56 protein-coding genes and 1 tRNA gene (2 of these 57 cut by a window edge) are annotated in these 55806 nt (G+C 62.5%); 27 read left to right on the top strand and 30 right to left on the bottom strand.

The window, feature by feature from the left end; all coding sequences use genetic code 11:
• On the bottom strand, positions 1 to 21 hold the 5' portion of the coding sequence (locus ACT6QG_RS11685; protein WP_444977736.1) for a homoserine kinase. Its footprint begins 945 nt before the window's first position; only the first 21 of its 966 coding nucleotides appear in the window; its start codon is at positions 19 to 21; its stop codon lies beyond the left edge, outside the window.
• Between the two features lie 4 nt (positions 22 to 25).
• A complete protein-coding gene (ispH, locus tag ACT6QG_RS11680) occupies positions 26 to 991 on the bottom strand; it encodes a 4-hydroxy-3-methylbut-2-enyl diphosphate reductase (protein WP_444977735.1) in 966 nt (321 codons plus the stop codon).
• Positions 992 to 1257: 266 nt separating this feature from the next.
• On the opposite strand from ispH, the gene ACT6QG_RS11675 reads away from it, so the two are divergent.
• A complete protein-coding gene (locus ACT6QG_RS11675) occupies positions 1258 to 1965 on the top strand; it encodes a DUF1013 domain-containing protein (protein WP_444977734.1) in 708 nt (235 codons plus the stop codon).
• A gap of 243 nt (positions 1966 to 2208) precedes the next feature.
• Complete coding sequence (locus ACT6QG_RS11670) at positions 2209 to 3228, top strand: TIM44-like domain-containing protein (RefSeq protein ID WP_444977733.1); 1020 nt, start codon at positions 2209 to 2211, stop codon at positions 3226 to 3228.
• A 324-nt stretch (positions 3229 to 3552) separates the two neighbouring features.
• On the opposite strand, the gene ACT6QG_RS11665 is transcribed toward ACT6QG_RS11670, so the two are convergent.
• Positions 3553 to 4479, bottom strand: a complete 927-nt coding sequence (locus ACT6QG_RS11665) for a LysR family transcriptional regulator (RefSeq protein ID WP_444977732.1) — start codon at positions 4477 to 4479, stop codon at positions 3553 to 3555.
• 123 nt (positions 4480 to 4602) lie between these two features.
• On the opposite strand from ACT6QG_RS11665, the gene ACT6QG_RS11660 reads away from it, so the two are divergent.
• Genes ACT6QG_RS11660 through ACT6QG_RS11650 form a run of 3 tightly spaced genes read left to right on the top strand, consistent with a single transcriptional unit; the run spans position 4603 to position 7180 of the window.
• A complete protein-coding gene (locus tag ACT6QG_RS11660) occupies positions 4603 to 5796 on the top strand; it encodes a serine hydrolase domain-containing protein (RefSeq protein WP_444977731.1) in 1194 nt (397 codons plus the stop codon).
• Entirely contained in the window at positions 5793 to 5960 is a 168-nt protein-coding gene (locus tag ACT6QG_RS11655) for a hypothetical protein (RefSeq protein ID WP_444977730.1), read from the top strand. Before ACT6QG_RS11660 ends, ACT6QG_RS11655 begins: the two co-directional genes overlap by 4 nt.
• Complete coding sequence (locus ACT6QG_RS11650; RefSeq protein ID WP_444977729.1) at positions 5957 to 7180, top strand: MFS transporter; 1224 nt, start codon at positions 5957 to 5959, stop codon at positions 7178 to 7180. The genes ACT6QG_RS11655 and ACT6QG_RS11650 overlap by 4 nt, the downstream gene beginning before the upstream one ends.
• 155 nt (positions 7181 to 7335) lie before the next feature.
• Here ACT6QG_RS11650 and ACT6QG_RS11645 read toward each other — a convergent pair whose 3' ends face one another.
• Complete coding sequence (locus ACT6QG_RS11645) at positions 7336 to 8145, bottom strand: class I SAM-dependent methyltransferase (RefSeq protein ID WP_444977728.1); 810 nt, start codon at positions 8143 to 8145, stop codon at positions 7336 to 7338.
• Here ACT6QG_RS11645 and ACT6QG_RS11640 point away from each other — a divergent pair.
• On the top strand, positions 8106 to 9659 hold the full coding sequence (locus ACT6QG_RS11640) for a hypothetical protein (protein ID WP_444977727.1): 1554 nt from the start codon (positions 8106 to 8108) through the stop codon (positions 9657 to 9659). The two genes, ACT6QG_RS11645 and ACT6QG_RS11640, sit on opposite strands and share 40 nt — an antisense overlap.
• Positions 9660 to 9865: 206 nt before the next feature.
• On the opposite strand, the gene ACT6QG_RS11635 is transcribed toward ACT6QG_RS11640, so the two are convergent.
• Positions 9866 to 10252 carry a nuclear transport factor 2 family protein gene (locus ACT6QG_RS11635; RefSeq protein ID WP_444977726.1) on the bottom strand — a complete coding sequence of 129 codons (387 nt, stop codon included), beginning with the start codon at positions 10250 to 10252 and terminating at the stop codon, positions 9866 to 9868.
• Positions 10253 to 10518: 266 nt separating this feature from the next.
• On the opposite strand from ACT6QG_RS11635, the gene ACT6QG_RS11630 reads away from it, so the two are divergent.
• From ACT6QG_RS11630 to ACT6QG_RS11620, 3 genes are read left to right on the top strand one after another with little or no spacing between them, the layout of a single operon-like run.
• On the top strand, positions 10519 to 11520 hold the full coding sequence (locus ACT6QG_RS11630) for an ABC transporter ATP-binding protein (RefSeq protein ID WP_444977725.1): 1002 nt from the start codon (positions 10519 to 10521) through the stop codon (positions 11518 to 11520).
• Positions 11517 to 12278 (top strand): ABC transporter permease, encoded by a 762-nt coding sequence (locus ACT6QG_RS11625; RefSeq protein WP_444977724.1) that lies wholly within the window; start codon positions 11517 to 11519, stop codon positions 12276 to 12278. Before ACT6QG_RS11630 ends, ACT6QG_RS11625 begins: the two co-directional genes overlap by 4 nt.
• 23 nt (positions 12279 to 12301) lie before the next feature.
• Positions 12302 to 12760, top strand: coding sequence for a carboxymuconolactone decarboxylase family protein (locus tag ACT6QG_RS11620; RefSeq protein WP_444977723.1), 459 nt, complete (start codon positions 12302 to 12304; stop codon positions 12758 to 12760).
• 39 nt (positions 12761 to 12799) lie between these two features.
• Here ACT6QG_RS11620 and ACT6QG_RS11615 read toward each other — a convergent pair whose 3' ends face one another.
• The gene (locus ACT6QG_RS11615) at positions 12800 to 13402 is read right to left on the bottom strand and encodes an SAM-dependent methyltransferase (protein ID WP_444977722.1); all 603 of its coding nucleotides are present in this window, start codon (positions 13400 to 13402) and stop codon (positions 12800 to 12802) included.
• A gap of 135 nt (positions 13403 to 13537) precedes the next feature.
• Between ACT6QG_RS11615 and ACT6QG_RS11610 the strand changes: the two genes are divergently transcribed.
• Complete coding sequence (locus ACT6QG_RS11610; RefSeq protein WP_444977721.1) at positions 13538 to 13765, top strand: hypothetical protein; 228 nt, start codon at positions 13538 to 13540, stop codon at positions 13763 to 13765.
• A 19-nt stretch (positions 13766 to 13784) separates the two neighbouring features.
• On the opposite strand, the gene ACT6QG_RS11605 is transcribed toward ACT6QG_RS11610, so the two are convergent.
• Positions 13785 to 14513, bottom strand: coding sequence for an outer membrane protein (locus ACT6QG_RS11605; protein WP_444977720.1), 729 nt, complete (start codon positions 14511 to 14513; stop codon positions 13785 to 13787).
• 268 nt (positions 14514 to 14781) lie between these two features.
• Between ACT6QG_RS11605 and ACT6QG_RS11600 the strand changes: the two genes are divergently transcribed.
• Positions 14782 to 15681, top strand: a complete 900-nt coding sequence (locus ACT6QG_RS11600; RefSeq protein WP_444977719.1) for an AEC family transporter — start codon at positions 14782 to 14784, stop codon at positions 15679 to 15681.
• Positions 15682 to 15777: 96 nt separating this feature from the next.
• On the opposite strand, the gene glmM is transcribed toward ACT6QG_RS11600, so the two are convergent.
• Entirely contained in the window at positions 15778 to 17121 is a 1344-nt protein-coding gene (gene glmM / locus ACT6QG_RS11595) for a phosphoglucosamine mutase (protein ID WP_444977718.1), read from the bottom strand.
• A gap of 459 nt (positions 17122 to 17580) precedes the next feature.
• Between glmM and ACT6QG_RS11590 the strand changes: the two genes are divergently transcribed.
• Together ACT6QG_RS11590 and ACT6QG_RS11585 are read left to right on the top strand one after the other, a co-directional pair.
• On the top strand, positions 17581 to 18582 hold the full coding sequence (locus ACT6QG_RS11590; RefSeq protein ID WP_444977717.1) for an adenosine kinase: 1002 nt from the start codon (positions 17581 to 17583) through the stop codon (positions 18580 to 18582).
• Positions 18579 to 19979, top strand: a complete 1401-nt coding sequence (locus ACT6QG_RS11585) for an ATP-dependent DNA helicase (RefSeq protein ID WP_444977716.1) — start codon at positions 18579 to 18581, stop codon at positions 19977 to 19979. The genes ACT6QG_RS11590 and ACT6QG_RS11585 overlap by 4 nt, the downstream gene beginning before the upstream one ends.
• A gap of 93 nt (positions 19980 to 20072) precedes the next feature.
• On the opposite strand, the gene ACT6QG_RS11580 is transcribed toward ACT6QG_RS11585, so the two are convergent.
• A complete protein-coding gene (locus ACT6QG_RS11580; RefSeq protein ID WP_444977715.1) occupies positions 20073 to 20966 on the bottom strand; it encodes a branched-chain amino acid aminotransferase in 894 nt (297 codons plus the stop codon).
• A gap of 205 nt (positions 20967 to 21171) precedes the next feature.
• Between ACT6QG_RS11580 and ACT6QG_RS11575 the strand changes: the two genes are divergently transcribed.
• From ACT6QG_RS11575 to ACT6QG_RS11555, 5 genes are all read left to right on the top strand, one after another.
• Complete coding sequence (locus ACT6QG_RS11575) at positions 21172 to 21738, top strand: MarR family winged helix-turn-helix transcriptional regulator (protein WP_444977714.1); 567 nt, start codon at positions 21172 to 21174, stop codon at positions 21736 to 21738.
• Positions 21739 to 21804: 66 nt separating this feature from the next.
• Complete coding sequence (locus ACT6QG_RS11570; RefSeq protein ID WP_444977713.1) at positions 21805 to 22533, top strand: response regulator; 729 nt, start codon at positions 21805 to 21807, stop codon at positions 22531 to 22533.
• An 80-nt stretch (positions 22534 to 22613) separates the two neighbouring features.
• A complete protein-coding gene (locus ACT6QG_RS11565; protein ID WP_444977801.1) occupies positions 22614 to 23930 on the top strand; it encodes an ATP-binding protein in 1317 nt (438 codons plus the stop codon).
• 116 nt (positions 23931 to 24046) lie between these two features.
• On the top strand, positions 24047 to 24820 hold the full coding sequence (locus tag ACT6QG_RS11560; RefSeq protein WP_444977712.1) for a gamma-glutamyl-gamma-aminobutyrate hydrolase family protein: 774 nt from the start codon (positions 24047 to 24049) through the stop codon (positions 24818 to 24820).
• 162 nt (positions 24821 to 24982) lie between these two features.
• Positions 24983 to 27169, top strand: coding sequence for a DUF3300 domain-containing protein (locus ACT6QG_RS11555; protein WP_444977711.1), 2187 nt, complete (start codon positions 24983 to 24985; stop codon positions 27167 to 27169).
• Between the two features lie 30 nt (positions 27170 to 27199).
• Here the strand turns inward: ACT6QG_RS11555 and pgeF are convergent, their stop codons facing one another.
• The 7 genes from pgeF to leuA all read right to left on the bottom strand — a co-directional run bounded on the left by pgeF (position 27200) and on the right by leuA (position 35446).
• The gene (gene pgeF / locus ACT6QG_RS11550) at positions 27200 to 27970 is read right to left on the bottom strand and encodes a peptidoglycan editing factor PgeF (RefSeq protein WP_444977800.1); all 771 of its coding nucleotides are present in this window, start codon (positions 27968 to 27970) and stop codon (positions 27200 to 27202) included.
• A 53-nt stretch (positions 27971 to 28023) separates the two neighbouring features.
• Complete coding sequence (locus ACT6QG_RS11545; protein WP_444977710.1) at positions 28024 to 29160, bottom strand: class I SAM-dependent methyltransferase; 1137 nt, start codon at positions 29158 to 29160, stop codon at positions 28024 to 28026.
• Positions 29157 to 29990 carry a prolipoprotein diacylglyceryl transferase gene (gene lgt / locus ACT6QG_RS11540; RefSeq protein ID WP_444977709.1) on the bottom strand — a complete coding sequence of 278 codons (834 nt, stop codon included), beginning with the start codon at positions 29988 to 29990 and terminating at the stop codon, positions 29157 to 29159. The genes ACT6QG_RS11545 and lgt overlap by 4 nt, the downstream gene beginning before the upstream one ends.
• A 63-nt stretch (positions 29991 to 30053) precedes the next feature.
• Positions 30054 to 31478 (bottom strand): M48 family metalloprotease, encoded by a 1425-nt coding sequence (locus ACT6QG_RS11535; RefSeq protein WP_444977799.1) that lies wholly within the window; start codon positions 31476 to 31478, stop codon positions 30054 to 30056.
• Between the two features lie 80 nt (positions 31479 to 31558).
• On the bottom strand, positions 31559 to 32305 hold the full coding sequence (locus tag ACT6QG_RS11530) for a hypothetical protein (RefSeq protein WP_444977708.1): 747 nt from the start codon (positions 32303 to 32305) through the stop codon (positions 31559 to 31561).
• Between the two features lie 245 nt (positions 32306 to 32550).
• On the bottom strand, positions 32551 to 33123 hold the full coding sequence (locus ACT6QG_RS11525) for a manganese efflux pump MntP (protein ID WP_444977707.1): 573 nt from the start codon (positions 33121 to 33123) through the stop codon (positions 32551 to 32553).
• A gap of 652 nt (positions 33124 to 33775) precedes the next feature.
• Positions 33776 to 35446 (bottom strand): 2-isopropylmalate synthase, encoded by a 1671-nt coding sequence (gene leuA, locus ACT6QG_RS11520; protein WP_444977706.1) that lies wholly within the window; start codon positions 35444 to 35446, stop codon positions 33776 to 33778.
• Positions 35447 to 35753: 307 nt separating this feature from the next.
• Here leuA and ACT6QG_RS11515 point away from each other — a divergent pair, with 307 nt between their 5' ends.
• Both ACT6QG_RS11515 and ACT6QG_RS11510 read left to right on the top strand, forming a co-directional pair.
• Complete coding sequence (locus ACT6QG_RS11515) at positions 35754 to 36497, top strand: AraC family transcriptional regulator (RefSeq protein WP_444977705.1); 744 nt, start codon at positions 35754 to 35756, stop codon at positions 36495 to 36497.
• 618 nt (positions 36498 to 37115) lie between these two features.
• Positions 37116 to 37262, top strand: a complete 147-nt coding sequence (locus ACT6QG_RS11510) for a hypothetical protein (RefSeq protein WP_444977704.1) — start codon at positions 37116 to 37118, stop codon at positions 37260 to 37262.
• A gap of 306 nt (positions 37263 to 37568) precedes the next feature.
• Here ACT6QG_RS11510 and ACT6QG_RS11505 read toward each other — a convergent pair whose 3' ends face one another.
• The 3 genes from ACT6QG_RS11505 to ACT6QG_RS11495 form a co-directional block, all read right to left on the bottom strand.
• Positions 37569 to 38306 (bottom strand): type II toxin-antitoxin system death-on-curing family toxin, encoded by a 738-nt coding sequence (locus tag ACT6QG_RS11505; RefSeq protein ID WP_444977703.1) that lies wholly within the window; start codon positions 38304 to 38306, stop codon positions 37569 to 37571.
• 79 nt (positions 38307 to 38385) lie between these two features.
• Positions 38386 to 38796 (bottom strand): site-specific integrase, encoded by a 411-nt coding sequence (locus tag ACT6QG_RS11500; RefSeq protein WP_444977702.1) that lies wholly within the window; start codon positions 38794 to 38796, stop codon positions 38386 to 38388.
• 234 nt (positions 38797 to 39030) lie between these two features.
• Positions 39031 to 39106, bottom strand: a tRNA-Ile gene (locus tag ACT6QG_RS11495).
• 173 nt (positions 39107 to 39279) lie between these two features.
• Between ACT6QG_RS11495 and ACT6QG_RS11490 the strand changes: the two genes are divergently transcribed.
• Complete coding sequence (locus tag ACT6QG_RS11490; RefSeq protein WP_444977701.1) at positions 39280 to 40023, top strand: SIMPL domain-containing protein; 744 nt, start codon at positions 39280 to 39282, stop codon at positions 40021 to 40023.
• Positions 40024 to 40305: 282 nt separating this feature from the next.
• A complete protein-coding gene (locus tag ACT6QG_RS11485; RefSeq protein ID WP_444977700.1) occupies positions 40306 to 41010 on the top strand; it encodes an NUDIX hydrolase in 705 nt (234 codons plus the stop codon).
• A gap of 177 nt (positions 41011 to 41187) precedes the next feature.
• Here ACT6QG_RS11485 and ACT6QG_RS11480 read toward each other — a convergent pair whose 3' ends face one another.
• Positions 41188 to 41553, bottom strand: a complete 366-nt coding sequence (locus ACT6QG_RS11480) for a hypothetical protein (protein ID WP_444977699.1) — start codon at positions 41551 to 41553, stop codon at positions 41188 to 41190.
• Positions 41554 to 41825: 272 nt separating this feature from the next.
• On the opposite strand from ACT6QG_RS11480, the gene ACT6QG_RS11475 reads away from it, so the two are divergent.
• A complete protein-coding gene (locus ACT6QG_RS11475; RefSeq protein WP_444977698.1) occupies positions 41826 to 42206 on the top strand; it encodes a hypothetical protein in 381 nt (126 codons plus the stop codon).
• 98 nt (positions 42207 to 42304) lie between these two features.
• Here ACT6QG_RS11475 and ACT6QG_RS11470 read toward each other — a convergent pair whose 3' ends face one another.
• From ACT6QG_RS11470 to ACT6QG_RS11450, 5 genes are all read right to left on the bottom strand, one after another.
• A complete protein-coding gene (locus ACT6QG_RS11470; RefSeq protein ID WP_444977697.1) occupies positions 42305 to 43801 on the bottom strand; it encodes a leucyl aminopeptidase in 1497 nt (498 codons plus the stop codon).
• A 156-nt stretch (positions 43802 to 43957) separates the two neighbouring features.
• Positions 43958 to 45112: a GGDEF domain-containing protein gene (locus tag ACT6QG_RS11465; RefSeq protein ID WP_444977696.1), complete on the bottom strand. Its 1155-nt coding sequence runs from the start codon at positions 45110 to 45112 to the stop codon at positions 43958 to 43960.
• 200 nt (positions 45113 to 45312) lie between these two features.
• Positions 45313 to 45687 carry a 30S ribosomal protein S16 gene (gene rpsP / locus ACT6QG_RS11460; RefSeq protein WP_444977695.1) on the bottom strand — a complete coding sequence of 125 codons (375 nt, stop codon included), beginning with the start codon at positions 45685 to 45687 and terminating at the stop codon, positions 45313 to 45315.
• A 66-nt stretch (positions 45688 to 45753) separates the two neighbouring features.
• Positions 45754 to 47298 carry a signal recognition particle protein gene (gene ffh / locus ACT6QG_RS11455; protein WP_444977694.1) on the bottom strand — a complete coding sequence of 515 codons (1545 nt, stop codon included), beginning with the start codon at positions 47296 to 47298 and terminating at the stop codon, positions 45754 to 45756.
• A gap of 211 nt (positions 47299 to 47509) precedes the next feature.
• A complete protein-coding gene (locus tag ACT6QG_RS11450; protein WP_444977693.1) occupies positions 47510 to 48082 on the bottom strand; it encodes a hypothetical protein in 573 nt (190 codons plus the stop codon).
• A gap of 271 nt (positions 48083 to 48353) precedes the next feature.
• Between ACT6QG_RS11450 and ACT6QG_RS11445 the strand changes: the two genes are divergently transcribed.
• Positions 48354 to 48626 carry a DUF6460 domain-containing protein gene (locus ACT6QG_RS11445; protein WP_444977692.1) on the top strand — a complete coding sequence of 91 codons (273 nt, stop codon included), beginning with the start codon at positions 48354 to 48356 and terminating at the stop codon, positions 48624 to 48626.
• A 9-nt stretch (positions 48627 to 48635) separates the two neighbouring features.
• Positions 48636 to 49961, top strand: a complete 1326-nt coding sequence (locus ACT6QG_RS11440) for an MATE family efflux transporter (protein ID WP_444977691.1) — start codon at positions 48636 to 48638, stop codon at positions 49959 to 49961.
• Positions 49962 to 49966: 5 nt separating this feature from the next.
• Here the strand turns inward: ACT6QG_RS11440 and ACT6QG_RS11435 are convergent, their stop codons facing one another.
• On the bottom strand, positions 49967 to 50332 hold the full coding sequence (locus ACT6QG_RS11435) for a DUF952 domain-containing protein (RefSeq protein ID WP_444977690.1): 366 nt from the start codon (positions 50330 to 50332) through the stop codon (positions 49967 to 49969).
• 153 nt (positions 50333 to 50485) lie between these two features.
• On the opposite strand from ACT6QG_RS11435, the gene ACT6QG_RS11430 reads away from it, so the two are divergent.
• Positions 50486 to 51199: a S24 family peptidase gene (locus tag ACT6QG_RS11430; RefSeq protein ID WP_444977689.1), complete on the top strand. Its 714-nt coding sequence runs from the start codon at positions 50486 to 50488 to the stop codon at positions 51197 to 51199.
• 25 nt (positions 51200 to 51224) lie between these two features.
• On the opposite strand, the gene ACT6QG_RS11425 is transcribed toward ACT6QG_RS11430, so the two are convergent.
• Entirely contained in the window at positions 51225 to 52856 is a 1632-nt protein-coding gene (locus tag ACT6QG_RS11425) for a cisplatin damage response ATP-dependent DNA ligase (protein ID WP_444977688.1), read from the bottom strand.
• Positions 52857 to 53020: 164 nt separating this feature from the next.
• Here ACT6QG_RS11425 and ACT6QG_RS11420 point away from each other — a divergent pair, with 164 nt between their 5' ends.
• The gene (locus ACT6QG_RS11420) at positions 53021 to 53245 is read left to right on the top strand and encodes a DUF2934 domain-containing protein (RefSeq protein ID WP_444977687.1); all 225 of its coding nucleotides are present in this window, start codon (positions 53021 to 53023) and stop codon (positions 53243 to 53245) included.
• Positions 53246 to 53286: 41 nt separating this feature from the next.
• Here ACT6QG_RS11420 and purF read toward each other — a convergent pair whose 3' ends face one another.
• The 3 genes from purF to radA all read right to left on the bottom strand — a co-directional run.
• Positions 53287 to 54765: an amidophosphoribosyltransferase gene (purF, locus tag ACT6QG_RS11415; protein ID WP_444977798.1), complete on the bottom strand. Its 1479-nt coding sequence runs from the start codon at positions 54763 to 54765 to the stop codon at positions 53287 to 53289.
• Positions 54766 to 54832: 67 nt separating this feature from the next.
• Complete coding sequence (locus ACT6QG_RS11410; RefSeq protein WP_444977686.1) at positions 54833 to 55492, bottom strand: CvpA family protein; 660 nt, start codon at positions 55490 to 55492, stop codon at positions 54833 to 54835.
• Positions 55493 to 55757: 265 nt separating this feature from the next.
• Positions 55758 to 55806 carry the final stretch of a DNA repair protein RadA gene (gene radA / locus ACT6QG_RS11405; RefSeq protein WP_444977685.1) on the bottom strand. Its footprint extends 1409 nt past the window's final position, so only the last 49 of its 1458 coding nucleotides appear in the window; its start codon lies off the right edge, out of view; it ends in the stop codon at positions 55758 to 55760.

Raw genomic sequence — 55806 nt, 5'->3', positions numbered from 1 at the left:
GAGGTCTGTATAAACGGCCAATGTCTTACTCCGCTGCGTCTGAGCGCAGGGCACGGGGCAGGGGGAAGAAGACCTTCTCCTCGGCTGTCGTCGCAATCTCCACCGCGGTGTCATAACGCTCGGAGAAGGCGGAGACGATTTCATCCACCAGCACTTCCGGGGCAGAGGCGCCGGCGGTGATGCCAAGGGTGGTGATGCCGGAGAACACGGTCCAGTCGATCTCGCTGGCGCGCTGGAGCAGAACCGCCCGGTCGCATCCGGCCCGCTCCGCCGCTTCACGCAGGCGCTGGGAGTTGGAGGAATTGGGTGCGCCCACCACGATCATGGCATCCACCTGCGGGGCCACCTGCTTCACGGCCTCCTGCCGGTTGGTGGTGGCGTAGCAGATGTCTTCCTTGTGCGGGGCGCTCAGATTGGGGAAGCGGGAGCGCAGGATCTCGACCATTTCCGCAGTGTCATCCACGGAAAGGGTGGTCTGGGTCACATAGGCCAGATCATCGCATGCGGGCGGGTTGATGGTGCGCGCATCTTCCGGCGTTTCCACCAGCGTGATGGTGCCGGGGGGAAGCTGGCCCATGGTGCCCACCACTTCGGGGTGCCCATTATGGCCGATGAGCAGAATGTGACGCCCCTTGCGGTGATGGATTTCCGCCTCGCGATGCACCTTGGTGACGAGCGGGCAGGTGGCGTCGATGGCGAACATGCGCCGTTCGGCGGCATCGGCGGGCACGGATTTGGGCACGCCATGGGCGGAGAAGATGACCGGTGCATTGGTGTCCGGCACTTCATCCAGCTCTTCCACAAAGATGGCGCCCTTCTTCTTCAGGCTGTCCACCACGAACTTGTTATGCACGATCTCGTGCCGCACATAGACAGGCGCGCCATAGCGGCGCAGCGCCTCTTCCACGGCATCGATGGCGCGCACCACGCCGGCGCAGAAGCCGCGCGGGGCGCACAGAAGGATGCGGAGAGGCGGTTTGGCGGCGTCCATGGCGCGAATATCCGGTTGCGACATGTGGGCAGATGGGGCGGACAGGCGGCGCGTGTCAAGCGAGCCCCATGCATAATGCCCCCTCTTCCTGCTTCATAAAAGGCCAAAGGCGGCATTTGCATGTGAAGGCAAGGGCGATTATGTTGATTCCATTCAGGACATCGCGATGATTTGCGCGGTCCGCCCTCCGGGGGGAGGGCGACGCTGCAAGCACGCACCTTTCCGCGACGCGCTGCGTCTCCATCTTCAAGCCCGAAGAGGCTGACATGTCGAATACACCTTTGATGCCGAAGGCCACTGCTGTCTGGCTGGTGGATAACACGGCGCTCACATTCGAGCAGATCGGTGACTTCTGCAAACTCCACCCGCTTGAGGTGAAGGGCATCGCCGATGGTGAAGTCGCACAGGGAATCAAGGGGCTGGACCCCATCTCCTCCGGCCAGCTCTCGCGCGATGAGATCGACCGGGCGGAGAATGACCCCAACCGTCGCCTGAAGCTTCTGGAATCCAAGGTGCGCCTGCCGGAGACGAAAAAGCGTCGCGGCCCGCGCTACACGCCGGTTTCCCGCCGTCAGGACCGTCCGAACGCCATTCTGTGGCTGCTGCGCAGCCATCCCGAGCTGAAGGATGCACAGATCATCCGCCTCGTGGGCACCACCAAGAACACCATCCAGTCGATCCGGGACCGGAGCCACTGGAACTCCCCGCATTTGACCCCGATGGACCCGGTGACACTGGGCCTGTGCAGCCAGATCGATCTGGATCTGGAAGTCCAGCGCTCCGCCAAGGACCGCCCGGCCGCGCTGGCGGAAGAGGGACGCGGCGAAACCCTGCTCTCGACCGATCTCACCACCGGTGCGGATGCGGCCGAGGAAGAGGCCGGCCATGGCCGCGCCTCCTCGCTGGATCTGGAGACCGTGTTCGCCAAGCTCGGCGGCTCCCGCAAGGGCGAGGAAGAGGAGCAGGAGGACTGATCCGGTTGTCCTGATCCGTCTCCCCGCCTGTTTTCCAGACGCGGTGAAGAAGAGCATGCAGCGGACGCCTTCGGGCGTCCGTTTCCGTTTTTGGCCCTTTTGAAGGCATGTGGCTGTGGGTGTCGGCAGGCTTGAGGGGCGTTTTTCTGAAATTTGGCCTCGCAATCGCCGGGGTGATGGGCCATATAATCAGAGAACTGCCGTAGGGTCAGGGTGCCTGAACGGCGCATATGGAGGAGCGGTATGGGACGCAGCAGGTGGTTTCTGGCGATGTTCGCCATTGTCAGCGCGGTAACTCTGGTCGCGGTGGATCAGGCGGAGGCGCGGCGTGGCGGCTCATTCGGAAGCCGTGGTTCGCGCACCTATCAGGCTCCGCCCTCCACCACCACAGCGCCGCAGACTGCGCCGATCCAGCGCTCCACCACGCCACAGGCGCAGCCCGGGCCGCAGAATCGCGCGGCGCAGGGTGCGCAGCAGGCGCGTCCTTCCATGTTCGGCGGCGGTCTGGCTGGTGGCCTGATGCGCGGCCTCATGCTCGGCGGTCTCATCGGCCTGCTGATGGGCGGTGGCTTCGGCGGTCTGGCGGGCATGCTGGGTCTGCTGGTGCAGGGGGCGTTGCTGGCGCTGGTGGTCTATCTCGTCATCCGCTTCTTCCGTCGTCCGCAGCCGGCGGCCGCGGGTGGTGCAAACGCCATGGGCCGCATGAGCGGCGGTTTCCCCGGCGGCGGAACGGGCAATGGCATGGGCGCAGGTATGGGGGCTGGTATGGGTGGCGGAAATTCCGCGCCGAACCCCGCACGTGGTCCGGCCTATGCTCCGGCCCCGGCAGCCGCGGCACCGCGTCGTTCCGGCAAGCCGGATGAAATCGGCCTTGCTGCCGAGGATTATGACAGCTTCGAGAATCTGCTCTCCACTATCCTGACGGCCTATGGCCGCGAGGATCAGGGCACGCTCAAGCAGCACACCACGAATGAGGTCTTCGCCTATTTCGCGGATGATCTGCGGGCCAATGCGGAGCAGGGCGTGCGCAACGAGGTTTCCGGCGTCCAGATGCTTCAGGGTGATCTGGCCGAAGCCTGGCGTGAGGGCCCGCTGGATTATGCGACAGTGGCCATCCGCTTCTCCAGCCTCGACCGCAAGGTGGATCGCAATACCGGACAATATGTCTCGGGTGACCAGCAGCCGGGCGAGAGCACGGAACTGTGGACCTTCGTGCGTGAAAATCGCGGTCCATGGCGACTGAGCGCCATTCAGGGCGCGTGATCGGAACTGTCCGGCTCTTTGAAAAGGCCCCTGCCATCCGGCAGGGGCTTTTTTGTTTCAGCAGGTCTTCCGTCGGAGAGTTCTCTCGATTGCGCCTTCAATCGATCCAGAGCTTGGATCCGTGTTTTGCGCCCACTCATCCTTTTTAAGAGCTGACCCGGTGTCCCCGCGCGTACTCCGTCTGGGCTCCCGGAGAAGGGGCCCTTCCCGGAAGCCAACATGGCAAACAGCCATCATGGCAAGGATCGGTCGCACCCGGACCGGCATCGCCAATGCTGTTCAAGAGGGCAGGGCGAAGAAGGCGGGAGGTGACACATCTCCATCTCAAATATGCGGATTTCCGGGGCCAGGTCTCTTGCTCTGCATCGCCGGGAACACCCGCTCGGATAGGAAATCCACCAGCGCCCGGACCTTCGGCGAGGGATGCTTGCTCGCTGGCCACAGCACATGAAACACGCCATTGCGCTCCACATGGTCGGCCAGGATCGATACCAGCCGGCCATCGGCCAATGGCTCGCGGATGGCGAAGTCCGGCAGATAGGCAATTCCGAGACCTTGCAGCGCAAAGCACATGCGGGTCTCGATATTGTTGCAGATCATCGAGGTGGGCAGTTGCAATTCGGGCGTGCCGGGTGCTTGCCGCAGCGCCCATGTCTCCAGCTTGCCGCTGTTGGGAAAGCGATAGTGCAGGCAGATGTGCTGGTTCAGATCGGCGGGCGTCACGGGGGTGCCCCGGCGGGCGAGATAATCCGGCGAGGCCACCAGCCGTATCTGAAAGGTGCCCAGACGACGGGCCGAGAGGCGTGAGTCGGCTGGCTCGCCCGTACGCACCACGGCATCGAAGCCCTCCTCGACCACATCGACCATCCGGTCGGTGAAGTCCAGATCCAGCTGGATCTCGGGGTAGGCGCGCATGAATTCGCCGAGCACCGGCAGCACCAGCGAGCTCACCAGCGGCAGGCTCACCCGCAGGCGCCCGCGCGGTGCGGCGCTGGCTTGCGACAGTTCCAGCTCCGCGGCCTCGATCTCGGCGAGGATACGGCGGCAGCGCTCCAGAAAAAGCGTGCCCTCGGCGGTGAGGGTGACGCTGCGTGTGCTGCGATGGAACAGGCGCACCCCCAGCTTTTCTTCCAGCCGCGCCACGCTCTTGCCAATGGCGGAGGCCGATACGCCCAGCAGCCGGCCGGCGGCAACGAAGCTGCGCGTTTCTGCAACCTGCACGAACACCACGAAGCCATTGAGGCTGTCCATGATCCGCACTCCTCATGATTGCGGACATTTTATTCCGCACATCAAGGAACTCCAGCCTACTTTTTCTTCAATCGAGGGGTTTCTATCGTCGAGGCATTGCCCATTGTATTCGAGGCGCTTGCCATGACGCGTTCCATAGCCCTCCTGAGACAGGGGAGACCGCCCGCGCCCCTATCCGACCGCATCCAGACTGTTGTGCAGCGCGCACTGGAGGGCCGGCGTCTGGTCGGTGCCGTCATCCTGCTCGCCCGTGATGGTGAGGTGATCCACCAGCAGGCCGCCGGTTTCGCAGACCGCGAAAGCGCCCAGCCAATGACCCTGCAGACGGTGTTTCGGCTGGCATCGGTGAGCAAGCCCATCGTTTCTACAGCCGCGCTGGTTCTGGTGGCGCAGGGGCGGCTCGGGCTGGATGACGATATCACCCGTTGGCTGCCCGAATTCCGGCCCCGGCTGGCCGATGGCAGGCCGGCGCGTATTACCGCACGGCAGTTGCTCAGCCATATGGCAGGTCTTGGCTACCGTTTCCTTGAGGCTGATGCGGATGGCCCCTATGCGCGGGCCGGCATCTCGGACGGCATGGATGCCTCCAGCATCAGTCTGGAGGAGAATCTGCGCCGTCTGGCCAATGTGCCGCTGCTTTATGAACCGGGCACGGCCTGGGGCTACTCGCTGGCAACCGACGTGCTCGGCGCGCTGGTCGCGCGCATCCATGGCACGCCGCTGGATGAGGCCGTGCACCGGCTGGTGACTGGCCCTCTGGGCATGGCCGATACCGGCTTTTTCACCGCCGATCCCCAGCGTGTCGCCACCGCCTATGTCAATGATACGCCACAGCCACACCGGTTGGCCGAGGGGGAGAGGGTTCCGCCTTTCGAGGGGACGATCGGCATTGCCTACAGTCCGGCGCGCATTTTCAATCCCCGTGCCTTTCCTTCAGGAGGCGCGGGAATGGCGGGCACGGCCGGGGATGTCCTGCGCCTGCTGGAAACCCTGCGTCAGGGGGGCGGCTCGCTCCTTCCGGGCGCACTCACCGCCGAGATGGGCCGAGACCAGACCGGAGGGCGGGACCTGCCCGATGCACCGGGTTTCGGCTTCGGTCTGGGTTTTTCGGTGCTGCGCGACCCCCGGCTCGCGGCGACGCCGGAATCGGTCGGGACATGGCGCTGGGGTGGGGCCTACGGCCATTCCTGGTTTGTGGACCGGGCGCAGGGCCTGAGCATGGTCGCCTTCACCAACACGCTTTACGAGGGCATGTGCGGCCGCTTCGTCACCGATCTGCGCGATGCGGTCTATGGCGTGCCGGAGGTGCGGCCATGACAGCGGCATCGCCACGGACACGTATCACCCATGCGCTGCATCCGCTGGGTGCGGCATGCCTGATCGGGGCCCATCGTCTGGTGGAATGCGGCAGCTTTCCCGGCCAGGTGGCGGCCCCCTGCATGGCGGACATCACACAGCCCGCGCGGGAGGGCAGATCATGAGCACCGTTTCCCAGAACCGCCTGCCATGGGCCGCACTGCTGGCATTGGCGATGGCCGCGTTCATCACCATCCTGACCGAAGCGCTGCCGGCCGGTATACTGCCCCAGATGGCGCAGGGGCTGGCGGTGTCCGAGGCCTGGATTGGCCAGACGGTCACCATCTATGCCATCGGTTCACTGGTGGCGGCCATTCCGCTGACCGCCGCCACGCAAAGCCTGCGCCGCCGCCCCTTGCTGCTGGCGGCCATTGCGGGCTTTGTTGTCGCCAATACCGTCACCACGTTTTCCGGCAGCTATGCCCTGACCATGGTGGCGCGCTTTCTGGCGGGTGTGTCGGCCGGGCTGTTGTGGGCGCTGCTGGCGGGCTATGCCGCGCGCATGGTGCCCGAACATCAGAAGGGCCGGGCTATCGCCATTGCCATGGTCGGCACGCCACTGGCGCTGTCTCTGGGCGTGCCGGCCGGGACTTTTCTGGGCCATCTGGTGGGCTGGCGGATGTGCTTCGGCATCATGAGCGTGCTCGCGCTGGTGCTCATGGTGTGGGCGCGCATCTGCCTGCCGGACTTTGCCGGGCAGGCACCAGGCCGGCGTCTGTCTCCGGGGCAGGTATTCACCGTGCCCGGCGTGCGCCCGGTGCTGTTCGTGGTGCTGGCCTTCGTGCTGGCGCACAACATTCTCTATACCTATATCGCGCCATTCCTCTCGGCGGCGGGCATGGCGGAGCGAACGGATCTGGTCTTGCTGGTGTTCGGCATCGCATCCCTGCTGGGCATCTGGATCATCGGCGTGCTGATTGACCAATATCTGCGTGCGCTGACACTTGCCTGCACGGTCGTGTTTGGGCTGGCCGCGCTGGCGCTCGGTGTGGCGGGCGATGCATCAGCTGTGGTGTATGTGGCGGTGGCCGCCTGGGGGCTGGCATTTGGCGGCGTGGCGACCCTGTTCCAGACGGCACTGGCCAAAACGGCTGGAGAGGCTGCGGATATCGCGCAGTCCATGCTGGTCACCGCCTGGAACATGGCGATTGCCGGGGGCGGCATCGTCGGGGGGCTGCTGCTCGAACGGCTGGGTGCCGGCGCATTCGCACCGGCCCTGCTGGGATTGCTGGCGGCAACGCTGGTGGTGGTGTGGGCCGCCCGTCAGCATGGCTTCCCCGCCCCGGCACGAACGGACGGCGCATGCCCGGCAATGGCTGAGCGGCAGAAGGAGGCATGCCCGTAAACGATACCGGGCCTGTCCGTCCTGTATGCTGCTGGATTGGCCGGGGCGGCATTCCGCCCGCCGGGGTCCAGCGCCGTGGCATCAATATGGTACAGGCCCGTTGTCTGGTTTCGCTGTTCGCGGGCGTGGCCTGCCTCGCTGCTCTCCACTTGCCGCTACGCCACCGCAGGCTTGCGGGCGAGATAGATTGATGTGACGAATTTTCGGCGAACATGCCCGCCGAACTCCACATCAGCAATCCGTTCAATCTCCGCCAGAAAGCGGCGGCGCTCTGCCTCCGGCAGGCGGGCAACGGGTGAGAAGGTTGCTGTCAGACCGACAACCTGGCGCGTTGTCAGTATCGGCGCCCACCGGATTTCCTCATGGGCGGGATGTTGGAAGCCCGCCGCACGCAGCTCGGCCATCCGGGCCTCCTTGTCGAGCGCGAAAGGTCGGCTGGAGGCATGGGAGGGGCTGCGGCTCAAGGGCTGGAAAAGTGACTGGGTTTGGCGCTGGAATGCATCCATGTCATCCGGATCACCAAAGACAGTCCACCACATGGCCCACCAGCCACCGGGCCGCAAAAGCTGAAACACCTTGGCCAGCGCGCGGTCCGGCTGAAGCCAGTGCAGGGCCATTGCGGCAATGCCGAGGTCAAAACTGGCGGCAGGCAGCACAGCCTCCTCGAAGGTGGATTGTATGACGCTCAATGCCGGGCCATATGCCTCCAAACGATGGCCCAGCAAGGTGGCGAGCCGCGCATCCGGCTCTATGGCGGTCATCTTGCAGCCCAAGGCGAGCAGTGGTGTGGTCGCCTGTCCGGTTCCCGCCCCGATTTCGAACACCCGGGCGTTTTGCGAAGCTGCGCTACAAGCGCGCAGAATGTCATAAACGCGCGCCGGATAGTCCGGCCTTGCATCTAGATAGCCTTGGCTGTCTGTTCCGAATGCGGTGCGGCCTTCTTCGAGTGGAATCAAGTCCGACACGGCTTCCTCTTTGCTTTGCTTGGCTTGCGAGGCTGAGGGTGCCAGCATACAGGGCTGGGGCTGGCGGCTATATGAACCTTCCCCATTTTGCCGGGCTGTTGAAGTTTTTTGCCCAGAAAATCTATGTGATGCTGAAGATGTGCAAGAAAGCGAATGTCTCCGCCATATCGGTTTTACGATTGGCGCTGTGCGTTCCAGCCCTTCTGGGTGCTGGGGCGACGGCATATGCCGGGAGCGAATACACGGTTCGGCAAACAGGGGACAACGCATCCGCTCTGGAAATCACATTCTCACTTCCGCCGGGTGTCCCGGCCCGAAGGCTTGCCGCGCGCGGTGTGGCCTGGGGGCTTCAAGAGCAAGTGGAATCGCCGCGCTGTGCGGGAGAAGCGGCACCGCTCGTCAAGGATAGCGAGGGGCACTGGATCGTGCCGCCCGGCTGCCGGCATGTGAGCTGGACGGTCAGACCGCTGGCCATGCAAGACGGCACGGCCGATGTTTCTGCCCAGACCACCATGTCGCTGGCGCAGTCGACATGGGTTCTGCTCTCCGAACCGACATCGCTCTTGCGCATGGTGGAAGACAGCCCGGGGCAAGGCAGCCTGCGGCCGAATGATCTGCGCACAGGACTGATCGGCGCCACTCCCGCGGCGACGGGAGGATGGAGAGTCCCGGCTGAGAGCAATGCCCCGGAATTCTTCGTGGTGGGGACGCCTGAAATCGAGGAGCAGCGGGTTGGTGACTTCACCATCCGCTATGTGGCGGATGATTGGCCGCGCGTGCATCGTCTGGGCTTGATGCCGTCGCACGCCCGGGCGCTGCGTGACCTGACGCAGATTGTCTATGCCGATGCGCCGGTGCCAGAGAGTGACCGGTCATTGCTGGTCGTCTGGATCGGTGTCGATGCCCGGCATGGCCATGCCGGAGGGGCGGCCGGGAGCAGGAGCTTTCTCGCCAATTATCTGATCGGCGAAAACGAGAATGCGCCCGACCATCTGGCCACGGCATTCATGATACTCGCCCACGAGCAGTTCCATCAGCTGGCAGATGCCCGGCGTGGTGAACGGCCCGCACTGCCGGCGTGGATCAATGAAAGCATTGCCCAGTATTATGGGCTGCGGGCGATGCAAAGTGCGATCCACGATCCTGTTGCGGCCGAAAAACTGACACAGCGCTTCATTGATCCAGACAGGAATGTTGAACAGCAATTCATCGGAAGCGAGACACTCTTTGCCACGGACAGGCCCCGCGCGCTGGATCTGGCATATCGTCAGGGCGCAACCTTCTGGGCCGAGCTGGACCGGGCCCTGCGCGTTGCCTCGGATGGAACCAGCTCTCTGGATGAATACATTCCTGACCTGCTGCAAATGGAGTTCGCCGAAGACGGCTCGCTCCCCGCAGCCTTTCTGGAACAGCTGCGCGGCTGGAACGACGAGCGCATCGTGCAGGTCATCGTGAAATATGTGGGTGCTGTAGATGGCGCGAGGATGTCTGGTGCGAGAACGTCTGGCGATTGAGCATTCGGCATCAAGCTGGATGCAGGGGGGCAGGCTGGTGACCAGCCATGTTCCGCACCGCATCCTGGCCGCCGGCCGCGCCGTGCTGCAGGCCATGTGGTGGATTGCCAAACGCGGGACCACACCGGTCAATACTGCGTCTGCCTATTGGAGACCCTCGGCAGGATCAGCTTGCCCTGTGAGAGGTGACCGCCCACAAGGCCCCCTCATTTCACGCTGCCGATCTCGCGGTCGGCCTCCGCGCCCTCCAGCATCAGCGTGGTTTCCTCAATGCGCGCGAAACGCCCCTGGGCATCCAGTTCCGCGAACAGATACACCTCCTGCACGACTTTAGATCCATCCTTCTTGGTCACATGCACATGGTGGCGGTCTGCATAACGGTTGCCATCGCGCAGCTCGTCCAGCACCTCGATGCGGGCCGATGCCACCACTTCACGCAATTTGCGCGCATGGCATGCGAAAGCTGCGCGATCATCCCACCGCCCATTGGTGCGCTGCCGGTAATCGGGGCTGAAATGACGATCCAGCACATCTTCCAAAGGACATTGCTGCTGGTTGAGGAGGTCATCCAAAGCAGAGCGGATATTGGTCATTTGCACGTCCCATCTTCCTCGCGGCGCGGCGAAGGGATGACTATAAGCCGGCCTGAGTGGCGTTTTTACGATATGAACGACGTTCAACCTCTCTGGCACCAGATGGGCCGGCCCGGATGATGTCAGCGGAACGAGATGCCGCCATCGCAGTCCGTTCCGGCGGGCTTTGGAGGGGCTCCGCATGAGACGGGCGGTCGCGGCACAAAAACCACATGCTGCAGGACGCCGCCTTTTGTGGACACGCAAAAAGCGATAAGTCTGCACGCATGACAGATACCTCCCTTTCGGCGCAGTCCGCCTCCCGCTCCTGTGTGCCGGATCCGGTGATCGGCGCACAGCCCGTGCTTTCCGTCCGCAACCTCTCCAAGGTCTACAAGACAGGCCATCGCGCCCTGAAAGAGATCTCGCTCGATATTCACAAGGGGGAGATCTTTGCACTGCTGGGGCCGAACGGGGCAGGCAAGACCACGCTCATCTCCATCATCTGCGGGCTGGTGAATGCCTCCAACGGCACGGTGACCGTGGCGGGGCAGGATACGGTGGTGGATTATCGCGCCGCCCGCAGCCGCATCGGCCTCGTGCCGCAGGAACTGACGACGGATGCGTTCGAGACGGTGTGGGATACCACAAGCTTCTCGCGCGGCCTGTTCGGCAAGCCGGCCAATCCCGCCCATATCGAGAAAGTGCTGCGTGCGCTCTCCCTGTGGGAGAAGAAGGATGCGCGCATTCGCACCCTTTCCGGCGGCATGAAGCGGCGTGTGCTGATTGCCAAGGCACTGGCGCATGAGCCGGAGGTGCTGTTTCTGGATGAGCCCTCCGCCGGCGTGGATGTGGAACTGCGCCGCGATATGTGGGAGCTGGTGCGCCGCCTGCGGGAGGAAGGCACCACCATCATCCTCACCACCCATTATATCGAGGAGGCCGAGGAAATGGCCGATCGGGTTGGGGTGATCCGTCGCGGGGAGCTGATCCTTGTCGAGGACAAGGTGGAGCTGATGCGCAAGCTGGGCCAAAAGCGGCTGACCATGGATCTTGCCGCCCCTCTGGCCGCCCTGCCGCCCACCATCGCGGCCCATGGCGTGAAGCTGGAGGAGGGCGGACAGCAGCTCACCTATATCTATGACACGCGCATGGAGAGGTCTCCCGGCGCGGCCATTGCGGCCCTGCTGGCCACGCTCTCGGCGGAGGGCATCATCTTTGATGACCTGCATACAGAGCAAAGCTCGCTGGAAGATATTTTCGTCAGCCTTGTGAGGCCCGCACCGTGAATTTTCGTGCCATTTATGCCCTGTACCGTTTCGAGATGGCGCGCGCCTTGCGCACGGTGGGCCAGAGCATCATTTCCCCGGTTCTCTCCACGGCCCTGTATTTCGTGGTGTTCGGCTCGGCCATTGGCGGGCGGATGCAGGATATTGACGGCGTCGCCTATGGCGCCTTCATCGTGCCGGGCCTGATGATGATGACGCTGCTCACCCAGTCCATCGCCAATGCCTCCTTCGCCATCTATTTCCCGCGCTTTACCGGCACGATTTACGAAGTGCTCTCCGCGCCCATCTCGTCTTTCGAGATCGTCGCCGGTTATGTGGGGGCGGCGGCGACCAAATCTGTCGTGGTGGGCCTCATCATTCTGGGCACGGCATCGTTCTTTGTGCCGCTCCAGATCCAGCATCCCCTGTTCATGCTGGGCTTTCTGGTGCTCACCGCCATCACCTTTTCCCTGTTCGGCTTCATTCTGGGGATCTGGGCCGACGGGTTCGAGCGGTTGCAGATCGTGCCGATGCTGGTGGTGATGCCGCTGACATTTCTCGGCGGCACCTTCTATTCCATAGACATGCTGCCGCCGGTATGGCGCACCATCTCGCTGTTCAATCCGGTGGTGTATCTGGTCTCCGGCTTCCGCTGGAGCTTCTTTGGGTCTTCCGACATCTCCATGGGCGTCAGCTTCGGCATGACGCTGCTGTTCCTCGTCATCTGCCTTGGCGTGGTGGCATGGATCTTCCGCACCGGCTATCGTCTGAAGAGCTGAGATTGCCCATTCAGGAGAGAAACATGACGCAAGGCCTGTCCCGCCCCGGTTACAAGGCGTTTGTGGATGGCGCGCCGGAAATCTATGCCGGCCTCTCCGCCCTCACGCGGGCGGTGGATGCCTCCGGGCTTGAAAAAGGGCTGACCGAACTGGTGAAGCTGCGGGTCTCGCAGATCAATGCCTGTGCCTTCTGCCTCAAGTTCCATCTCGGGCTGGCCCGCAAGTCCGGCGTTCCGCAGGACAAGCTGGACCTGCTGCCGGCATGGGCGGATGCCGGTATCTTCTCGGAACGGGAACAGGCGGCGCTTGCCTATGCCGAGGCGCTGACGCTGCTGGATGGCGATTCCGCTTCCGATGAACTGTGGGAAGGGCTGCGGTCGCAATTCTCGGAGGAGGAGGCGGTGCATCTCACTGTCACCATCGCCGCCATCAATGCGTGGAACCGTATCGGTATCGGGCTGCGGTTCGCGCCGCCGGCCTGAGTGCCGGTGCTGCGCCCCTTGTGGAAAGGGGCGCTTTCCTCACGGCTTGCGGGCAACCAGATCCACGAGGGCGGAGAGGCCATCATGGCCTTCGCCCTCCTGAATCCGCGCATCATGGCTGCGCAGTTCCTCGATGATGAAATCGCTGAAGGCCTCGCGCAGAAGCTCTTCCGTATAGAGGTTTTCAGGCTGTGATGGCCCGCCCGTGCGATATTCGAGCTGTTTGGGGCCATATCCCTCCAGAATGAAGAGCCCGCCGGGACGCAGGGCTTTCTTCACGCCCTCGAACATGCGGCTGCGCTCATCCGGCGCAAAAAACTGGATGAAGATGCCGACAATCACGTCATAGGCATTTTCCGGCCAGGGCCATTCCAGCAGGTCCGCCTGCTCGATTTCCAGAGCTACACCGTGCTTTGCGGCCAGAGCGCGGGCCTTGTCCTGCGCCACGGCGGAACTGTCGGTGGCATGTACATCCAGCCCCTGCCGGGCAAGCCACACCCCATTGCGCCCCTCACCATCGGCAATGCACAGGACGCGCATGCCGGCTTTCAGGCGATGCGCCTGCGCCTTCAGAAAGGCGTTTGGCTCCTCGCCGAAGAGGTAGGTCTCGCGATTGTAGCGGTCATCCCAGAACTGCGACATGTGGCCTCCAGATGAGAAAAGGCAGGGGGTTGCGTCACATCGCCTGTGGTGGAGCGGCTGGCGGCTTGATCGAGGTCAAGCTTTCTTTGTATTGGAACGATATAAAGAATGATATCAAACAGGAGTCGGACGATTATGTTTCAGATCGGGATGCTCGTTTGGAGCATATTGTCGGTCACTTTTGCAGGCATGCTCATCCTGGTGGTGCTGATTGTGCCTGAACTGACCCCTACGGACGACATGAGCGCGATTCCGATCGCCGCCGCCATCGGGGCCGTGCTGGCCATCCCCGCCGCCTATTTCGTGGCCAGGAAGGTCTATGCCATGACCGCCGGGCGCGAGGTCAAGGGCACGCGGGACTGAGCCACTCCGGTTCCGTACCTCATTCGGAAAGCTGATAGCGCAGCGCCAGCCTTATTTCGTGCGTCCCGAGCGTATCGATGCGGGCCGTTTCGAAAAAGCCTGGATAATCGGGCGAGCCGAGACTGATATAGCGATAGCCGAGATCCACGCTCCAGCGTGAGTCCACCGCATAAGACACGCCCGCCGCCAACGCCCAGGCAAAGCGGGTGTCGTTCCTGTTGGCCGGCGGCATCAGGTTCGCGTTCAGCCGCGTTGCCGCAATGCCAAGGCCAGCGCCCACATAGGGCGTGAAATTGTAAATGGTTGGCAGATCCAGATAGAGATTTGCCAGTGCCACGGTTGCATGGGTATCAAATGCGGCAAAGGACGGGCCGGAGCGCCCGAGCGCGAGATAGTCGACACTCGCCTCCACCCGCACCCAGTCGGTAAAGCGATAGCCAAGGCCACCGCCAACAGACCAGCCGGATGAGCCCACCCCTTTCGCAAGCGGTGTTTTATCCATGGTCAGGCGGTTGGCGTGCGGCATGAGATAACCGCCGCCGCCGCGCAGATACCAGCCCCTGCCCACCTCATCATCATCGCCCACTTCTGGCGGGGTGAGTGAGAAGTCTCCCTCATGGCCCAGCATGTCAGGCATCTCCTCTTCCGCCAGAACAGGGGCAGAGGGCAGGGTGCAGAAAACGGCTGTAGCCAGAATGCTGGCCCTTATGCCGGAGAAACGCCACATACGAGCAACCCGTGTCGTCATCAAACATCATTGATGGGAAACGTTGCACGAGAAGGTTTAAGGGGCACTTAACCCTGATGAGCGGTTAAGTCCGGCAGGGGCGCTTCATTCTTCATGCACCCTGTTTGGGGGCGGCGGGGCGTGCGCGTGGCCCTGAATGTGTGGCCATGAATGTCTTGCGTGCGTCGTCAAGCTGGTCCAGCAATCGCGCCATGCCGGAAGCGATTCACGGCTTTGAAACAGGCGCGGGAATGAAGGGGCCGCACCGCGCCATGCACAGAGAGATGTCATGCCGCTGGAAATCTTTGCGCGGGTTGCGTTCCTGATCAGTATTGCGGGCCTGGGCTATGGCGTTGGCCGGGTCCTGAAGCTCAGCTCCAAGGATATTGCGGCGCTTCTCATCTATGTCATCGCCCCGGTTGTCATTTTCATCTCCATCATGCAGTCCCCGGCCGACTGGTCCTATTTCGCATATACGGGCTGGGCATTTCTGGTCGCCAGCAGTGCGGGCATATGCGCCTATTTCCTGGCCCGCATGGTGTGGAGCGATGGGCGGGCAAATGTGATGGGCTTTACGGGCGGCACCGGAAACACGGGCTATTTCGGCCTGCCTCTGGTTTTCGCCCTGTTTGATGGGCAGCAGGTGGCCATTGCGGTCTTCATCATCATCGGCGTGACGGTTTATGAATTCAGCATCGGCTATTTCATAACCGCGCGCGGGGTCATGGACACGCGGGAAAGCCTGAAGCGGGTGGTGCGTCTGCCCTATCTGTATGCCGCGTTTGCGGGCATGATCCTGAAATCATTCGATGTGCATCTCGGCCCCATCCTCAGTTCCGGCCTCGAGAACTTCAAGGGCGCCTATAGCGTGCTCGGCATGATGATGATCGGCATCACGATGTCGATGTATCGCAAGCTGGAGCTGGACTGGTCGTTTCTGGCCTTTGCGCTGGGGTGGAAGCATGTGCTGTGCCCGGCGCTGGGGTTGATCATCTTCGGCTATGTGTGCGGCCTGCCGCCGGAGACGCTGGCCGTTGTGATGCTGATGCTCTCGACCCCGCTTGCCGCCAATACGGTGGTGGTGGCAAGCCATCTGGGGGTGCACCCTGAAAAGGCCGCCTGTGCGGTGATGGCCAGTACCTTGCTCGCGGCCATATCCGTGCCTCTTACCGTGGCGCTGATCATCTGAGCCTCAAGCCCGGCAGGAGGCATGCAAAAGGCGCGGCAAGCCCTGCTCACCGCGCCTGAAAGCTCATGAAAGAGCGGTTTCCTGAAGGCATGCCCTCTATATGGCGACCTTCTGGAGGGCCTCGATCACCTCATCGACAGCCGTTTCCACCTGATCGCGGTCCTCACCCTCGCCCATGACACGAATGACCGGCTCGGTGCCCGAACGGCGGATCAGCAGGCGACCGCTATTGGCAAGGCGGCTTTCCATCTCGGCGATGGTTTTCTGCACCTCTTCATTATCCAGCGGCATCACCGCCCCATAGCGTACATTCTTGAGAATCTGCGGCATGGGCTCAAAGCGGTGGCAGACCTCGGAAACAGGCTTCTGCCGGCGTGCCACCACGGCCAGAACCTGCAGCGCGGCCACCAGCCCATCCCCCGTGGTGGAAAAATCGGAGAGGATGATGTGGCCGGATTGTTCCCCGCCCACATTGTAGCCGCCGGCCTTCATCCGCTCCAGAACATAGCGGTCACCCACCGCCGTCCGCTCCAGCCCGATGCCATGGCGGGCGAGGTGGCGCTCCAGACCAAGATTGGACATGACGGTTGCGACAATGCCGCCGCCGGTCAGCCGGCCCTGCGCCTTGAAGCTTTCGGCCACCACGGCCATCAGCTGGTCGCCGTCCACGATATGACCCTTCTCGTCGACAAGGATCACGCGGTCCGCATCGCCATCCAGCGCGATGCCGATATCGGCCCGCACCTCGCGCACCTTGGCGCTCAGGGCCTCGGGGGAGGTGGAGCCCACCTTCTGGTTGATATTGGTGCCGTCCGGGTCCACGCCAATGGCCACCACATCCGCGCCCAGCTCCCACAGGGCGGCGGGGGCGACGCGATAGGCCGCGCCATGGGCGCAATCCAGCACCACGCGGATGCCTTCAAAGGACTGGTCGCGCGGCAATGTGCCCTTGGCATATTCGATATAGCGGGCATGCACCCCTTCCAGCCGCTTGACGCGCCCGATCTCGGAAGGACTGGCAAGCTGGCGGGAGACATCCTGATCCACCAGCGCCTCGATCCTGCGCTCAACGTCATCGGAGAGCTTCGAGCCATCCGGGCCAAACAGCTTGATGCCGTTATCCGCATAGGGATTGTGCGAGGCGGAGATCATCACGCCCAGATCCGCGCGCATGGAGCGGGTGAGCATGGCGACGGCGGGTGTGGGCATGGGGCCCAGCAGCAGCACATCCAGCCCCACCGAGGTGAAGCCCGCAACCAGCGCATTCTCGATCATATAGCCTGAAAGGCGCGTATCCTTGCCGATGACCACACGATGGCGATGCTCACCGCGCTTGAAGGCCAGGCCCGCGGCCATGCCAACGCGCAGGGCGATATCTGCCGTCAGGGTGGCATTGGCGCGTCCGCGCACGCCATCGGTTCCGAAATATTTGCGCGTCATGCTTCCTCAGGTCTTGTCCATTGGCCTTGCGGGAGGCGGAACTGCCTCGTGCAAGGCTTTAGCATTGCGTATCGCTTCTGCATCATCACTTCGCGTGACGATCTTTCACACATTTTTGGCATTTGCCGCTGCGGCAGCAGTTACCAGCCTGCGTGCTCATAGTCACGCCAGAGCTGTGGCTGTCCCGACATGTTGAAATGACAGGCCGGTTTCGGGCATCATGGCGCATGTCAGGGTTGCTTTTTTATCGAACACACTCTGAGATGCCCTCCAGTGCAGGGAAGGGGAGTGAATCGCCCTCATGCCTGAACCCGGCCGGCATGAATGGTTTTCGCGGCCAGTTTATCCGGGCCGCCGGGCTTGTGCGGCAAAATCTTTTCAAAAGGTTAAAGAGGCAAGGATTGCATCGGGCGCAAGGTCAATGGTACCGACGCGGCAATGCTATCTGGAGATTGCCTCGTGTCCGCACACAAACTTGATGTTCTCGCTATCGGCAATGCCATTGTGGACGTGCTCGCGCGCGCCGAAGACGATTTTCTCGCCGCCAATGGCATGAGCAAGGGCAGCATGGCCCTGATTGACGAGACTCAGGCGCAGCAGCTCTATGCCGCCATGGGGCCGGGTACCGAGGTTTCCGGTGGTTCCGCCGCCAATACCGCCGTAGGGGTTGCGGCGCTGGGCGCGCGTGCGGGCTTCATCGGCAAGGTGAAGCATGACGGGCTGGGCAAGGTGTTCGGGCATGATATCCGCGCCGCCGGCGTCGCCTTCTCCACCCCCGCTGCACATGAGGGCGCATCCACCGCACGCTGCCTCATTCTGGTGACGCCCGATGGCGAGCGCACCATGAACACCTATCTCGGCGCGGCGCAGGATCTGACCGCCGCCGATATCGATGCCGCCATCGTCGAGAGCGCGACCATCACCTATCTGGAAGGCTATCTGTGGGATCCGCCGGCGGCGAAGGAGGCCTTTCTCACCGCGGCGAAGATCGCCCACAAGGCGCATCGCAAGGTGGCGCTCACCCTGTCCGACGCCTTCTGTGTGGACCGGTATCGCGGGGAGTTCCTTGAGCTGATCCGCTCCGGCACGGTTGATCTCGTCTTCTGCAATGAGGCCGAGCTCAAGTCCCTGTATGAAACCGCTGACTATGACACCGCCCTGACCCATCTGAAGCAGGATGCGTGCGAGGCGGTGGTGACCCGTTCCGAGAAGGGCGCCTCCTTCATCTCCGCAGAAGGCATTGTGCGCGTGCCGGCCTATCCGGTGCACAAGGTGGTGGATACGACCGGGGCGGGAGACCTCTTCGCGGCCGGCTTCCTCACCGGCTACACCACCGGGCTGGAGCCTGCCGAGTCGCTCCGTCTTGGGGCGCTGGCGGCGGGGGAGATCATCTCCCAGATTGGCGCGCGGCCCCACCGCAACCTGCTGGATCTGGCGCGTGAAGGCGGCCTGCTCTCGTGAGCGCAGGCCAGCCACCCGTCATCATTGAAGGGGATGATGCCGCCGCCCGTGCCCTCGCGGCGATCCGGGCGCGCGCGCCACTGCTGATGGTGCTGGGGGGCGCGGGAACGGGCAAGACCACATTCCTGCAGAATCTGAAGCGCAGGGGCGGGGGGCGTCAGGTCTTCCTCGCCCCCACCGGCGTTGCTGCCCTGCAGGTGGGCGGGCAAACCATCCACTCCTTCTTTGGCATTCCCCCGCGCCTGATGAACCCGGATGAGGTGCGCCCGCGGGTGCAGGTGCGCCGCCTGCTGAAGAAGCTGGACCGGGTGGTGATCGACGAGATCTCCATGGTGCGGGCGGATCTGCTGGACGCCGTGGATATTTCCCTGCGCATCGCCCGCGAGAATCCGGCCCCCTTCGGCGGGGTGCAGATGGTTCTGGTGGGGGACTTCCTGCAATTGCCTCCTGTCGTGCCCATGGCGGAGCAGGAGATGCTGGCCCGCATGGGCTATGAAGGCCCCTTCGCTTTCCATGCCAAGGTTCTGCGCAATGCCCTGCGCAGTGCGCTGGGCGATGCGGCGGGCATTGGCGTGCAGGAATGGGATGGCGAGCAGGCGAATATGGACAGCCTGATGCCCATGCAGGATGTGCCGCTCACCCATGTGCCCTTTACCCATGTGCATCGGCAGAGCGATCACGCCTTCATCTCGACGCTGGACGCCATCCGCCGGGGGCGCAATGTGCGTGAGGCGCTGGACATGCTGAATGCGGCCTGTGTGCGTCCCCATCGCCCGGGCGTTCTGCCGGTTCTGCTCACCCCCACAAATGCGCGTGCCGATGCCTACAATGCCCGTGGCCTTGCCGCGCTGGAGGAAGGCGGACACGCCTTCGACGGCAGCCTTGAGGGCGAGTTCGGCCTTGAGGGCGACAGGCTTCCGGTGCCGGAAAAGCTGGTGCTGAAGCGTGGGGCGCGGGTGATGGCGCTACGCAATGATCCCTCCCGGCGCTGGGTCAATGGGTCCGTGGGCACGGTGGTGGGCATGGATGCTGACAGCGCCCGTGTGAAGCTGGATGATGGCCCCACTGTGGATATGGAATCCTTCACCTGGGAGCGTGTGCGCTACGGCTGGGATGAAAATACCGGGCGTATCGAGGCCAAGGTGGTGGGCACCTATACCCAGCTTCCGCTGGCCTATGCGTGGGCGCTGACCATGCACAAGTCCCAGGGGCTGACGCTGGAGGATGTGCGCATCGATTTCGGGGAAGGCGCGTTTGCGCCGGGGCAGGCCTATGTCGCCCTTTCACGCGCGCGTTCGCTGGAAGGGCTCTCGCTGGTGCGGGCCATCCGCCCGAATGACATCAGGGTGGACCGGCGGGTCGCCACATTTGTGAACGCCTTCGAGGCGCAGGGCTGATTGCGCATGAAAAAAGCCGGCCAGAACATGTCTGGCCGGCTTTTCAGATCAGGCTTTCACCATGGCGGGTGCGCTTGCTGCGCACCCTGTGGGTCAGGCCGCCTTTTTCTTCGGCTGCACTTCGGCCGAGTAGACATCCATCAGCTTGTGGGTGATGGCGGCGGGCGTGAAGCTCCAGTCGGCAATCGAGCCCACCGGGGTGACTTCAGCGGCGGTGCCGGTCACGAAGCACTCGGTGAAGGTGGCCAGCTCTTCCGGCTTGATGTGGCGTTCCACCACCTCAATGCCTTCACGCTTGGCAAGCTCGATCACGGTCTGCCGGGTGATACCGTTGAGGAAGCAGTCCGGAGTGGGCGTGTGGATGACGCCATCCTTCACGAAGAAGATGTTCGCGCCCGTGCACTCGGCCACATAACCGCGATAATCCAGCATCATCGCATCGGCAAAGCCCTTGTTCTCGGCGCGATGCTTGGAGATGGTGCAGATCATGTACAGGCCGGCGGCCTTGGCCTTGCAGGGAATGGTGGCCGGATCGGGACGGCGATACTCCGCCAGATCCAGACGCAGACCCTTCAGGCGCTGCTCGGGGTCGAAATAGCTCGGCCACTGCCACACGGCGATGGCCAGATGGATGGAATTGCCCTGCGCCGCCACGCCCATGGCCTCGCTGCCGCGCCATGCGATGGGGCGGATATAGGCATCCACCAGATTGTTCTTCTCAAGAGTGGCCTGTTTGGCGGCGATCACCTGCTCGACCGTGAAGGGGATCTCGAAGTCAAGCATGGATGCGGAGGCGATCAGGCGCTCGGCATGCTGACGGGACTTGAAGATCTCGCCGCCATAAGCGCGCTCACCCTCAAACACCGCGCTGCCGTAATGCAGGCCATGAGAGAGTACGTGCAACTTGGCATCCCGCCATGCCACGAACTCGCCGTCATACCAGATCCAGCCGTCACGCTGATCGAAGGGAATAGCTGCTGCGCTCATAATTCTCAAAACTCCATTACAGGACCGCACCGGAAGCGCGGTACCCTGTCGCCAGCGCTTTCCTCGCAGGCGGCATGAGGGTATCTTCACGCCAGTATTTCAGGCTGGCAAGTTCGCGAAATGATATGTCTCACACTGGGCCTGTTGCGACCGATCATTTCGTGAGCTTGGCTCTTTAGGTAACGTTTGCATTGAAAAAGTCAATATGGCTGACATAAATTCTGCCGTCACGACGGCGCTGCCGGATGATGGCGAGATTCTCGGCGGGGAGCGCGAGGGCGTTCCCCTGGTTGATCTCATCGAGCTCCTGTTCTTCGCGTACCGGGATTTCGTTGGTGATCCTGATGAAATTCTTGCGCCCATAGGCTTTGGCCGGGCGCATCACCGGGTCATCCATTTCGTCAACCGCCATCCCGGCATGCGGGTTGCGGACCTGCTGGAGATTCTCCAGATCACCAAGCAGAGTCTCGGTCGGGTGCTGCGCGAGCTGGTGAATGAGGGCTTCGTGGAGAGCCGGGCAGGGGAGGTGGACCGTCGCCAGCGTCTGCTTTATCCCACCGCCAAGGCCCAGCAGCTTGCACGGGATTTCGTCGGCATACAAAGCCGGCGCATTGCCCGCGCGCTGGATGCCTGCGGGCCGGGAGCGCAGGAAACGGTGCAGCGCTTTCTTCTCACCATGATCGATCCTGATGATCGTGATGGGGTGGAGCGCTTGATTCAGAAGGCGGACAGGAGCCGCCGGGCACGCGAGGGGGCGGGAGAAACCACATGAACCCGGAATGCGCCGGCAGCGCGCCTGCACATGTTCTGCCATCCCCTTGTGTGAACAGGGCGCCCCATGCCTGACATGATCCCGCGCAAGCCCGTTTTCCTGCCGGATGAGGCCCCGCACCTGCTGGTGGTGGATGATGACAACCGCATCCGCTCCCTTTTGTCGCGCCTGCTGATCGAGAATGGCTACCGTGTCACCACGGCCGCCTCTGCCGCCGAGGCGCGCGGGCGCCTGGAAGGGCTGACCTTCGATCTGCTGGTGCTGGATGTGATGATGCCGGGGGAAAGCGGGCTGGACCTTGCCCGCTCCCTGCGCCAGACCTCCAGCGTGCCCATTTTGATGCTGACCGCGCGTTCCGACACGGAAGACCGGATCAGCGGGCTTGAGGCCGGCGTGGATGATTATGTGGCCAAGCCTTTCGAGCCGCGTGAGCTTCTGCTGCGCATCGGCTCCATTCTCAAGCGCGCACTGCCCCCGCCCCAGAAGGCGATTGAAAGCGTGCGCTTCGGGGAGTTCACCTTCCATCTGGAGCGGGGCGAACTGACGCGGGATGGAGAGATGGTGCGGCTGACGGAACGTGAGCGCGACATGCTGCGCACACTGGCCGAGGAGCCGGGCGAAACCGTACCGCGCCTTGCGCTGGCCGGCGGCAGCGGTGGCGGCGGCATCACCAGCGAGCGGGCGGTGGATGTGCAGGTGAACCGCCTGCGCCGCAAGCTTGAGAAGGACCCGGCCAATCCCGTCTATCTGCAAACGGTGCGGGGCATCGGCTACCGGCTGGTGGTGAGCCCTTGAGCAAAAGCGATCCATCCGCCACCTCGACACTGTCCGGGCTGAGACGGTTGTGGGCCCGGCTGTCGCAGGCGAACAGCCGCATGGGCGCATGGTTCAACCGTGTGACGCCAAAGGGGCTTTATCCCCGCTCGCTGCTCATCATCATCACGCCGATGGTGCTGTTGCAGTCGGTGGTGGCGTTCGTGTTCATGGAACGGCACTACAATGTGGTGACGCACCGTCTTTCCGCGGCTGTGGCGCAGGATATAGCGGCCATTGTCTCACTGTATCCGCTGCTTCCCAAGACGGATGACCATGAGGATCTGCGCCGGATCGCCTGGGAGAATCTGCGGCTCAACCTCACCGTTCTGCCGCCAGGGCCGCTGCCGCCGGCCGGCCCCAAGCCGTTTTTCTCGGTTCTGGATACGGCTCTTTCGCGTGAGATCGGCAGGCGGGTCACCCGCCCGTTCTGGATCGACACGGTCGGGCGCTCAAATCTCATCGAGGTGCGAATCCAGATGAAGGATGCGGAGTTGCGCATCTTTGCCCAGCGCAACATCGCCTATGCCTCCAATTCGCATATTTTCCTGCTGTGGATGGTGGGCACGTCTCTCGTGCTGCTCACGGTCGCCATCCTGTTCCTGCGCAACCAGATCCGGCCGATTGAAAATCTGGCCGATGCGGCGGAAGCCTTCGGCAAGGGGCGGGATGTCGAGAATTTCCGCCCGCGCGGGGCGCGGGAAGTGCGGCGGGCCTCGGTTGCCTTTCTGGAAATGAAGCGTCGCATCGAGCGGCAGATGGAACAGCGCACCACCATGCTGGCGGGCGTCTCGCACGATATGCGCACCATCCTCACCCGCTTCAAGCTGGAGCTGGCCTTCATGCCGGAGTGCGAGGAAACCGAAGCGCTCAGGCGCGATGTGGATGAGCTGCAAGGCATGCTGGAAGCCTATCTGGCCTTTGCCCGCGGAGACACCGGAGAGCAGGTGACGCTGACCGACATGGGGCAGGTGGTGGAGGAGCTGCGCCAGAATGCGGAGCGAGACGGCGCCATCTCGAATGCCACTTTCATGGGGCCGCCGCTGGTGGAGGTGAAGGGCGAGCAGATCAAGCGTTGTCTCGCCAATCTGGTGAACAATGCGGTGCGCCATGCGCACAGGGTGGATATTTCCGGCGCGCGCGATGCCCGCTGGCTCATCATTCATGTGGATGATGACGGGCCGGGCATTCCCGAAGACAAGCGCGAGGATGTCTTCCGCCCCTTCCTGCGCCTTGATGATGCCCGCAACCAGGACAAGGGCGGTTCCGGTCTTGGTCTTTCCATCGCCCGGGATATTGCGCGCATGCATGGCGGCGATGTGCTGCTGGCGGAAAGTCCGCTGGGGGGCCTGCGCGCCACGCTGCGGATTCCTGTCTAGTTCCATCCGCGCAGTGCACTCGGGGCGTGCATGCGGGCGTGCAGCGCGGTACAGGGTCTGGCTGTGCTGACGGCTCCACCGGAGCGGGCATGGAACGGGCAGGGGAGTATTGCACCATGAGGCTCAAGCCACTGGTTGCGATCATTGGGGACAGGACGGAAACCGGGGAGCTGGCGGAAGACGGGGATCTGCCCGTCTTCGCGCTGGGGGAAAAATATGCACAGGCCGTGCATGACCATGCCGGCTGCCTGCCGGTGCTGGCCCTGCCTGTCATCGATCCTGCGGATCTGGACAGCCTGATCGACCGGATGGACGGGTTCGTCTTTTCTGGCAGCCCCTCCAATGTCCATCCGCGCCACTGGGATGGGCCGGCCGATGCGCCGGGGCCTTTTGATGAAACCCGCGATGCCTTCGCGCTGGCCATCATCCGTGCGGTGGTGGCGCGCCATGTGCCGGCGCTGTTCATCTGCCGGGGCTTTCAGGAGCTGAATGTGGCGCTGGGGGGCACGCTTCATCCCCGGCTGGCGCAGCTGCCCGGACGCACGGGGCACCATTCTCCCGAGGATGCGCCTTACGAACGCCGCTATGGCCCGCAACATGAGGTCTGCGTGCGTGAGGGCTCGCCGCTGGCCGCCATGTTCGGTGCCCGGCGTTTCGAGGTCAATTCCCTGCACTATCAGGGGCTTGACAGGGTCGCTCCGGGGCTTTCCGTGGAAGTGGATGCCCCCGACGGAACGCCGGAGGCGGTGATGTTGCGTGACCATCCTTTCGCTGTGGGCGTACAATGGCATCCTGAATACAGGCCGGATCTGTTTGCGCAGAATGCGCGTCTTCTGGCCGCCTTCGGCGAGGCCGCAAGGCAGCGCGCCCTTGCACGCAAGAGCTGCTGAAATGGGCCATTCCGGCGGAATCAGGCAGCCACGGGTTGCGTTATGTGCGGGGGTGTTTGCCGGCTCTTGCATGCGGCCCCTGATCGGGTATCGAATTCACCAAAGTATGAGTTTGTCCCATAACCAGTGCTGCCTATCGTGCGCATTATTCGGGAGATGACCATGGATGCGCCATTCTGGATGAAAGAGCGGTCTGCTGGTTTGTCCAAGGGGTTTACAGGGCGTTTCCGCAATGGCTGGTCCTGCCTTGCTGTCGCGGCGGTGTTTGGCTGGTCCAGCATCTTCACGCCGGCCATGGGGCAGACGCCACGTCTGGGAGGCGGACAGAAGCCGGCAGAGGCACAGGATGATGCCCCGGCCGCAGGGGCCGCAGGCGCGCCGACAGGCGGATCTGCAGGTGTATCCACGTCCGGCGTGTCAACGGGTGTATCGACATCTGTTCCCCCTGCCGCGGCTGCACCCGAAGCATCCCCGGCCACACCCGCGCCCGCATCTGCCCCAGCACCTGCACCTGCATCTGCGCTAGCCACCCCGGGGGTCGCGCCGCCTGCCGCTTCCGTGCCCGGCGCCCCGGCGGACCCGCGCGAACTGCCGAAAGCGCCGCAGGCACAGGCTCCCGATGCCGAGCTGTTCACCCTCTCTGAGCTTGAATATCTGCTCGGCCCTGTTGCCCTGTATCCGGACCCGTTGCTGGCCGTGATGTTTCCGGCAACCGCCTTCCCGGACCAGTTGCGCGAGGCGCTCAAATGGATCGAGGACAATCCGGCTGCTGTGAAGAAGCAGGATTTCAAGGCTGTTGATGACAAGCCCTGGAATGCTTCCGTGCAGGCGCTGACGCGCTTCCCGGATGTCGTGAAACTGTTGTGCGAGAATGCCGACTGGACCGAGGCGCTGAACTTCGCCTTCCAGATGCAGCCCAATGATGTCTCAACTGCCATTCAGCTTCTGCGCGCCAAGGCCAAGAAGGTGGGCAATCTCAAGACCACGCCGCAGCAGAAGGTGACGACGCGCAGCAGCGGGGGCAGCGAGAAGATTTATATCGAGCCCGCCAATCCCGAGCGGATTTATGTGCCAAGCTATGATTCTTCCAGCGTTTTCAACACGCTGGCAGCCGGCGCCCTGGTTTTTGGCGCAGCGGCGCTTGTGGGGTCCAGCTGGTACAATGGCTGGGGCGGGTATAACCGCCCATGGAACTCCATGTGGATGGGGTCACCGTTCTGGTACAACACCTATCCGCCCCAGTGGGGCGGTGGCATGTGGCGTCCCGGTTGGGGCGGCGGCTGGGGTGGTGGGGGCTGGGGCAATGGCCCCTGGCGTCCCGGTTTTGGTCCCGGCTGGGGTGGTGGCGGATGGGGACCTGGCCGGCCATATCCGCCACAGCCCGGCTATCCGGGAGGGCCGGGCCGTCCCGGCGGACCGGGTGTCTATCCGCCCATGCGCCCGGGTCCGGGGCCATTTCCTCCGGGGGTGAGGCCGCCTGTCGGCTCTATACGTCCCCTGCCGCCTGTTCTGAGGCCGCCACCCGGCTACCCGCAGCGCCCCGGAATGGGGCCTCCGGGGCTGGGCGTTCGTCCGCAGCCGGGCCAGCCTCCGTTCCGGCCCGGCGTTGTTCCGCCTTATGGCGGCGGTATCCGCCCGCAGCCGGGCCATCCCATGCGCCCGGGTGGCGTGATGCCTCCGGGTGGCGGTATCTTTCCCCGGCCGGATCACCCGATGCGTCCGGGCGTCGTGACGCCTCCGGGTGGTGGCGTTCGTCCTCAGCCGGGCGGTCCGATGCGTCCGGGTGTGGTGGCACCTCCGGGTGGTGGTGTTCGCCCTCAGCCGGGCGGTCCGGTCCGTCCAGGTGTGGTGGCACCTCCGGGTGGTGGTGTTCGTCCGCAGCCGGGCCGGCCCGTTCGTCCGGGTGCTGTGACGCCTCCGGGTGGTGGCATGCGCCCGGTTCCGGGCCAGCCTCCGGGAGCAGGTGTGCGTCCGCCGGTGCGCAATCCCAATCAGCCCGGGATCCAGCGGCCGGATCGTCCGCAGCGTCCGCAAGTGAACCGGCCGGCCCGTCCGCCGCAGGGAGCACAGAGGCCAAATATGCAGCGGCCGCCACAAATGCGTCCGGGTGGGCCGCAAGGGCGTCCGCAGCAGTTCGCGCCGGGCATGCAGCAGCGTCCCGGCGGGGCGCAGATGCGCCCGGGCCAGATGAACCGGCCCAATCTGCATCAGCAACGCCAGATCCAGCAGATCCAGCAAAGGCAGATGCAGCAGCGACAAAGGCAGATGCAGCCGCGGCAATTCCAGCCGCGTCCCCAGATGCGCCCGCAAATGCCGCAGCGGGGCGGGCCGGGCTTTCCACACCGGTAAGAAGAAAGGCGGGGCAATGCCCCGCCTTTTTCATTCCGTGAGCGTAATGGCGGCTATCAGGCGGCCATAATCCGCCTCGCCCCTGTGGGTCATGCGGCGGTAGGAGTAGAACAGGTCCGGGTTGGTATAAGTATCGAGGCCAAGATCCTCGATATGGCCAACCTTCGCCTGCTCCAGACGAAGGGCGATGAAACCGGGCAGGTCGAACAGGGCATGGCCGGGCTTTTCCGCTTGCGCGAAGAAGCGGGCAAAGGCCGTGTCTTCCGCAAGGAAGCGCGCGCAGAATTCATCATTCACCTCATAGCTTGGCTGGCGAATGAGGGGGCCGATGACGGCGCGAATGTTCTGCCGCTCCGCACCCTGCGCTTCCATCTGTGCGACTGTTGCTTCCAGAACGCCGCCAAAAGCCCCGCGCCAGCCCGAATGCGCGGCGGCAACCACCCGCGCCTGCGGGTCTGCAAACAGAACCGGTCCGCAATCCGCCATGGATATGGCCGCGCCCAGCCCCGGCACTTTCGTGACAATGGCATCAGCCTTCGGCGCATCCTCCCGCCCCCAGGGGGTGGTCGCGACCACCACATCCGGCGAGTGCACCTGCCAGCAGGCCAGCAGGCATTCCGGCTTCAGGCCAAGCGCGCGCGCCATGATGGCCCGGTTTTCGAGAACTGCCGCCGGATCATCCCCGGAGCCCAGCCCGCCATTCAGCGCACCGTAGATGCCGCTGGAAACACCGCCCTGACGGGTGAAGAACGCATGCCGGATGCCCGGCAAGGCGGAGAGAGAGGGGGCTTCGATCTTCATCCGGCTGCTCATGTCCAGTCTTTCCATAATGTGCCAGCACCCATGCGGCTGTATCAGGCCGGGATGCGTTCTGAACTGTCAAAGGCTGGTGGCGCGCCAAGAGACGGATGAACCAGAGCCAGCACCTTGAACAGCTTGCCCATATGCTCGCGTTCCGTGCCGGCCAGCCGCGTGGCGGCCGCGGCGATGGCCATCTGCTCCGCCTCGCTCTTGCCTTTCATCAGGGCCTGCGTGCGCTGGCCAAGGCCGAGCCGGATCAGGAATTCCCCTTGGCCCAGCAGTCCATATGGTGACAGCCCGGTCGCGGCGCCGATCCGCGCCAGAAGGGCAAAGTCCACATGGGCTGTCAGGTCCACCATGCCGGGGTTGGCCAGCGGGGAAACAAAACTGTGATTGTGCAGGGCCTGGAGCGTATCGCCATACCCGCCGCCATGGCCATAATCGATGATCAGCGCCGCGCCCCCCTGCGCGACAAGCCGGGAGGAAAGGGCGCGGGCAGGGCCGGCATCCATGCGCTCCAGCACGGCGCCCTCGGCAGGGGGAGGCAAGTGCGCGGAAAAGGCGGCAGCAAGGGGGGAGGGCGCTGCATCCAGCCCGAAGACCAGCATGCCATCCGCATCCAGCCCCACGCGTTTTTCATGCCAGCCATCAGCGGTATGGACATATTGGTCCACCGGCAGGGCATCAAAAAACTCATTGGCCAGAACGATGGCTGGCCCATCCGGCAGATCCTCCATCCGGTCATGCCAGCTGACCTCGACGCCGCAATTCTTGAGCGCGCGCCGCTGCGCCTTGCGCAGAACAGGGCTGGTCTCAACCATATGCACCTGAGCAGCGGAGATGAAGGCCGGCAGAAGCCGTGCCGCGCGCAGGGCATCGGCCATCAATGTGCCGCGCCCCGGCCCCAGCTCCACCAGCCGGAAGGCGGATGGCGCACCCATCTGCTGCCACATCGCCACCGCCCACAGGCCGAGCAACTCGCCGAACATCTGGCTGATTTCGGGGGCGGTTGTGAAATCCCCCTCCGCCCCGAGCGGATCACGCGTGACATAATAGCCATGGCGCGGGTGACCGAGGCACAGCCCCATATAGCGGCTTACCGGCATCGGCCCTTCGCTGAGGATCTCGTTGCGGATGGCCTTCAGCAGCGGCGTTTCAATCTCCGGTAGAATGGCATGGAGCTGGTTCAAGATATTGTCCTTCCGCTGGCGGGGGAGCGGGACAGGGCAACCCACAGGAAGCCCACGCCGACCAGAATGAGGGGGACTGAAAGCCACATGCCCATGGTGGTGCCGAAGGCCAGATAGCCGATCTGTGCATCCGGCTCGCGGTAGAATTCAACAATGATGCGGGCCGCGCCATAGCCGATGGCGAATATGCCCGTGGCAAGACCCGGCCGCCGCAGGCCGCCCATACGCACCAGAAGCATCATGATGGCGAACAGCACCAGGCCTTCAAGCGCTGCCTCATAGAGCTGACTGGGGTGGCGCGGAAGATCGCCACCATTGGGAAACACGATCGCCCATGGCACATCGGTGGGCCTGCCCCACAGCTCCGAATTGATGAAATTGGCGATGCGGCCGAAGAACAGGCCGAGCGGCGCGACGACCCCGGCGACATCCAGCATGGACAGGACAGGAATGTTGCGGGAACGCGCGAACAGCACCAGCGCAATGATGGTGCCCGCCAGCCCCCCGTGGAAGGACATGCCCCCCCGCCAGACGGCGATGATCTCTGTCGGATTCTCAAGAAAGAAGGGCAGATTGTAGAACAGCACATAACCGATGCGCCCGCCCAGTATGACACCCAGCGTCGCCCAGAACAGGGCGTCATCCAGATCCTGCGGCTTCATCGGCGAGGTGCCGCCCCACAGGGCCGGGCGCGCCACGATGGCCCGCCCCAGAAGCCAGCCCAGAACAAGCCCAGCAATATAGGCCAGCGCATACCAGCGGATGGCCAGCGGGCCAATCTCCACCAGTACCGGATCAATCATGGGGAAGGGCAGGGCAAGGGCGGTCATGTTATCCCCGGAATGCAGTGGCCTGGATGACGTGGTGCGGGTGAAGGGGGCCGGAAGCGGGGGCTACTCGGCAATGATCTTCACCCTGTCGCCGTAGTTCAGTTTGGCCCCGGGCTCCAGACCATTGAGGATGTTGAACAGCTCCAGCTGCCGGTCCGGCACCATCATGCGCGCGGCCAGTTTCTCCGGCGTATCGTTGAAGCCCACCTTCACCACGCGCACCCGCAGGGGCTTGACCGCCTGCACCTCGCTGGTGGAGACGCGGCGGAATGTGCCGGCCGCTTCACGGAAGGTCTTGTCCACCTCGGGCGTCAGCTCGCGCGCGGCGAAGATCAGCCTGTAAACATCCGAACCGAAGCGGATGGCGAACATGCGGAAGGACCACTGCTCCCCGCGCGCGACAGCGGTGGCAGCCGAAAAGCCGTTGATATTGAGGGTTTCAACGGAATTGACCTCAACCCCATCAATCCAGCCGGAGGCCAGATACTGCCCCAGAGACTGGTTCGCGGGCACGCGCACGGCATCAAGCCGCATGGCCTCATTGCCGGACTGGCTCGCCCCGAGAACCGCCTGCGAGGTATTTTCCAGCGAGAAGCCGGCCGGCGCTGTAAAGGTGAAGCCCAGCTTGGGGTGGAAAAACTTGCTGCCCCGGACGAAGCCTTCCTTCGGATCATCGCCATAGGTCATGCCATCCAGAGCGGAAAGATAAGCGTTGCGGTCACGCTCACCGGTTTCAGGCTCGGCATAATGGCGGGCATTGGCGGTGGCGATGGAGATCCGCTCGGGCGTTGCCGGATGGGAGGAGAGGAAATCCATCTCCGGCTTGTTGGAGCTTGAACTGGTGATGGTGGAAGCGCGAAACTGCGAATAGCGCCCCATCTCGTTCAGGAAACGGGAGGCGCCATAGGGGTCGAAGCCTGCGCGCGCGGCGATGCCAACGCCAATCGCATCGGCCTCCAGCTCCTGCCCGCGCGAGAAGGAGGCAAGCGTGTGCTTGCTCTTCTGCATGGCCATGGCCCCCAGATCCGGATCGTTCACCACATCGGAAATGACGCGGCTGACGAGAACCGCCTGCTTCACCTGCCCCTCGCGGATGGTGGCATGACTGGCGATGACATGCGCCATTTCATGGGACAGGACAGAGGACAGCTCCGATGTATCATTGGCCAGGGCCAGCAGGCCACGGGTGATGTAGAGAGAGCCGTCCGGCAGGGCGAAGGCATTGATGGCCGGGGAATTGAGAACCGTCACCCGGTATTTCAGGTCCGGCCGCTCGGATGCCGCGACGAGCCGTTCCACAGTCTGCTGGATCAGCGCCTTGAGCTGGGGGGCATTGTAGACGCCGCCATAGCTGGCCACGAGCTTTTCATGCTCGCGCCGCTGGGTGGGGGTCATGTCGGCATAATCGGAGGCAGGGGCGGGGGTGGTCAGCGGAATGCTGGCCTGATCGGCATCAAAGCCCACGCAACCGGCCAGAAGCACGGGCATGATAAAGGCAAGCGCACGGGTGCGACTGCGCAGGCGCAGCTCACCACGCCAGCGTGTCCATGCGGTATGGACCTGCTCGCTCACCTTCGATTTTGCTCCTCGTTCCCCAGGCCCAACCATGTAACATCTTCAGGTGCGCGCGCGAAGATGGCCGGTCCTCCCTTTTCACGCAGAACACCCCGTGCGCGCACAACAGTGCCCTGCAACATGGCAGGATCTAGGCCATCGCCAAAGATGGTGACAAAATCGCGCGGCGCCACCAGTATCGTGAAATCTTCCGACCAGCGCGGTCCGAAATTCAGATAGATCCACTCCCGTGTTGATCCCGTGCCGGTGACCGTACCCTCAACGACCGTAAACAGCCCCGCGCGGGCGGCGAGGGCCAGCTCATCCGTGGCGCGCGTGCGGGCGCCGGAAGTGGCCCAGATTCCAGCCCCCGCCTGCCGTGCATGCTCTTCCGCAGCCAGATAGAGGGCATTGCAGCGGGCGTCACGCGCCCTGTTGCGGCTGGCCTGCCGGCCGCGCCGGGGCTGTGCGGATTGCGCATGGCCGGCCCCCGCGCGCAGAAGGGCAAGGCTTGCATCCTCGCCATCGGCAAGGGTGGCTTGCCCCATCAGGTGCCCGTACCGGTCAATGCCGCCTTGCGCCAGACGCAAGGCATCATGGGCAAGAACAGCGGCAATCGCGCCCTGGGAGGCCCGAATCAAATCAGGATCAGGATCAAGCCGGGAGGGCAGGGCAATGCCCTGTGGCCGGAAGCGCCGTCCGTCCGCCAGCAGCAAGGCGCCATCTTCGGCAAGGCCGAGAACGCGAACCGTTTCAGGCAACTCCTCCGCGACCTCTGGCTCGCATGCTCCCGCAGGGAGGAAGGCAAGGAGCCAGCATAGCGCACAGGCCGCAGCCCGGACCATGGTCTGGACGGCATATGCCTGCGCGCGGACAGGAGGCGGGAAGAAAGAGGTGGCGGACATTCTGGCCGGAGTGTTCAGCAATGGTGCGTTGCTCATTAAGAACAAAGACGGAACATTGTCAATCCGTCTTCGCCTTCCCGCTGTGAATGGCCAGAGCAGCCTCAGGCGGTCAGATGTTCATGCAGGATCATCACGCCCAGCAGGCACAGCACCACGCCTGCGCCAATCTCCGCCGCTGTTCCAAATGTCTTGCCGATAGCCTTGCCGATCATCAGGCCAAGGGTGGAGAGAAGGAAGGTGGCAAAGCCTATCGCGATGGAAATCCAGAGAATTTCCGGCAGCCGGATATCAATGAAGGAGAGGGACATGCCGACAGCCATGGCATCTATACTGGTGCCGAAGGCCGTGGCGAGCAGGATGAGGAATGAGGGGCGCAGATTCTTGCCGGGCTTTTCCTCATCCGGCTTGAGAGCGCCGTAAATCATGCTGATGCCGACGCCGCTGAGCAGCCCGAAGGCCAGCCAGTGATCATATTCTGCAACCCACTCGGTGGCTGTCATGCCGATGGCCCAGCCTGCAAGGGGGGTGATGGCCTCAACGATGCCAAACACGACGCCGGTGCGCAGTGCCTCGCCGATGCCTGTGCGATTGAGAGATGCGCCCCGGCCGACAGAAACGGCGAAGGCGTCAGCAGACATGCTCAATGAGAGGATGAGCGCAGCAACAGGTGACATGATCTGGTGCTTTCAACGGAGATCCACCGGGCACACACTCCGATCGTCCGTTAGCGATCTGATGCTGCCACGGTCTTGCCTGGTCGCTGAACGACTGGCCGTGCCACGCCAAAGCGAGCATGTTGACACGACCCCACAAAGTGGTGGCTACTCCCCGATGCGGGGAGGAATAGACAATATATTCGCATAGTCAACATGTAGAAATCATAACTGATTTTAAGAAGCAATTGCATTAATAAATATTAATAAGTATATATATTCTATATGAAATTCAATATATTTAAAATTATTCCATAATTTAGGTTTGTATTGTAATTTTCGTGATGAAATTTGAATGTATTTTTATAGAGTGAATTTTATTTCTATTTATCTATTTGAATTCAGTGTTGTGCGTTGGTGCTGATCATGCCCGGATGAATGCCATGCACGCGCAGATCCGCCTGCCAGATGCAGTTCGGAGCGCTTCTCGCCATAAGCGGATAAAGGGATGGCAATGATCCGGCAGCGGCCGGTGCTGTTCATGAAAACGCACTCAGGGCCGTGGCGCTCTTCTTCAGAGCGTCTCGCGCATGATGCCTTGCGGCCCCGGGTTGCCTGTGGATGGCTGCGCAGAAAAAATGCGGTCAGGCTCGGAAGCCTGACCGCAAGGGAGTCAGATGGCGCAGGCGGCGCTGAGCACGGCCTTCACGGAGGCGGTGGCCGTATCATCATCAATGCCGACCCCGAAAATCTTGCGGCCGTCATGCGCCCGGCATTCGAGATAGGCAACCGCCTGGGAATCCGTACCGCGTTTCAGGGCATGTTCCTGATAGTCGATCACGTCCAGCGCGACCCCACAGCTCTCCTCCAGCGCTGAAATGGCGCTGGAGATCAGGCCATTCCCGCGACCCGTGACCGCGATTTCACGCCCCTTGTGGCGGATGCGCCCGGCGAAGACGCGCTGGTTCCCGCTTCTGGAGGGGGTTCCATCCTGATAGCTCACCAGTTCGAACTCTTGCGGGCCCGTCAGATGGTAGGCCTGCTCGAAGATCGCCCAGATCATCGCCGCGGTGATTTCCTTGCCGGTGGAGTCGGCATGCTCCTGAACCCGGCGGCTCAGATCGATCTGAAGCGGGCGGGGCAGTTTCAGGCCCTTGTCCTGTTCAATCACCCAGGCGATGCCGCCCTTTCCGGACTGGCTGTTGACGCGAATGACCGCCTCATAAGTCTCGCCAATATCGGCCGGATCGATGGGCAGATAGGGCATTTCCCAGATTCCGTCATTGCGCTGTCCGTGGGCGGCGAACCCCTTCCTGATCGCATCCTGATGCGAGCCGGAGAAGGCCGTGTGCACCAGTTCGCCGGCATAGGGGTGGCGCGGATGCACCGGCAGCCCGTTGCAATGCTCGACAGTTTTCACGACATCGCGGATGGCGGGGAAATAGAGCTTCGGATCGATGCCTTGCGTGTAGAAGTTCAGCGCCAGCGTCACCAGATCCACATTTCCGGTCCGCTCGCCATTGCCGAACAGGCAGCCCTCGACCCGATCCGCACCGGCCAGCAGGGCCTGTTCGGCGGCGGCAACGGCCGTTCCCCGGTCATTGTGCGGATGAACGCTGATGACCACCGCATCGCGGCGCGAGATGTTGCGGCAGAACCACTCGATCTGGTCCGCATAAACATTCGGCGTCGCCACCTCGACGGTCGCCGGCAGGTTCAGGATGGCCGGGCGCTCAGGCGTGGGCTGCCACACATCCAGCACCCGTTCGCAGATCTCCAGCGCGAAGTCCGGTTCCGTGAAGCAGAAGGTTTCCGGCGAATATTCAAAGGTCCAGTCGGTCTGCGGCCGCTTCAGGCTTTCCTCCAGCATTGCCGTGACACCGGTGACCGCCAGATCGACAATCTGGTGCCGCTCCATGCCGAAGACGACACGGCGAAACAGGGGGGCGGTTGCATTATAGAGATGAACGATCGCCTGCCGCGCCCCCTGCAGGGATTCGAAGGTACGGGCGATCAGGTCCGCGCGGGATTGGGTGAGGACCTGAATGGTCACATCCTCCGGCACCCGGTCCGCCTCGATCAGCGCCCGCACGAAATCGAACTCGGTCTGCGATGCCGATGGGAAGGCGATCTCGATTTCCTTGAAACCGACGGCCAGCAGCATGTCGTAAAAGCGCATCTTGCGTTCGACATCCATCGGGTCGGCCAGCGCCTGGTTGCCGTCGCGCAGATCGGTGGACAGCCAGCGGGGCGCTTTCGTCAGCCGGTTCGATGGCCACCGGCGATCTTCCAGCGCGATGGGGGAAATGAAGGGACGATATTTGACTTCAGGATTGGTCAGCATGACGTGATCCGTTCCAGTGTATTTTTGAAAAATGTGACACGGCCGACTACAGTCGCCGGGAAGCCGTCAGGCCCGACGACCGCTGATAAGTCGCAGTGCAAGGCAGGCGGGCAGGCAGGGAAGGGGGCGGGCCGGGCACGCAACGGCCATGCCGATTGCCGCAGGATGCGGCACTTCGGGATGGGCACTGGGGCGATGCGGGGCGAACACCTGACAAGACTTCCTGCTGCGAGATGATCTACCCTAGGGCACGCAAGGCTGATATTCTAACGCCTGATGCTCATTAATCGTCGCAAAGGGATCAATCTTGAAGAGCGGTGTCAGCATCACCGACAAGATCGCCGTCATCGCGCATGACGGCCCCTGCTTTTCGGGGCCGAAGCACTGTCATGAACAGGCCCAGCTCCTTTATGCGGTCAGCGGGGTGGTCTCTATCCGCACGGATGAGGGCACCTGGGTCGTGCCACCAAGCCGGGCTGTCTGGATGCCGCCCGGTCTTGAGCATGAAACGGCAAGCCATACGCGTGTGCAGTTCCGCTCGCTTTTGATCGAGGCCGATGGCATGCAGGGCTTGCCCGATACCTGCCTCGTCGTGGCCATCACCCCTCTTTTGCGGGAACTGATCCTGAAACTTGTCGCGCTTTCCGAAAATCCGGGAAGCCCGGAGCGGGTGGATGCGGTTGTCAAACTGCTTTTGATGGAGCTGTCCTTCCAGCCGGCCCAGCCTCTCAATCTGCCCACGCCGAAACATTCCGAGCTGGCGCGGATGTGCGAGCGGTTCCGCAATGATGTGGGGGAGGAACTTTCCGTTGAAGCCGCAGCCACTTCGCTCCATATGAGCCGGGCCACCTTCATGCGGCTGTTCAGGCGCGAAACGGGCATGAGTTTCGGGCACTGGCGCCAGCAGGCCCGGATGCTGAATGCCCTGACAATGCTGGCGGAAGGCCGGAGCATTCTCGATGTGGCTTTGGAATGTGGTTACAAAAGCCCAAGCGCCTTTTCCGCCATCTTCCGCCGCTCCCTCGGATGCCCGCCCAGCGCCTATTTCTGAGCGCGGTTGCAGCGCGCCAATCCGCCATCCGGACTGGCAGGCCATCCGCAAATCAGGAAAATTCCGGCGCAACATATTGAAAGCATTGGTAGGCCCGGAGGGGCGAAAGGCTGTGTACGCCAGGAAGCACTGGTTTTCAACGGCACCCAGAGTTTCAATGCCTTACGAGCACATTCTCGGGTTCAGCGATGTGTACGGTCGCGTTTTTACGGTGTCAACAATTACCCGGCAGGGGTTCCCCTCAGCTTCCCCCACGACGATGCTACACCCCTTCGAACCGGGCCACGGGTCCCGGTTCGCTCGCCTACGGCGACCGGGCCTCCCGCATAGTCGCGTGGCCCCGCGCTTCGGTGACGTCCGACGTGCGCGCTCTTCTCACGCCCCTGTGGGGCTGCGGCCATCCCCCTTGGGGGGCATGGCCTTCGGAAGAGCATATGCGCGCACGTCCGACGTCAACCCCCGCCTACCGTCTTGCCCGGAGCCGGGGAGATGCCGCACATCGAGACGCCGGACTGCCGGACGTTAGATCTTCATTGGTCCTGCGATCGTCGAGTCCTGGGCTCCAAGCTCTGACTATGCTATAAAATCCTTGTAAAACAAGGCGTTATGGAGATTTTCATGGAAACGACGACGACAATCCGAGGCCTCGCGCTCGACGTCATCATCACTGAGACGACGCACCGAGACGATCGCGGCATCCTCTTCTATTTGGCCGTGATCGTCAAGCGAGCGGATCGAGCTTCCACGCGGAGTTTGAACGCATGACGTCGGAGTGCGTCGTGTGCGACGATCGGGCGACTGACGTCTCAAGTGCAGCGGCAGTGGCGGCAATGATTTTGCCTATGCCACGCGGGACTTCGTCAACATTTTTGGTTGGGCGGGTAAGGTCCGGCTCGACGTCGAAGGGGTCATATCCGACCCCCCGGCTCAATTCGCCGTCAACGGCGGCTTTACATCTTCAACGGTATCGTTCAGCATTCTGACACACCTTGTGAAAACCGCCGGAGGGTAGCGAGCCCTATGATGGCGGTTTTTCCATGCTCGATCGTCGGCTGACGAGCGTCAAGTACCTTATGTCTTGGCCAACCGTCGAAGCGTAACCATGTATCGCCGCACTTGTTCTCGCTCTGGAGAGACGCCGTCTTCAAACTCTCTCTGGTCGAACCCAGATGCCGACACCGTTAATCCCAGTTTCTTCAGATATGTTCTAACGACCGGCCCGGAGATTTCAGGTGTTGACCCGCTAACTCGAATGTTCCCTAAGGCTGTGCTGACCGCGTAGGAACCAGTTTTCGTTTTTTTCACATTGGCACCAACTGACCTGCACTTTCCAAGGAAATCGATGATTTTCATAGATCCCGATTTTCCAGCTAGCTTTTGCGTGTGTTTACGCAGCCACTCCGCAATTTCCGAAACCACCTCATCGACGCTAAATGACTTGCTATTGTTGGGAAATTTATCTGCCGTTACAGATAGTACAAAATCGAACAAAACATCGTCGTTTACCGTTTCCTTGAGTCTAAGGTCGTTTCTATATAGGGACGTCAGAAGTACAACTGTTGCTGTTCGCTTGTTTCCATTGTGAAATGCGTGATTTTTAGTTAGGGAATGAAATAATGCTGCGATTTTTTGGAGTGTGCTCTTGTATTTATCGATCCCGCCCAATGAGGTCAGGGGGCGGCTCGCGGCAGATTGAAGAAGATCCTCGCTGCGAATGCCGGGTGGGGAAATTGGGTCTTCATCTTCTCGAAAAAGTACGACCAGCTCGTCATGAACCGACTTGATCTGATCTACATTCGGTATCCACATGTTTCCGCCCCGCTTAAAGAAATCTATAATAAGCTGATTAGTGCTTAATTCATAATTATTAGAAGATTCCGCGAATTTTTCATCTCTGTTGTACGAAAGGTGCGAAATTTACTCCTTCCGGAGCAGGAATTTCCATGATCTGACGCACTTCCTTCGGCTTTAGGAGCTTCGCGCCGTATTTGGCGCTGACGCCCGAAAAGGCGTGGCCACATTGCTTGTCGGCGAGGCGGTCGCCTACGTGATCCCGGAACCAGTCCTTAGCGCTGTGCCGCAAACTATGGAATACCTGCCGTTGGGTCTCGTGGATACCGAGCGCATTCATCCAATTGTACATCTGTTTCTGGGCGGCATCCGGCGGATCGTCCGTTCGGTGAAAGTGACTGAACACGAAGCCGTCCGGAGACGTCACGCTCTTGGCATATTCGACGAAGCCGCATTCATGTAGCAAGGGGTGGATCGCGACATATCGCTTGGACGTCTTCGTTTTCACGGGGCGGTCGATGTCCTGTCCTCCTATCCGAAGCGGGCGGGTCGGCGATTCCCCGATTTTTTTCCGAAAACTAGCCGGGATACGTTGCTGGAAGGTGAATCCGCACGGACGTCGCCACAGGTACATATCAACCCCTTTTTAGTGGGCCCGGATGTGTACGGCAGCGTGTACACTGAGGTGTACATCGAAAATTGGGTGCCTAAAATTTTATGAAAAACCAGATACTTAGGATGGTGGTAGGCCCGGAGGGACTCGAACCCCCAACCAGACCGTTATGAGCGGTCGGCTCTAACCATTGAGCTACGGGCCCTGGGAAGGTGCATTGTTCATACACGATTCCATCACGCAAGTGCTCTACCAACCTCAGGGCTGTGGAACAACCGTTGAAGACATCTCAATCACAGGCGAAAGGTGTCATTTCCGCCCCATTGGCGCCGTGATCGCAATATGGTGTGTCGGTTCCAGCTTCATGAGGAGGCCTTTATGCGTTCTTTCCCGGTTCTGAGGTCATCATCGCGTCTGCGCTCCATGGCCGTTCTGGCCAGCCTTGGGCTTGGTGTTGCGGCATTTGCGCCGGTTGCCGCCCAGGCCGCAACCGTGAAGGTGGTGGGTGAGGCCACGCTTTCGGCTGTGCCGGATATGGCATCCTTCTCCACCGGCGTGGTCACCACGGCCAAGACCGCGGCCGATGCCATGCAGCAGAACAGCAAGGCTGTTGCCGCCGTGATCGCCGCCGTGAAGGAGGCCGGTATTGAGGCGCGGGATATTTCGACGAACAATTTCTCCGTCCAGCCGCAATATGTTTATCCCCGTTCCGGAAGCAATGAAAAGCCGCGCCTGACCGGATTTGAGGTCAGAAATACTGTTCAGGTCCGGGTGCGGGACTTGTCTGTACTTGGCGGGCTGCTTGACAAGATGGTCGAGGCTGGCGCTAATGAGGCATCTGGTCTGAGCTTTACAATCGCGGATCGCGCCAAGCTGATGGAAGATGCGCGCGTGGCTGCGGTGGAAAATGCAGTCGAGCAGGCCAAGCGGATCGCGGAAGCAGCGGGTCTGCGCCTGACCCGCGTGCTCTCGGTGGAGCCGCTGTCCGTGCAGGTGCCGCCCATGCGGCCGATGGTGATGATGGCCCGTGCAGAGGCCCAGAGCGATGCGGTGCCGGTGGAGGCCGGTGAAATCGATGTCAGCGCGCAGGCCGTGTTGGTTTATGAGGCCGAGCCTCGCTAGGCTTCATATCTGCATGAGTGACGCAAACGGGATATTTTGCATTGCGCGCATCATGCTAAACATTGCCGCATACGAATCTCCGATGGCTTGGGCCATCGGAGACGAGCACCCTGTTTTTCCACGCCATGACGACTGGGAAAACGGTGACGCTTGGGAAAACGGTTGAGTTCTTTGGAGTTGTGTATTTCGTGCAGCAGGCTTGTGCTTGCGGCGCATCGGAAATGCTCCGGGGTAAAGATGAGGCCAGGTTGGGGTTAACCGACGGATTTTGAGGGAACGCGAATGGGGGTGGAAGGCACGCAGGCAGCTCGGCGGACCCAGTATGCCGCATTGCCATATCGCGTGCGGCAGGATGGTGCTGTCCAGATCCGCCTGATCACATCGCGCGAGACGCGGCGCTGGGTCATTCCCAAGGGCTGGCCCATGAAGGGGATTTCCCCTGCCAAGGCGGCTGCGGTCGAGGCCTATGAAGAGGCGGGGCTCGTGGGCAATATCGCGCATGAGCCGGTTGGTACTTATACCTATGAGAAGCGCCTGAGCGTGCGCTCGGTGACCTGCGATGTGCTGGTGTTTCCCCTGAAGGTGAAGCGGAAGCTGCAAAGCTGGCCGGAGCGTTCCCAGCGTGTGGGCTTCTGGTTCACCATCGAAAGCGCCGCGGCGGCTGTCAATGAAGAGGATCTGAAGCAGCTCATTCTTGAATTTGGTGAGCAGATGGCCACCAAGTGGAAGGACAAGCTGGAAGCGGACCAGCAGAAGGTGAAGGCCAAGAAGGCGGCCGCTCCGCAAGCCAAGAAGGCGGCGACCCCGCAAAAGCAATCCTCTCCTGCGCCCGCATCATCCGATGCATCAGAGGGGACGAAGGCTGATGCCGGGGCCAAGAAGGCCAAGGCCTCTCCTCAAAAGGCTTCTCGCCCGAAATCCGGTCCGAAGGGCTCTGGCCAGGGCGCGCCCAAGAAGTCCTCGCCCAAGGGCAAGAATAACAGCTAGGCCACCATATCTGGGCCAGAGCAATATCTGACAAGAGCTGAAGTTGGATGCCCCTTGCCGGCTGGGCCCATGGCCCAATATCCCCGGCTGGGAATGATCCTGCATGGAGGGCAGGTGCGCGGCAAGGGCAGATGCGCAACCGGGTGCGCAGAGGCGCGCACCCATCCTCTTATGGGGTCAGCCGGCGTTGTTTCCGCCGCCGAAAGCATTCCAGTTGGTGTTCTGCAGGGGCGTATTTGCCAGAACCTTGCTCTGGAACAGCTCCGCAAGCTCCATCATCTCCGTATTCCAGGCGAGCGTGGACTGCTGGAGATAGGCCATTTCACGGGTCAGGATATTGGCCGGGTTCTGTTCGCGGGAAAGATCGGTCAGGAACTGCACCTGATCCTGCGCGCAACGGCCAAGAAACGACTGGAAATGCGCCGCCATCGCGACAGGACAGTCAAAATAAACGGCCTTGAGCGTGTTTGTGGGCCATGCCGTCGGCGTGGAATTCGTGGTCCACATGCGGGTCAGGTTCTGGAAAAAAGGTGTCTGATCCATGGGTGGGTCTCCTTTTGTGCAGCCGGAGCAGGCTGCATTCACCCTGAGTGTGTTATGTTTTGAGTGAGTATCCGAGAGAATCCGGAATATAAGTTTGAGCCATATCAAATTGTGGCTGACAGGTCCTCCGGCTGTTTTTTTAATTTACCACATATGGTGTAAGTTCTTATAATGAAAAGGACTTGCGCATGAGGCGATATGACGCTTCCCGGCGTAAGGTTTAAATGGAATCCGGTGCGGGCCTGAGTGTCCGCCATATGTGGAGGGAGCAGATGAGCCAGTTGCCGCGTGGCTTCTACAAGGTGCGCATGGAGCTTGCCCGCGAGAAGAGCTATCCTGAAGGCTCGCGCGAATATGGCTACACATTCACCCTTCCGCTGAAGGAGGATGGAAAGATCGATCCGGAGCAGTGGCACGAGCACCGTGACACCTGCCGGGTGGTGAAGTTCCGTCCTGACGAGAAGGATGAAATCGGCCATCTGGTGCGCCGCCCCGGCGGGAGCTGGGCTTTCCGCTATGATGTGGCGGGCGATGATGATGATGAGCCCGGCTATCGCTTCGGTGATGAATCCTTTGTCGTCGGAGAATATATTTCCGTAAAGGAAGATGAGGAGATGCACACCTATCGCATCATCTCTGTCGAGCCGGAGTGAGTGTGCATTAAAACCCTCCGGGGCCATCTGTTTGCAAGGAAGGGCGCCATGTGGCGCCCTTCTGTCATTTCAGGGCAGGTGGTGGCGGGGCAGCCCGCTCAGCCCTCGTGGTTATCGGCCACGAACTGGTTGAGGAAGCGCACGCCCCATCCCGAACCCCAGCTGCGATTGGTATCGGTGGAGGGGGAGGACATGGCGGTGCCGGCAATGTCCACATGCGCCCACGGGGTCTCGCCCACATAGCGCTGGAGGAACTGGGCCGCGGTGATGGAGCCGCCAAAGCGCCCGCCGGTGTTCTTCATGTCGGCGAACTTGCTGTCGATCATCTTGTCATAGGCAGGTGCCAGCGGCATGCGCCAGACCTTCTCGCCGCTGGTATCGCCAGCCGCGAACAGGGCCCCGGCCAGTCCGTCATCATTGGAGAACAGGCCCGCATATTCCTGCCCCAGCGCCACCAGAATGGCGCCTGTCAGGGTCGCGAAATCAACCATCAGCTTCGGCTTGAAGGTCTCATTGGCATACCAGAGCACATCGGCCAGCACGAGGCGGCCTTCCGCATCGGTATTGATGATCTCGATGGTCTGGCCGGACATGGAGGTGACAATGTCTCCGGGGCGCTGGGCCGCGCCATCGGGCATGTTCTCCACCAGACCGATGACGCCGACCGCATTCACCTTCGCCTTGCGTGCGGCCAGGGCATAAAGGGTGCCGGTGACGCAGGCGGCTCCGCCCATGTCGCCCTTCATGTCTTCCATGCCGGCGGCGGGCTTGATGGAAATGCCGCCAGTGTCAAAGGTCACGCCCTTGCCGATGAAGGCGAGCGGGGCCTCGCCCTTCTTGCCGCCATTCCAGCGCATCACCACAACACGGCTTTCCTTGATGGACCCCTGGCCTACAGCCAGAAGCGCGCGCATTCCAAGCCTGGCGAGCGCGTCCTCGTCCAGCACCTCGATCTCGACACCAACAGTGGACAGGCGTTCCTGCACGCGGCGGGCAAATTCCGGCGGGTCCAGCACATTGGCGGGCTCGTTGACGAGATCGCGGGCCAGCACCACCCCGTCCGCCACAGCCTCCCGGGCGGCCCATGCCTTGCGGGCCGCGGCCTCATCGCCGGCGAGCAGGTGAATGTCGAGGCTCTCGCGGGCCGGCTCATCCTTCTTCCGGGTCTTGTAGCGGTCAAAGGCATAGCTGCGCAGGCGCAGGCCCAGCGCCAGTTCGGCTGCATCCTCGGCCGCGATGGGGCCGCCCGGCAGTTCCAGCAGAATGCTGGCCTCTTCGGCGCTGGCGGGAATGCGCCCGGCAATGATTCCGCCAAGCTTCACCCAGTCCGCGCTCTTCAGTTCTGAGGTCTTGCCGGTGCTGACGACAATCAGGCGCGGCGCCTGAAGGCCGGCGGGCGCCAGCACATCAACGCATGTGAACGCCTTGCCCTTGAAGCGTTCGGCATCAAATGCGCGGGTGAGCGCCGCATCGGCCGCCTTCAGCACCTTCTGCGTCCCGGGACCAAAGGCCAGAGTCTCGTCCGTGAGCACGATCAGCACCCCCTTGGGTGCGGCGGAAAGCTTGGAGAACGAGAGGTTCACAGTTTCGGACATGCGAGGCTCCAGAGCACTGAGGATGGGAATGACCGGTTTGTCGTTTCCCGCTCACGGCGTGCGATAGTGGGTGGACGGTTACGCGAAGATCGCGTCAAAATCCTGGACGCGGGTTTGGTCCCGGCAGCCAGAATATAGGCACGAAGGGGAAAAGATTCACGCGCACACGGTTGCGCGCACGCAGTTTCGTCCTTCCGCCTTGGCTTTGTAAAGCTGCTGGTCTGCTTGCATCATCATATGCGTGAAGGACAGGCGCGGATTTTCCGTATATGCGATTCCGGCGCTCACCGTGAAACGCACCAGATCCTCTCCCGCTTCCACACACTCCCCGGCCATGGCCAGACGGATCCGCTCGGCAATCTGCAACGCTTCGGGAGGAGAGGTGTGGGCGATGATCACCAGAAACTCCTCTCCGCCAATGCGCGCGACAAAATCCGTGTCGCGCAGATGGCGGCTGATCACCTGTCCGCAATGGTGGATGACCACATCGCCCACCCCATGGCCATATGTGTCATTGATCTTCTTGAAGCTATCAATATCGATGACAAACACGGCGCATTTCGCAAGGCCGAACCTGAAGCTGCTTTTCAGCCGGCTTTCCAGCCCCATCCGGTTGGGCAGCCCTGTCAGCGCATCGCACAGCGCCATCTGGCGCAGCTCCACCGCACTTTGCTCATAGGCCATGGACAGGGAGAACGCCCCCGAGGCTACAATGTGAATGGCCGCGGAAAAAAGATGCGCATGCAGAAAGGCATCCGCCGGCAGCAGGCTGCTCATGCCCTGATCGAGCATCCAGCCCTGCGTTGCACGGATAGCGGAGGTGATGAAGACAATGCCATAGGCCGCTGCCAGCCCCCAGCGTGAGGGCAGATCCTGAGCCCGTTCCGAGACCAGCGCATAGATGATGATGGCTATTTGCAGGGAGATGACGATATTCACCCCGCTGAAGGCCACGCCGGTGCCGATCCTGTTCTCAAGATACAGCAGGCAGAAAACCATGACAGTGAAGATCGACGGAAGCAAATAGGAGGGGCGATGTCCGAAAAAGACCCTCACCGACTGCCAGCGCACGCCCAGCCCGAGAATGATGAGGCAGTTGGGAAGAAGAAGAGCCCTGTATTCCGCATCGATCAGCCATGAAAACATGATGAATGCGATGGAGAAGAGGATGTTCGAGATGGTGAGCGCGGCCCAGTAGGCGCGGTTGCTTTGTCCGCACCAGGCGAAAATATAGGTCACCGCGAATACGGCAAGGGAAACTGCATTGACCAGGAAGAGCGTGGATGCATCCAGATGATTGGTGAGATCCATTTGTTCTTGCCCTGAAAATTTGCGGATCAGGTGATCTGCAGCTCCATTGGCGAACTGAAAGGCTGGTGATGTTCGTAAAAGGGCGTTGTGCAGGTCTGCGTCTGGGTGAATGTCTGGGGCAGGTTAAGAAAAAGCCGCGGTGCGTTTAGCAACCGCGGCTTGAAAGCTCAATTAGCAGCCCCATGCGGGGTTGTGAAGCATCACTCTGCGGATGCATCCTCGGCCGGCGCAGCAGCGGCGGCAGCCTTGTCGGCCTTCTCCTGCGCGCGCTCCTTGGCCTTGTCGCCGGGCTCACCCTTCTTCGGGTTGTTGCGGGCGTCGCGCTTCAGCAGGCCGGCAGCGTCCAGGAAGCGGGCGACGCGATCGGTCGGCTGCGCACCCTTTTCGAGCCAGGACTTGGCCTTCTCAAGGTCCAGAACCACGCGGTTCTCGGCATCCTTGGCCAGCAGCGGGTTGAAGGAGCCGATACGGTCGATGAAGCGGCCATCGCGCGGGGCGCGGGCATCAGCCACAACGATACGATAGTAAGGGCGCTTCTTGGCGCCGCCGCGGGAGAGGCGGATCTTCAGGGACATCGGATTTTCCTTATGTTCAATGTCTTGAATGTGAGGTTCTGGAAAAGCTGGTGAAAGGCACCAGCCCTATTTCTTCTTTCCGGGGCCACCCAGACCGGGAAAGCCCTTGGGCAGGCCGGGAAGCCCGCCCGGAAACTTGGAGGGCAGCCCCCCGCCGGGCAGGCCGGGAAAATTGGGGGGCAGGCCGCCGGGAGGAAGCCCGCCGGCACCGCCCATCTTCTCGGCCATGTCCTGCAGCATTTCGGGCGATGGCGCACCGCCCTTGAAGCCCATCATGCTGGCAAGGCCGGCCAGAGGCCCGCGCTTGCCCGCCTTGCCGCCCATGGCCTTCATCACATCCGCCATCTGGCGGTGCATCTTCAGCAGGCGGTTGATCTCTTCCACCTTCGCGCCGGCACCGGCCGCGATGCGGCGCTTGCGGGAAGCATCCAGCAGCTTGGGGTTCGCGCGCTCTTTCGGTGTCATGGAATTGATGACAGCGACCTGACGCTTGAACACCTTGTCATCGAGATTGGCAGAGGCGATCTGGTTCTTCACCTTGGCGACGCCCGGCAGCATGCCCATGAGGCCGCCAAGACCGCCCATTTTCTGCATCTGCAGAAGCTGGTCGCGCAGGTCCTCAAGGTCGAATGCGCCCTTGCGCATCTTCTCGGCGGTGCGCTTGGCCTTCTCGATATCGAGATTCTCGGCGGCCTTTTCGACAAGGGCGACGACATCGCCCATGCCGAGGATGCGACCGGCAACACGCTGGGGATCGAAGTCCTCCAGCGCATCCATCTTTTCACCGGTACCGAGCAGCTTGATCGGCTTGCCGGTCACCGCGCGCATGGAAAGCGCTGCACCGCCGCGGCCATCACCGTCCGCACGGGTGAGCACAATGCCGGTGAGGCCGACGCGCTCATCAAACGCCTTGGCGGTGTTCACCGCATCCTGGCCGGTGAGGCTGTCGGCCACCAGCAGCACTTCATGCGGGTTGGCGACGGCCTTGACCTCGGCCACCTCGGCCATCAGCGCCTCATCGAGCGTGACGCGACCGGCGGTGTCGAGCATCACGACATCATAGCCGCCGAGGCGCGCGGCATCGAGCGCGCGCCTTGCAATCTGTACCGCGCTCTGGCCCGTGATGATGGGCAGGGTGGAAACGCCCACCTGCTGGCCAAGGGTTGCCAGCTGCTCCATCGCCGCCGGGCGGCGGGTGTCGAGCGAGGCCATCAGCACCTTGCGCTTGCCGCGCTCGGTCAGCCGCTTGGCGATCTTGGCCGTTGAAGTGGTCTTGCCCGAGCCCTGAAGGCCGACCATGAGAATGGGCAGCGGGGCCGGGGCGTTGAGATCAATCGGCTGGGCGTCGGAGCCAAGGGTGGCGACCAGTTCATCATGAACCAGCTTCACCACCATCTGGCCCGGGGTCACGGACTTGATGACCTCGACACCAACGGCGCGCTTGCGCAGCCTGTCGGTGAAGGAGCGCACCACATCCAGCGCCACATCGGCCTCGATGAGCGCCCGGCGCACCTCACGCATGGCTTCGCCGACGTCAGCCTCGGTAAGAGCGCCGCGCCGCTTCAGCTTGTCGAGTATGCCGCCAAGGCGGTCTGAGAGGGTATCGAACATGGCTGCCCGTCTGTTTCGGTTTCACTGGAGACGCACCATAGCGCTTCGCACCCGCCAGAAGGCAACGCAAAACGCGCCCGAGGGCGCATAGCGCTGTCGGGCGGGAACCTCCGGGCTCTCGGCCCGGGCGGCGGAATCGGCATGGCCGTCCTGTGAAGGCGCGTTGCTTACCAGTTTTGCCTCACTCTGGCAATTGGCGCGGGAAGAGGTTTCAGGCCGAAATGCCGGAACTGACCAGTGCCGCCGCCAGAATGCCCAGCCAGCAGGCTGCCGCGCGACGCAGAACCGGGGGCAGGGCGGCATCCCGTCCGCGCCGCAGCATGGCGCCGCCGGCGGCCCAGATGGTGGCCACGGCAATTATGGAAACGGCAAAGACCCCCACATTCAGGGCAAGATGGCCCGGAGCCTCCTGCGGCAGGAGCGTGAGGCCGATAATCAGCGCCTTGGGGTTCAGAAGAGTGGTGATGAAGACACGACGTGCCGTGACAGCCCCCGCCAGGGAACCGGATGTCTCCACCCGCCACAGTTTCACCGCCAGGAATGCGACCCATGCCGCCGCCGCGAATTTCACCAGCCGCGCCACCTCCGGCCACTGGCCGAGCAGCTCCGCCCCCACCACCGCCAGCGGTATGGTGACCAGCAGATAGGCCGCCACTTCCGCAGGAATGAGCCGGAGAGAGCGTTTCAGCCCCACGCCCGCGCCGGAAAGCGCCAGAAGCGTGTTGGTGGGGCCGGGGGTGAGCAGCAGCGCCCAGATGGCAAATGTGAATGCGTAGAGGTTCAACGGTCCATCCTGATTGCGGCCTGTCCCGCACGCAGGGGCGCGTGACCAGGCCCTCTGAAGAAGCTCTAATCTGCTGCGGCATGCGAGAAAAGGGCGAAGGTGTCGCAGGCAGATGGATGTTTGCGCCGCAGGCGCGGAGCAGGTTGCTCAGGGCGCCTGACCCGGGCCCGCCGGCCCTGAAACCTGCCCGCTGGCGGAGAAGCTGCATCCGGGGGCTCTTCCCCTGTGGGCGCAAAATGCTCTAGACCATGCCAGATACAGGAGATGACGCATGGCCGAGAACAATCAGCTCACACGCTTTTTTGGCGGCTCGCCCATATGGGTGATTGTGCGCCTGGTGGTGCTGTGCGTGGTGGTGGGCGTTATTCTGGCCGCTCTGGGGCTGGACCCCATGAATATTTTCACCAGCCTTGAACGGCTGGTGCGGAGCCTGTTCTCCTTTGGGTTCGATGCGGTTGGGCGCCTGTGGAGCTATTTCCTGCTGGGCGCGGTGATCGTGATTCCGCTGTGGCTCATCATGCGTATTGCCAACGCCCGGCGCTGAGGTTTGCCCATGCATGCGCCGGTGGAAGGGGTAACGCACCGCCGGGTTCTGGCCATCGCCCTGCCGATGACGCTGGCGCATCTGACAACGCCGCTTCTGGGCATTGTCAATGCCGCGGTGGTGGGGCGGCTGGGAGATGCGGCCCTGCTGGGTGGCGTGGCGCTGGCTGCCGTCATCTTTGACATGCTGTTCTGGGTCTTCGGTTTCCTGCGCATGGGCACGGTGGGGCTGGTGGCGCAGGCCATCGGCCGCAATGATGAGGTGGAGCGGCGCGCGGTTCTGTTGCGCGCCTTCATCATCGCCGCCGGGGCGGGCCTTGCCATGGTGGCCTTGCAGGTGCCCATTCTGATGGTGGCCCTGAAGCTGGCCGGAGGCAGCGCGGATGTGAATGCCGCGGTGGCCGACTATTTCCATGTCCGCATTTTCGCCGCGCCGTTCAGCCTTGCGAATTACGCCATTCTGGGCTGGTTGACAGGGCAGGGATATACAGGGCGGGCGCTGGCCCTGCAGGCGGGCATGAATGCGCTGAACATGGCGCTTTCCGCTATTCTGGTGCTGTGGGCAGGCTATGGCGTGGCCGGCGCCGGGCTCGCCGCGCTGGTGGGTGAGGTTCTGGGGGCGGTCGTGGGTGTGGTGCTGTGCGCCCAGCTTGTCGGCTTTTCCTTCTCCGTTCCGCGCAAGGACCTGCTGGACCGGGCGCGCCTGCTGCAAACCGTGATGCTGAATGGCGATATTCTCATCCGCACCGCGGCGCTGATGTTCGCCTTCTTCTTCTTCGCGGCACAGGGCGCGCGGGCGGGAGACACCACACTGGCCGCGAACAGCCTGTTGCAGAATATGGGGCTGCTGGCTGTGTTCTTTCTGGATGGCTTTGCCACTGCGGTGGAGCAGATTTGCGGCTCTGCCGTGGGCGCGCGCCGGCGGGCGGATTTTGTCAGGGGGATCCGGCTGGGCTTGTTGTGGGGCGCGGGCTGCGCTTTGGCCGCCTGCATGCTGTATCTGGCCATCGGCCCCATGATCATCGATTTCATGACCACCAGCGTGGATGTCCGCCTGGTTGCGCGCGAATATCTGATCTATGCGGCCCTTCTGCCTGTGGCGGGTGTGGGCGCATTTGTGTTCGATGGGGTGTTTATCGGCGCGCTGTGGTCCCGCGATATGCGAAACATGATGCTGCTGGCGGTGTGTCTTTATGTCGTGGCGTGGTGGTTATTGCTGCCCCTTGGCAATCACGGCCTGTGGCTGGCGCTGGTGCTGCTGTTCTTTGCCCGCGGGCTTTTTCTGCTGCTGCGCCTGCCGGGCCTGATGCGACGCACCTTTGAACCTGCGCCCTGACAGCCTCATTCCATGGCGGGAAAAATGTGGGCGCCATCTTCTCCCAGCGGCAGCTCTTCAATCCACGCCACGGCGGAGAGGGGCAGTGCGGCATAAAGATGGGGAAACAGCGCGCCGCCGCGGGATGGCTCCCATTTCAGCGCCGCCCCCAGCGCGGTTGTTTCAACCGCGATCAGCCTGAGATTGTTCTGCCCGGCAAAGTGTTTCGCCGCTGTCTCCCGCGCCTGTGCAGCGGTGGAAAAATGAATATAGCCATCCGCATGGTCGACAGGAGCGCCCTCGAAGACGCCGGCCGCCTCGGCCTGTGCCCATAATGGGGCGGGGCAGATCTTGTAAATCAGGCGGGTCGGGGTCAGGGGCTTGTCTGTCATGGGCTGAACTCCGCATAGGGCCACTCCTCTTAGAAGGTGAGGCGGGGGAAATCCATGCCAAGCTGACAGTGGACAGGACTAAAATCCTGTACAAATCGGGAACATATTCTTATAAATGTGGCGACACACAGGATGACGCACACGGAAAATGGCATGTCGACACTGACCCACAGCCAGATCTGGCGTGCACTGGACCATCTGGCGCAGGAGCGTGGCCTTTCGGTGTCCGCCCTTGCGCGGCAGGCGGGGCTTGACCCCACCACCTTCAACCGTTCCAAGCGCATTACGGCGGATGGGCGCCTGCGCTGGCCCTCCACAGAGAGCATCGCCAAGGTGCTGGCCGCCACCAATACCAGCGCGGAGCGCTTCTTCACCCTGTTCCAGCCCTCCGCAGCATTGCATGAGCATATTCCCGGCTTTTCCGAGGATCCGGCACCGCTATGGGGCGAGCTGCCGGAAGGCTTGCCGGTTCATGCCATGCAGCGTGCCATTCCGCAGATCGGCTTTGCGCAGGCGGGGAATGGCGGCTTTTTCGATGATGCCGGCTTTCCTGTCGGCACAGGCTGGGATGAGGTTCATTTCCCTGATGTCGAGGATGAAAACGCCTATGCGCTGGAGATCGCGGGCGATTCGATGTTGCCGGTGTTCCGGGATGGTGATGTGGTGGTCGTTTCCCCCGCCGCTTCCATCCGGCGCGGTGACAGGGTGGTGGTGAAGACCCGGGAGGGGGAGGTTCTGGCCAAGGAGCTGGCGCGCAAAACCGCCCGCCATGTGGAGTTGCGCTCCCTTAACCCCGCTTATGAGGACCGGCAGATCCCGATCGACCGGCTGGAGTGGATGGCGCGCATTATCTGGGCCAGCCAGTAGGCCTCGGCAGGGGCGGGAAGAGGGATCAGGAAGAGGGCAGGCGGGCCTGAAGGGGGGCAAGCTGGTCTGCCGCCATGGGCGGGGTTTCCGGCAGCGCCGCGATGATTCTGGGATGGCGCAGGGTCAAGCCGCTGCGGTGGCGTGCGGAGCGGGCGAGCCCCTCATGGGCGATGCGCAGAACAAGCCCGCTTTCCGCCTCATGCCGCACCTCCCGCACCGGGCCGAAACGGTTGATGGTGGCCGTGCGGGTATGATGGGCAACCGCTGCGGCGGGGTCTGCTGAGGTGGAAGCTTGCGTTTCCGGCAGGGTTGCCTTGCCTACGGGCACCAGCATGTCTCCCTCCTCACCCCGCGCCCACAGGCCAAATGTGCACAGCATGCCCGCGCCCGGAACATGCTGCACATATAACAGCACGGCATCCAGAGTTTCGGCCCTGTGTTTCCACGCATGCCAGTGAGGCTCGGCAGTGGAGGGCGCGTATGGGCTTTGCCGGTGCTTCAGCATGATGCCGCTGATTGCCTCGGGCAGGGGCGGTGCATGGTAGTGGCGCGCCAGTTCCGCCCAGTCCGAGAAGTCCAGGGCGGGTGACAGGCTCAGATAAGGGGATGAACTGTGCTCCACCATGGCGGCCAGTCGGCTCCGGCGGTGGTGAAGCGGGGCCGGGCGCAGATCCTCCCCTGCCTCGCTCAGCAGGTCAAAGGCGCGCAGATGTGCGGGAAAATCAGCCCGCAGCTTTGCCGAGGGGCGCTTGCGGTTCAACCGGTGGCGTAAATCCTCCGGCGGGCGGGGCAAGTGACCCGGCCTGTCGTTCCACACAAGCATGAGCTGGGCATCAATCGCCCCATCCCGTGGCAGCAGCGCCTGAAATTCGGGGAAGGCGGTGGTGATGTCTTCCCCCTCATGGGTATGGAGACGGGAGATTCTGCCTCCATCCGGCCCGGTTTCCTGCACCAGAAGCACACGCAGGCCGTTCCACTTCCATTCGGCCAGAAACTCCTGCGCCACAAGCCTTGCGCTGTTCTGTTCAAGCCATGGGACAGCGCTTTTGAGGGGCTGGAAGGCGGCAAGGCGCGAGGGCGCGGGGCGCGGGGCACCTTGCTCCAGCCATTCCAGCAGACCGGGATATGGAGGCTCCAGCCGGGGCCAGATGCGTTCCAGTTCATCCGCCTTGTCCGGGGCCATCAGTTTGAGAGCACCCAGCGCAAGCCGTGGCCCGTTTTCCAGCCTCAGGCCGCCGGTAACAAGCCTCAGAAGCGCCCAGCGGCCCAGATCATCCAGATCATCCAGCCGCGCGGCCAGCCAGGAGGGGAGGTCTGGCTTGGGAAGCTGCGCAAGCGCGGAGGTGATGTCCATGAGTTCCGGCGATGCGGGCGGGGCTTCCCCATTCTGTGGCCAGATCAGTGCGATTGTCTCTGGCAGATCCCGCACAAAATCCTGTGACAGCCGGAGCAGTGCCGGGTCCACGCGCGTGCCGATCAGGGTGCGCAGCTGGGCCGGGCTGATGCGGGGCAGGGTGACCTCTCCCGCCAGCAGGGCCAGGGCATGGCCGCGCGCCGGATCATCCCTCTGGCGCAAATAGTCTGCGACCAGCCGGATGCGCGCCGATTCCTCCGGCTCACTGGAAAGCCGGTCCACAAGGGCTGCGAAGCGGTTCATGGTTTGTCAGCCATCCCATGCCTGCGGCAGGCGGGCAAGAAAAATGGCGCGGGGCGCGGGGAAGGCCAGGTGAAAAATATTCAGAAAGCGTGGAACCGGATGGAGTGCCGGGCGTTGACGGGGAAAGGCCGCTACGGCCCAAAGCCAGAGCAGCGGAGGGAAGCATGCCACATTCATCTCGAGAACCCGCCAATGCGGGGGATACGCCGCCCGGAATGCAGCAGGAAGACAAGTTGCAGGGCCTTTCCAGATGGGAGAGAGAGCGCATTCGCAGCCGGGCCTTTGCCCTGTGGCGCGATGCCGGGTTTCCCCATACGCAACGGCGTGACCATTGGGGCCTTGCACAGTTACAGGTCCTGAAAAACGATCCGGCAGCAGGCATATCCTGACCTGCAAAAGGAAACGGGGCCCTCAGGCCCCGTTTCTCATATCAGCTTGCTTCCGCCAGCAGGGACAGCTGGTGCTCACCCGCCGAGCACGCCTTGTCCGTGAGCGGGGTGGGGTAGTCCCCGGTGAAGCAGTGGTCCGTGAACTGCGGATGCACCGGGTCCCGCCCCTCAAAGCCCATGGCGCGATACACGCCCTCAACTGTCAGGAACGCCAGTGAATCCGCGCCGATATAGCGCCGCATGCCTTCCAGATCATGGGTGGCGGCGAGCAGCTTGTCCCGGTCCGGGGTGTCGATGCCGTAATAGTCCGGGTGGGTGATGGGCGGAGAGGCAATGCGGAAATGCACTTCCCGCGCGCCAGCCTCACGCATCATCTTGACGATCTTGACCGATGTCGTGCCCCGCACGAGGCTGTCATCCACCAGAACGATGCTCTTGCCTTCCACAACCGAGCGGTTGGCGGAATGCTTCATGCGCACGCCCTGGTCTCGAATGGACTGGGTGGGCTGAATGAAGGTGCGGCCCACATAGTGGTTGCGGATGATGCCCAGCTCATAGGGAATGCCGGCAAACTGGGAAAACCCGAGCGCGGCCGGCACGCCGGAATCCGGCACGGGCACGATCACGTCTGCATTGGCGGGCGCTTCCTGCGCCAGCACCTCACCGAAGCGCTTGCGAACCTGATACACCGAGCGCCCGCCGACGACGGAATCCGGCCGGGCGAAATAGATATATTCGAAGATGCAGGGGCGCGGGGCCATTTCCGGGAATGGCTTGTAGGAATTGACGCCATCCTCGTCGATCACCACCACTTCGCCATTCTCGATATCGCGAACATAGCGCGCGCCGATAATGTCGAGGGCGCAGGTTTCCGAGGCAAGGATGGGAGAATCATCCAGCATGCCCAGCACCAGCGGACGGATGCCGAGCGGGTCACGCGCGCCGATCAGCTTCTTGTTGGTGAGCGCCACCAGCGAATAGGCGCCTTCCAGCGAACGGATGGCATCGATGAAGCGGTCAATGAAGCGCGGCTTCTTGGAACGGGCCACCAGATGCAGGATGACTTCCGTATCGGTGGTGGACTGGGTGATGGCGCCATCCCGCACGAGCTGGCGGCGCAGGGACAGGCCATTGGTGAGATTGCCATTGTGGCCGACAGCAAAGCCGCCCGCATCCAGCTCCGCAAACAGGGGCTGGACGTTGCGCATCAGCGTTTCGCCGGTGGTGGAATAGCGCACATGGCCCACGGCCATCGGGCCGGGCAGGCGGTCGATCACCGCCCCATCGGAGAAGGCATCGCCCACAAGGCCAAGACGCCGCTCGGAATGGAAGCGCTTGCCATCGAAGCTGACGATGCCGGCAGCCTCCTGTCCGCGATGCTGGAGGGCATGCAGGCCGATCGCCGTAATGGCGGCGGCATGGGGGTGATTATAGATGCCGAAGACACCGCATTCTTCACGCAGGCGATCGCCATCGAGGTCCAGATCCAGACTCTCCGTCACGCTGTCACGCGTCATCATGCTCTCGCCTGCGTTGGGTTTGTCGCCTTCGCGCTCGTTTTTCATCACGCACCTCCGCCCGGACGGCCTATTGGCCGGCGCCGCGCGTGCTTTCCAGAAGTTGGTTCAGGCCACGCTGGTCCGGAACGGGAGCGTTCCCGTTCTGCGGGGCAGGCGTTTGCCCGGTTGGTGTGCCATTCGCTCCGGTGGCTTCTGTTGCGCCATTGGGAGCAGATGGCATCTTCAACTTGTTCAAGATGGTGTTTTCCGGGTCTTCCGGCAACTGTGCAATCAGCCAATCGCCGATGCTTTGCAGGGTGGGACGTGATTTTGCATCCAGCACCCATGTCGGCTGGGTCTTTACAGGCACCAGCCAGTTGAAGAACAGGAAGGCGACTACCATCAGCAACAGGCCGCGGGCCAGGCCAAAGGCAAAGCCGAGGGTGCGGTCCAGCGCGCCGATTCGGCTGTCCAGCACGAGATCGGAGATGCGGGCGGTGATGATGGAGGCGATCAGCAGGGTGCCAAGGAACAGCAGGGCGACCGTCGCGGCGGTCGCGGCCATCTCCTGGGAGATATATTGCTGCACGAAGGGCAGGGTCTGCTTGTAGAAATAGACAGTAACGGCGGCCGCGGCGACCCAGGACAGGATGCTGAGGACTTCCCGCAGGAATCCACGCACCATGGCAAGGATTCCAGATATCAGCATGACTGAGATCACAATGATGTCGAGCAGTGTGATTGGCATCAGTACAGGGTTCCGTGGTCTGTGTGTGACGCGATGCGCCGGGCAGGCGGTACAGGGGCATATGGCCTGCCGCGCGCTGTCATATAGCTCGCCGGCCGTGTCTCGTCATCCTTCCCTAGCGCGGGATGTGGCGTTTGTGTGAATCGCGGGCATAGCCGCCGCCTGATGAAGAGATGGACAGGCAGGATGAGGAGTGTGTCTATCCCATTGTTCTGACAGCCAAAAACAGGGTTGCGTGGATGCTGTTGTGATCCTGTCAACCCTGCTATGCATTGTTTTCATCTGGTTGCGGATCTCTTGTGCCCGAATGCTTC

It is taken from the genome of Haloleucobacter ellipsoideus, assembly GCF_052491725.1.
Note: the sequence above shows the minus strand (reverse complement) of the source record. Positions and strands in the feature narration are given on the sequence as shown.

Coding starts and splice junctions, on each gene's coding strand:
- ispH (WP_444977735.1), bottom strand. CDS start 991: ATGGACGCCGCCAAACCGCCTCTCCGCATCCTTCTGTGCGCCCCGCGC.
- ACT6QG_RS11675 (WP_444977734.1), top strand. CDS start 1,258: ATGTCGAATACACCTTTGATGCCGAAGGCCACTGCTGTCTGGCTGGTG.
- ACT6QG_RS11670 (WP_444977733.1), top strand. CDS start 2,209: ATGGGACGCAGCAGGTGGTTTCTGGCGATGTTCGCCATTGTCAGCGCG.
- ACT6QG_RS11665 (WP_444977732.1), bottom strand. CDS start 4,479: ATGGACAGCCTCAATGGCTTCGTGGTGTTCGTGCAGGTTGCAGAAACG.
- ACT6QG_RS11660 (WP_444977731.1), top strand. CDS start 4,603: ATGACGCGTTCCATAGCCCTCCTGAGACAGGGGAGACCGCCCGCGCCC.
- ACT6QG_RS11655 (WP_444977730.1), top strand. CDS start 5,793: ATGACAGCGGCATCGCCACGGACACGTATCACCCATGCGCTGCATCCG.
- ACT6QG_RS11650 (WP_444977729.1), top strand. CDS start 5,957: ATGAGCACCGTTTCCCAGAACCGCCTGCCATGGGCCGCACTGCTGGCA.
- ACT6QG_RS11640 (WP_444977727.1), top strand. CDS start 8,106: ATGCGGTGCGGCCTTCTTCGAGTGGAATCAAGTCCGACACGGCTTCCT.
- ACT6QG_RS11635 (WP_444977726.1), bottom strand. CDS start 10,252: ATGACCAATATCCGCTCTGCTTTGGATGACCTCCTCAACCAGCAGCAA.
- ACT6QG_RS11630 (WP_444977725.1), top strand. CDS start 10,519: ATGACAGATACCTCCCTTTCGGCGCAGTCCGCCTCCCGCTCCTGTGTG.
- ACT6QG_RS11620 (WP_444977723.1), top strand. CDS start 12,302: ATGACGCAAGGCCTGTCCCGCCCCGGTTACAAGGCGTTTGTGGATGGC.
- ACT6QG_RS11615 (WP_444977722.1), bottom strand. CDS start 13,402: ATGTCGCAGTTCTGGGATGACCGCTACAATCGCGAGACCTACCTCTTC.
- ACT6QG_RS11610 (WP_444977721.1), top strand. CDS start 13,538: ATGTTTCAGATCGGGATGCTCGTTTGGAGCATATTGTCGGTCACTTTT.
- ACT6QG_RS11605 (WP_444977720.1), bottom strand. CDS start 14,513: ATGACGACACGGGTTGCTCGTATGTGGCGTTTCTCCGGCATAAGGGCC.
- ACT6QG_RS11600 (WP_444977719.1), top strand. CDS start 14,782: ATGCCGCTGGAAATCTTTGCGCGGGTTGCGTTCCTGATCAGTATTGCG.
- glmM (WP_444977718.1), bottom strand. CDS start 17,121: ATGACGCGCAAATATTTCGGAACCGATGGCGTGCGCGGACGCGCCAAT.
- ACT6QG_RS11580 (WP_444977715.1), bottom strand. CDS start 20,966: ATGAGCGCAGCAGCTATTCCCTTCGATCAGCGTGACGGCTGGATCTGG.
- ACT6QG_RS11575 (WP_444977714.1), top strand. CDS start 21,172: ATGGCTGACATAAATTCTGCCGTCACGACGGCGCTGCCGGATGATGGC.
- ACT6QG_RS11570 (WP_444977713.1), top strand. CDS start 21,805: ATGCCTGACATGATCCCGCGCAAGCCCGTTTTCCTGCCGGATGAGGCC.
- ACT6QG_RS11565 (WP_444977801.1), top strand. CDS start 22,614: ATGGGCGCATGGTTCAACCGTGTGACGCCAAAGGGGCTTTATCCCCGC.
- ACT6QG_RS11560 (WP_444977712.1), top strand. CDS start 24,047: ATGAGGCTCAAGCCACTGGTTGCGATCATTGGGGACAGGACGGAAACC.
- ACT6QG_RS11555 (WP_444977711.1), top strand. CDS start 24,983: ATGGATGCGCCATTCTGGATGAAAGAGCGGTCTGCTGGTTTGTCCAAG.
- pgeF (WP_444977800.1), bottom strand. CDS start 27,970: ATGAAGATCGAAGCCCCCTCTCTCTCCGCCTTGCCGGGCATCCGGCAT.
- lgt (WP_444977709.1), bottom strand. CDS start 29,990: ATGACCGCCCTTGCCCTGCCCTTCCCCATGATTGATCCGGTACTGGTG.
- ACT6QG_RS11535 (WP_444977799.1), bottom strand. CDS start 31,478: ATGCCCGTGCTTCTGGCCGGTTGCGTGGGCTTTGATGCCGATCAGGCC.
- ACT6QG_RS11525 (WP_444977707.1), bottom strand. CDS start 33,123: ATGTCACCTGTTGCTGCGCTCATCCTCTCATTGAGCATGTCTGCTGAC.
- leuA (WP_444977706.1), bottom strand. CDS start 35,446: ATGCTGACCAATCCTGAAGTCAAATATCGTCCCTTCATTTCCCCCATC.
- ACT6QG_RS11510 (WP_444977704.1), top strand. CDS start 37,116: ATGGAAACGACGACGACAATCCGAGGCCTCGCGCTCGACGTCATCATC.
- ACT6QG_RS11505 (WP_444977703.1), bottom strand. CDS start 38,306: ATGTGGATACCGAATGTAGATCAGATCAAGTCGGTTCATGACGAGCTG.
- ACT6QG_RS11490 (WP_444977701.1), top strand. CDS start 39,280: ATGCGTTCTTTCCCGGTTCTGAGGTCATCATCGCGTCTGCGCTCCATG.
- ACT6QG_RS11485 (WP_444977700.1), top strand. CDS start 40,306: ATGGGGGTGGAAGGCACGCAGGCAGCTCGGCGGACCCAGTATGCCGCA.
- ACT6QG_RS11480 (WP_444977699.1), bottom strand. CDS start 41,553: ATGGATCAGACACCTTTTTTCCAGAACCTGACCCGCATGTGGACCACG.
- ACT6QG_RS11475 (WP_444977698.1), top strand. CDS start 41,826: ATGAGCCAGTTGCCGCGTGGCTTCTACAAGGTGCGCATGGAGCTTGCC.
- ACT6QG_RS11470 (WP_444977697.1), bottom strand. CDS start 43,801: ATGTCCGAAACTGTGAACCTCTCGTTCTCCAAGCTTTCCGCCGCACCC.
- ACT6QG_RS11465 (WP_444977696.1), bottom strand. CDS start 45,112: ATGGATCTCACCAATCATCTGGATGCATCCACGCTCTTCCTGGTCAAT.
- rpsP (WP_444977695.1), bottom strand. CDS start 45,687: ATGTCCCTGAAGATCCGCCTCTCCCGCGGCGGCGCCAAGAAGCGCCCT.
- ffh (WP_444977694.1), bottom strand. CDS start 47,298: ATGTTCGATACCCTCTCAGACCGCCTTGGCGGCATACTCGACAAGCTG.
- ACT6QG_RS11445 (WP_444977692.1), top strand. CDS start 48,354: ATGGCCGAGAACAATCAGCTCACACGCTTTTTTGGCGGCTCGCCCATA.
- ACT6QG_RS11440 (WP_444977691.1), top strand. CDS start 48,636: ATGCATGCGCCGGTGGAAGGGGTAACGCACCGCCGGGTTCTGGCCATC.
- ACT6QG_RS11435 (WP_444977690.1), bottom strand. CDS start 50,332: ATGACAGACAAGCCCCTGACCCCGACCCGCCTGATTTACAAGATCTGC.
- ACT6QG_RS11430 (WP_444977689.1), top strand. CDS start 50,486: ATGTCGACACTGACCCACAGCCAGATCTGGCGTGCACTGGACCATCTG.
- ACT6QG_RS11425 (WP_444977688.1), bottom strand. CDS start 52,856: ATGAACCGCTTCGCAGCCCTTGTGGACCGGCTTTCCAGTGAGCCGGAG.
- ACT6QG_RS11420 (WP_444977687.1), top strand. CDS start 53,021: ATGCCACATTCATCTCGAGAACCCGCCAATGCGGGGGATACGCCGCCC.
- purF (WP_444977798.1), bottom strand. CDS start 54,765: ATGATGACGCGTGACAGCGTGACGGAGAGTCTGGATCTGGACCTCGAT.
- ACT6QG_RS11410 (WP_444977686.1), bottom strand. CDS start 55,492: ATGCCAATCACACTGCTCGACATCATTGTGATCTCAGTCATGCTGATA.